General features: G+C 72.6%; 57 protein-coding genes. 32 read left to right on the top strand and 25 right to left on the bottom strand.

The features are described 5' to 3' along the window. The first annotated feature begins 95 nt into the window (after window positions 1-95). A complete protein-coding gene (locus IEY99_RS09970; RefSeq protein WP_189201640.1) occupies window positions 96-437 on the top strand; it encodes an RNA polymerase-binding protein RbpA in 342 nt (113 codons plus the stop codon). A gap of 2 nt (window positions 438-439) precedes the next feature. Here the strand turns inward: IEY99_RS09970 and IEY99_RS09965 are convergent, their stop codons facing one another. Then, a complete protein-coding gene (locus IEY99_RS09965) occupies window positions 440-1,057 on the bottom strand; it encodes a GNAT family N-acetyltransferase (RefSeq protein ID WP_189201638.1) in 618 nt (205 codons plus the stop codon). Between the two features lie 185 nt (window positions 1,058-1,242). Further along, window positions 1,243-1,662: a hypothetical protein gene (locus IEY99_RS09960; RefSeq protein ID WP_189201636.1), complete on the bottom strand. Its 420-nt coding sequence runs from the start codon at window positions 1,660-1,662 to the stop codon at window positions 1,243-1,245. Window positions 1,663-1,691: 29 nt separating this feature from the next. On the opposite strand from IEY99_RS09960, the gene IEY99_RS09955 reads away from it, so the two are divergent. The 4 genes from IEY99_RS09955 to fliQ all read left to right on the top strand — a co-directional run bounded on the left by IEY99_RS09955 (window position 1,692) and on the right by fliQ (window position 3,521). Further along, window positions 1,692-2,276, top strand: coding sequence for an RNA polymerase sigma factor (locus IEY99_RS09955; RefSeq protein WP_189201633.1), 585 nt, complete (start codon window positions 1,692-1,694; stop codon window positions 2,274-2,276). Beyond that, window positions 2,273-2,701 carry a hypothetical protein gene (locus IEY99_RS09950; protein WP_189201631.1) on the top strand — a complete coding sequence of 143 codons (429 nt, stop codon included), beginning with the start codon at window positions 2,273-2,275 and terminating at the stop codon, window positions 2,699-2,701. The genes IEY99_RS09955 and IEY99_RS09950 overlap by 4 nt, the downstream gene beginning before the upstream one ends. Before the next feature lie 49 nt (window positions 2,702-2,750). Further along, window positions 2,751-3,158: a VOC family protein gene (locus IEY99_RS09945; protein WP_189201630.1), complete on the top strand. Its 408-nt coding sequence runs from the start codon at window positions 2,751-2,753 to the stop codon at window positions 3,156-3,158. A 90-nt stretch (window positions 3,159-3,248) separates the two neighbouring features. After that, the gene (gene fliQ / locus IEY99_RS09940; RefSeq protein ID WP_189201628.1) at window positions 3,249-3,521 is read left to right on the top strand and encodes a flagellar biosynthesis protein FliQ; all 273 of its coding nucleotides are present in this window, start codon (window positions 3,249-3,251) and stop codon (window positions 3,519-3,521) included. A gap of 55 nt (window positions 3,522-3,576) precedes the next feature. On the opposite strand, the gene pgl is transcribed toward fliQ, so the two are convergent. The 5 genes from pgl to tkt form a co-directional block, all read right to left on the bottom strand. After that, window positions 3,577-4,296 carry a 6-phosphogluconolactonase gene (pgl, locus tag IEY99_RS09935; protein ID WP_189201626.1) on the bottom strand — a complete coding sequence of 240 codons (720 nt, stop codon included), beginning with the start codon at window positions 4,294-4,296 and terminating at the stop codon, window positions 3,577-3,579. A gap of 99 nt (window positions 4,297-4,395) precedes the next feature. Continuing rightward, window positions 4,396-5,406 carry a glucose-6-phosphate dehydrogenase assembly protein OpcA gene (locus IEY99_RS09930; protein ID WP_189201624.1) on the bottom strand — a complete coding sequence of 337 codons (1,011 nt, stop codon included), beginning with the start codon at window positions 5,404-5,406 and terminating at the stop codon, window positions 4,396-4,398. Then, window positions 5,403-6,920 carry a glucose-6-phosphate dehydrogenase gene (gene zwf, locus IEY99_RS09925; RefSeq protein ID WP_189201622.1) on the bottom strand — a complete coding sequence of 506 codons (1,518 nt, stop codon included), beginning with the start codon at window positions 6,918-6,920 and terminating at the stop codon, window positions 5,403-5,405. Before zwf ends, IEY99_RS09930 begins: the two co-directional genes overlap by 4 nt. A 97-nt stretch (window positions 6,921-7,017) precedes the next feature. Further along, entirely contained in the window at window positions 7,018-8,127 is a 1,110-nt protein-coding gene (gene tal / locus IEY99_RS09920; protein WP_189201620.1) for a transaldolase, read from the bottom strand. Between the two features lie 54 nt (window positions 8,128-8,181). Further along, window positions 8,182-10,236 carry a transketolase gene (tkt, locus tag IEY99_RS09915; RefSeq protein WP_229798493.1) on the bottom strand — a complete coding sequence of 685 codons (2,055 nt, stop codon included), beginning with the start codon at window positions 10,234-10,236 and terminating at the stop codon, window positions 8,182-8,184. Window positions 10,237-10,574: 338 nt separating this feature from the next. Between tkt and IEY99_RS09910 the strand changes: the two genes are divergently transcribed. After that, window positions 10,575-11,525, top strand: coding sequence for a heme o synthase (locus IEY99_RS09910; RefSeq protein WP_189202182.1), 951 nt, complete (start codon window positions 10,575-10,577; stop codon window positions 11,523-11,525). A gap of 238 nt (window positions 11,526-11,763) precedes the next feature. Continuing rightward, window positions 11,764-12,060, top strand: coding sequence for a hypothetical protein (locus IEY99_RS09905; protein ID WP_189201616.1), 297 nt, complete (start codon window positions 11,764-11,766; stop codon window positions 12,058-12,060). Window positions 12,061-12,129: 69 nt separating this feature from the next. Here IEY99_RS09905 and IEY99_RS09900 read toward each other — a convergent pair whose 3' ends face one another. Further along, entirely contained in the window at window positions 12,130-13,086 is a 957-nt protein-coding gene (locus IEY99_RS09900; protein ID WP_229798418.1) for a COX15/CtaA family protein, read from the bottom strand. Between the two features lie 116 nt (window positions 13,087-13,202). Between IEY99_RS09900 and IEY99_RS09895 the strand changes: the two genes are divergently transcribed. From IEY99_RS09895 to IEY99_RS09855, 9 genes are all read left to right on the top strand, one after another. Next, window positions 13,203-13,958, top strand: a complete 756-nt coding sequence (locus IEY99_RS09895; protein WP_373293312.1) for a helix-turn-helix transcriptional regulator — start codon at window positions 13,203-13,205, stop codon at window positions 13,956-13,958. After that, on the top strand, window positions 13,958-15,379 hold the full coding sequence (gene sufB / locus IEY99_RS09890) for a Fe-S cluster assembly protein SufB (protein ID WP_189201612.1): 1,422 nt from the start codon (window positions 13,958-13,960) through the stop codon (window positions 15,377-15,379). Before IEY99_RS09895 ends, sufB begins: the two co-directional genes overlap by 1 nt. Window positions 15,380-15,425: 46 nt before the next feature. Next, the gene (gene sufD, locus IEY99_RS09885) at window positions 15,426-16,559 is read left to right on the top strand and encodes a Fe-S cluster assembly protein SufD (protein WP_189201610.1); all 1,134 of its coding nucleotides are present in this window, start codon (window positions 15,426-15,428) and stop codon (window positions 16,557-16,559) included. 3 nt (window positions 16,560-16,562) lie between these two features. Continuing rightward, complete coding sequence (locus IEY99_RS09880; RefSeq protein WP_189201608.1) at window positions 16,563-16,895, top strand: non-heme iron oxygenase ferredoxin subunit; 333 nt, start codon at window positions 16,563-16,565, stop codon at window positions 16,893-16,895. Further along, entirely contained in the window at window positions 16,892-17,656 is a 765-nt protein-coding gene (sufC, locus tag IEY99_RS09875; protein WP_189201606.1) for a Fe-S cluster assembly ATPase SufC, read from the top strand. The genes IEY99_RS09880 and sufC overlap by 4 nt, the downstream gene beginning before the upstream one ends. A gap of 27 nt (window positions 17,657-17,683) precedes the next feature. After that, window positions 17,684-18,913 carry a cysteine desulfurase gene (locus IEY99_RS09870; RefSeq protein WP_189201604.1) on the top strand — a complete coding sequence of 410 codons (1,230 nt, stop codon included), beginning with the start codon at window positions 17,684-17,686 and terminating at the stop codon, window positions 18,911-18,913. Further along, entirely contained in the window at window positions 18,910-19,359 is a 450-nt protein-coding gene (sufU, locus tag IEY99_RS09865) for a Fe-S cluster assembly sulfur transfer protein SufU (RefSeq protein WP_189202177.1), read from the top strand. The genes IEY99_RS09870 and sufU overlap by 4 nt, the downstream gene beginning before the upstream one ends. Beyond that, window positions 19,356-19,856 carry a metal-sulfur cluster assembly factor gene (locus IEY99_RS09860; RefSeq protein WP_189201602.1) on the top strand — a complete coding sequence of 167 codons (501 nt, stop codon included), beginning with the start codon at window positions 19,356-19,358 and terminating at the stop codon, window positions 19,854-19,856. Before sufU ends, IEY99_RS09860 begins: the two co-directional genes overlap by 4 nt. Before the next feature lie 303 nt (window positions 19,857-20,159). Then, the gene (locus IEY99_RS09855; protein WP_189201600.1) at window positions 20,160-20,912 is read left to right on the top strand and encodes a maleylpyruvate isomerase family mycothiol-dependent enzyme; all 753 of its coding nucleotides are present in this window, start codon (window positions 20,160-20,162) and stop codon (window positions 20,910-20,912) included. Between the two features lie 145 nt (window positions 20,913-21,057). On the opposite strand, the gene IEY99_RS09850 is transcribed toward IEY99_RS09855, so the two are convergent. Continuing rightward, window positions 21,058-21,741: a DNA alkylation repair protein gene (locus tag IEY99_RS09850; protein ID WP_189201598.1), complete on the bottom strand. Its 684-nt coding sequence runs from the start codon at window positions 21,739-21,741 to the stop codon at window positions 21,058-21,060. A 321-nt stretch (window positions 21,742-22,062) separates the two neighbouring features. Here IEY99_RS09850 and IEY99_RS09845 point away from each other — a divergent pair, with 321 nt between their 5' ends. Both IEY99_RS09845 and IEY99_RS09840 read left to right on the top strand, forming a co-directional pair. Further along, window positions 22,063-22,695 (top strand): acVLRF1 family peptidyl-tRNA hydrolase, encoded by a 633-nt coding sequence (locus tag IEY99_RS09845; protein ID WP_189201596.1) that lies wholly within the window; start codon window positions 22,063-22,065, stop codon window positions 22,693-22,695. A 124-nt stretch (window positions 22,696-22,819) separates the two neighbouring features. Continuing rightward, window positions 22,820-23,509, top strand: a complete 690-nt coding sequence (locus IEY99_RS09840; protein ID WP_229798416.1) for a histidine phosphatase family protein — start codon at window positions 22,820-22,822, stop codon at window positions 23,507-23,509. A gap of 6 nt (window positions 23,510-23,515) precedes the next feature. On the opposite strand, the gene IEY99_RS09835 is transcribed toward IEY99_RS09840, so the two are convergent. Continuing rightward, entirely contained in the window at window positions 23,516-24,109 is a 594-nt protein-coding gene (locus tag IEY99_RS09835; RefSeq protein WP_189201592.1) for a LysE family transporter, read from the bottom strand. A gap of 171 nt (window positions 24,110-24,280) precedes the next feature. Continuing rightward, entirely contained in the window at window positions 24,281-25,198 is a 918-nt protein-coding gene (gene ypfJ / locus IEY99_RS09830) for a KPN_02809 family neutral zinc metallopeptidase (protein ID WP_189202175.1), read from the bottom strand. A 256-nt stretch (window positions 25,199-25,454) separates the two neighbouring features. Between ypfJ and IEY99_RS09825 the strand changes: the two genes are divergently transcribed. The 5 genes from IEY99_RS09825 (at window position 25,455) to IEY99_RS09805 (ending at window position 31,013) form a co-directional block, all read left to right on the top strand. Then, entirely contained in the window at window positions 25,455-27,059 is a 1,605-nt protein-coding gene (locus IEY99_RS09825) for an ABC-F family ATP-binding cassette domain-containing protein (RefSeq protein ID WP_189201590.1), read from the top strand. Window positions 27,060-27,580: 521 nt separating this feature from the next. Next, entirely contained in the window at window positions 27,581-27,808 is a 228-nt protein-coding gene (locus IEY99_RS09820; RefSeq protein ID WP_015620263.1) for a helix-turn-helix domain-containing protein, read from the top strand. A gap of 8 nt (window positions 27,809-27,816) precedes the next feature. After that, window positions 27,817-28,584, top strand: a complete 768-nt coding sequence (locus tag IEY99_RS09815; RefSeq protein ID WP_189202174.1) for an enoyl-CoA hydratase/isomerase family protein — start codon at window positions 27,817-27,819, stop codon at window positions 28,582-28,584. 96 nt (window positions 28,585-28,680) lie between these two features. Next, a complete protein-coding gene (locus IEY99_RS09810) occupies window positions 28,681-30,618 on the top strand; it encodes an ABC transporter ATP-binding protein (RefSeq protein WP_373293311.1) in 1,938 nt (645 codons plus the stop codon). A 107-nt stretch (window positions 30,619-30,725) separates the two neighbouring features. Beyond that, window positions 30,726-31,013 (top strand): DUF1905 domain-containing protein, encoded by a 288-nt coding sequence (locus IEY99_RS09805; RefSeq protein WP_189201588.1) that lies wholly within the window; start codon window positions 30,726-30,728, stop codon window positions 31,011-31,013. A 49-nt stretch (window positions 31,014-31,062) separates the two neighbouring features. Here IEY99_RS09805 and IEY99_RS09800 read toward each other — a convergent pair whose 3' ends face one another. The 3 genes from IEY99_RS09800 to mug form a co-directional block, all read right to left on the bottom strand. Next, window positions 31,063-31,518 carry a hypothetical protein gene (locus IEY99_RS09800; RefSeq protein ID WP_189201587.1) on the bottom strand — a complete coding sequence of 152 codons (456 nt, stop codon included), beginning with the start codon at window positions 31,516-31,518 and terminating at the stop codon, window positions 31,063-31,065. Between the two features lie 166 nt (window positions 31,519-31,684). Then, entirely contained in the window at window positions 31,685-32,380 is a 696-nt protein-coding gene (locus tag IEY99_RS09795; protein ID WP_189201585.1) for an alpha/beta fold hydrolase, read from the bottom strand. Beyond that, a complete protein-coding gene (gene mug / locus IEY99_RS09790) occupies window positions 32,377-32,955 on the bottom strand; it encodes a G/U mismatch-specific DNA glycosylase (RefSeq protein WP_189201583.1) in 579 nt (192 codons plus the stop codon). Before mug ends, IEY99_RS09795 begins: the two co-directional genes overlap by 4 nt. 124 nt (window positions 32,956-33,079) lie before the next feature. Here mug and IEY99_RS09785 point away from each other — a divergent pair, with 124 nt between their 5' ends. Both IEY99_RS09785 and IEY99_RS09780 read left to right on the top strand, forming a co-directional pair. Beyond that, the gene (locus tag IEY99_RS09785) at window positions 33,080-34,105 is read left to right on the top strand and encodes a threonine ammonia-lyase (protein ID WP_189201581.1); all 1,026 of its coding nucleotides are present in this window, start codon (window positions 33,080-33,082) and stop codon (window positions 34,103-34,105) included. Window positions 34,106-34,295: 190 nt separating this feature from the next. Then, entirely contained in the window at window positions 34,296-34,934 is a 639-nt protein-coding gene (locus IEY99_RS09780; RefSeq protein WP_189202170.1) for a M15 family metallopeptidase, read from the top strand. A gap of 106 nt (window positions 34,935-35,040) precedes the next feature. On the opposite strand, the gene IEY99_RS09775 is transcribed toward IEY99_RS09780, so the two are convergent. Beyond that, window positions 35,041-35,796 (bottom strand): SDR family oxidoreductase, encoded by a 756-nt coding sequence (locus IEY99_RS09775; RefSeq protein ID WP_189201579.1) that lies wholly within the window; start codon window positions 35,794-35,796, stop codon window positions 35,041-35,043. An 87-nt stretch (window positions 35,797-35,883) separates the two neighbouring features. Between IEY99_RS09775 and IEY99_RS09770 the strand changes: the two genes are divergently transcribed. Next, entirely contained in the window at window positions 35,884-37,263 is a 1,380-nt protein-coding gene (locus tag IEY99_RS09770; protein ID WP_189201577.1) for a hypothetical protein, read from the top strand. Here the strand turns inward: IEY99_RS09770 and IEY99_RS09765 are convergent. The 4 genes from IEY99_RS09765 to IEY99_RS09750 all read right to left on the bottom strand — a co-directional run bounded on the left by IEY99_RS09765 (window position 37,249) and on the right by IEY99_RS09750 (window position 40,061). Beyond that, window positions 37,249-37,686 carry an SCO6045 C-terminal-like domain-containing protein gene (locus tag IEY99_RS09765; protein ID WP_189201575.1) on the bottom strand — a complete coding sequence of 146 codons (438 nt, stop codon included), beginning with the start codon at window positions 37,684-37,686 and terminating at the stop codon, window positions 37,249-37,251. The two genes, IEY99_RS09770 and IEY99_RS09765, sit on opposite strands and share 15 nt — an antisense overlap. After that, on the bottom strand, window positions 37,683-38,498 hold the full coding sequence (locus tag IEY99_RS09760) for an MbnB/TglH/ChrH family RiPP precursor modification enzyme (protein WP_373293326.1): 816 nt from the start codon (window positions 38,496-38,498) through the stop codon (window positions 37,683-37,685). The genes IEY99_RS09765 and IEY99_RS09760 overlap by 4 nt, the downstream gene beginning before the upstream one ends. A gap of 2 nt (window positions 38,499-38,500) precedes the next feature. Beyond that, on the bottom strand, window positions 38,501-39,424 hold the full coding sequence (locus IEY99_RS09755) for a TIGR04222 domain-containing membrane protein (RefSeq protein ID WP_189201571.1): 924 nt from the start codon (window positions 39,422-39,424) through the stop codon (window positions 38,501-38,503). Between the two features lie 61 nt (window positions 39,425-39,485). Then, window positions 39,486-40,061 (bottom strand): TetR/AcrR family transcriptional regulator, encoded by a 576-nt coding sequence (locus tag IEY99_RS09750; protein ID WP_189201569.1) that lies wholly within the window; start codon window positions 40,059-40,061, stop codon window positions 39,486-39,488. 161 nt (window positions 40,062-40,222) lie between these two features. Here IEY99_RS09750 and IEY99_RS09745 point away from each other — a divergent pair, with 161 nt between their 5' ends. After that, window positions 40,223-40,873 carry an HAD family hydrolase gene (locus tag IEY99_RS09745; protein ID WP_189201567.1) on the top strand — a complete coding sequence of 217 codons (651 nt, stop codon included), beginning with the start codon at window positions 40,223-40,225 and terminating at the stop codon, window positions 40,871-40,873. A 152-nt stretch (window positions 40,874-41,025) separates the two neighbouring features. Beyond that, window positions 41,026-41,943 carry a serine protein kinase RIO gene (locus tag IEY99_RS09740; protein WP_373293309.1) on the top strand — a complete coding sequence of 306 codons (918 nt, stop codon included), beginning with the start codon at window positions 41,026-41,028 and terminating at the stop codon, window positions 41,941-41,943. Between the two features lie 73 nt (window positions 41,944-42,016). Here the strand turns inward: IEY99_RS09740 and IEY99_RS09735 are convergent, their stop codons facing one another. Both IEY99_RS09735 and acnA read right to left on the bottom strand, forming a co-directional pair. Beyond that, window positions 42,017-42,262, bottom strand: coding sequence for a DUF2630 family protein (locus IEY99_RS09735; RefSeq protein ID WP_189201565.1), 246 nt, complete (start codon window positions 42,260-42,262; stop codon window positions 42,017-42,019). A 98-nt stretch (window positions 42,263-42,360) separates the two neighbouring features. Beyond that, window positions 42,361-45,132 carry an aconitate hydratase AcnA gene (gene acnA, locus IEY99_RS09730; protein ID WP_189201564.1) on the bottom strand — a complete coding sequence of 924 codons (2,772 nt, stop codon included), beginning with the start codon at window positions 45,130-45,132 and terminating at the stop codon, window positions 42,361-42,363. A gap of 188 nt (window positions 45,133-45,320) precedes the next feature. Here acnA and IEY99_RS09725 point away from each other — a divergent pair, with 188 nt between their 5' ends. Beyond that, window positions 45,321-45,710 carry a DUF6841 family protein gene (locus IEY99_RS09725; protein WP_189201562.1) on the top strand — a complete coding sequence of 130 codons (390 nt, stop codon included), beginning with the start codon at window positions 45,321-45,323 and terminating at the stop codon, window positions 45,708-45,710. 32 nt (window positions 45,711-45,742) lie between these two features. Next, a complete protein-coding gene (gene pulA / locus IEY99_RS09720; protein ID WP_189201560.1) occupies window positions 45,743-48,988 on the top strand; it encodes a pullulanase-type alpha-1,6-glucosidase in 3,246 nt (1,081 codons plus the stop codon). A gap of 94 nt (window positions 48,989-49,082) precedes the next feature. Here pulA and IEY99_RS09715 read toward each other — a convergent pair whose 3' ends face one another. Further along, window positions 49,083-51,572, bottom strand: coding sequence for a S8 family serine peptidase (locus IEY99_RS09715; RefSeq protein ID WP_189201558.1), 2,490 nt, complete (start codon window positions 51,570-51,572; stop codon window positions 49,083-49,085). A gap of 527 nt (window positions 51,573-52,099) precedes the next feature. Further along, the gene (locus IEY99_RS09710; protein ID WP_189201556.1) at window positions 52,100-52,264 is read right to left on the bottom strand and encodes a hypothetical protein; all 165 of its coding nucleotides are present in this window, start codon (window positions 52,262-52,264) and stop codon (window positions 52,100-52,102) included. A gap of 137 nt (window positions 52,265-52,401) precedes the next feature. Between IEY99_RS09710 and IEY99_RS09705 the strand changes: the two genes are divergently transcribed. Further along, entirely contained in the window at window positions 52,402-52,623 is a 222-nt protein-coding gene (locus IEY99_RS09705; RefSeq protein WP_189201554.1) for a hypothetical protein, read from the top strand. A gap of 103 nt (window positions 52,624-52,726) precedes the next feature. Here the strand turns inward: IEY99_RS09705 and IEY99_RS09700 are convergent, their stop codons facing one another. Together IEY99_RS09700 and IEY99_RS09695 are read right to left on the bottom strand one after the other, a co-directional pair. Beyond that, window positions 52,727-54,196 carry an aminopeptidase P family protein gene (locus IEY99_RS09700; RefSeq protein ID WP_189201552.1) on the bottom strand — a complete coding sequence of 490 codons (1,470 nt, stop codon included), beginning with the start codon at window positions 54,194-54,196 and terminating at the stop codon, window positions 52,727-52,729. A 110-nt stretch (window positions 54,197-54,306) separates the two neighbouring features. Further along, window positions 54,307-54,981 carry a superoxide dismutase family protein gene (locus IEY99_RS09695; protein ID WP_189201550.1) on the bottom strand — a complete coding sequence of 225 codons (675 nt, stop codon included), beginning with the start codon at window positions 54,979-54,981 and terminating at the stop codon, window positions 54,307-54,309. A gap of 115 nt (window positions 54,982-55,096) precedes the next feature. Here IEY99_RS09695 and IEY99_RS34115 point away from each other — a divergent pair. Then, window positions 55,097-55,701, top strand: a 605-nt coding sequence (locus IEY99_RS34115; RefSeq protein WP_229798414.1) for a PfkB family carbohydrate kinase, incomplete at its 3' end; no start/stop codon positions are given.

Genomic DNA, 55,701 nt, shown 5'->3' with positions numbered 1-55,701 from the left:
GCGCGGTCCGGTGTTTTCCGGGCCGCGCGGTTGTTTTTCCCGCTGTATCGCCCTCGAACAAGCTGTACCGCCCCTGAAAGACAGGAGTCACATCCGTGTCCAGTGGCAGTGCCATCCGCGGCAGCCGCATCGGCTCCAGCCCGATGCGCCCCGATGAGCGCAGCGAGCTCGCACCCTGCCGGGAGGTGAGGTATTGGTGCTCGGGCGGGCACGAGGTGGAGGTGCGGTTCGCCGCCGACGCACCCCCGCCCGAGACCTGGGACTGCACCCGGTGCGGCCAGCCGGCCGGCCTCGACCCGGCCAACCCGCCGGGCCGGATGCGGGTCGAGCCCTACAAGTCCCACCTTGCGTACGTGAAGGAGCGGCGCTCGGAGGCTGACGGGGCGGCGATCCTGGCCGAGGCGCTCGCGAAGGTCCGGCAGCGGCGCGGGGAGTAGGTCTACACCGGGGTCGTGTCGCGGCCCAGGTAGGTGACCGTGGCTGCCCCCGGCACGTCCAGCTCGACGAAGCCGAGGCGGCGGTAGAAGGCTCTCGCCGCGGTGTTCGCGGACGCCATGCCCAGGTGGACGCGGGGCACGCCGGCCGCGCGGAGTCCCCGCAGGAACCTGCCGATCAGGCTCCGCCCCCAGCCCCTGCCCTGCCAGCCGGGCAGCAGGTCGATGTGCAGGTGGGCCGGATAGTCCGCCAGCTCGGGCACGATCATGTGCTCCGGGTGGTGGTGCAGGGCCAGCATCTCGTCGTCCGGTGTCACCGGCGGGTCGTTCGGCGCCGGGTAGCGCCCGGCCGTCGCGGGCAGCCACTCGTCGCGGTAGCGGCGGGCGAAGCGTGCGGTGTCGGCCGTGCCGAGCACGTAGCCGACCGCCGTGCCGGTGCCGTCGTCGAGGATGTGGGCGTGCTCGGGCTCCAGGACGACGTAGGGCGCGGCGAAGATGTCGCCCATGAGCCGGTCGGACAAGTAGCGGCCACGGGCGTCGCCACCCGCGTCGGCGGTGCGGACGCAGATGTCGTACACGGCGTCGAGGTCACTCGAACGGAATGGGCGGATCACAGGCTGCACTTACGGAAGTCTAGGCGGCCAAGATCTGTGTCCTGCGTCACCATTTCGGCGCCAACCTTTTCCGCCGTCGCGCGTCCCTCCCGGTGAGACCTCGTCACCGAGCCGTGGAGTCGCCCGATGCGTCTGACCGCCCGTACCGCCACGTACACCGTCGCCGTGTCCGCCCTCGTCCTGCTCGGGGGAGGCTATGCCGCCACCGCGTTCGCCGGGGCGACCGGGCCGCGCCCGGCGCCGGGCGTGCAGCCCAGTCCGCCGGCCGGCGACCTGCCCTGCGAGGGCGAGGGACTGCCGTCGCCCGGCCCCGAAGGCCCCTCGGCCTCGGCGTGGCCCGCAACGCCGATGCCCTCGTCGTCGGCGTGGCCCGCAACGCCGATGCCCTCGTCGTCGGCGTGGCCCGCAACGCCGATGCCCTCGTCGTCGGCGTGGCCCGCAACGCCGATGCCCTCGTCGTCGGCGTGGCTCGAGATTCCGATGCCGTCGCCGTCGTACCCGCCGTGCCCGATGCCGAGCGGACCCGCCGCCGAGCCGATGCCGAGCGGATCCGCCGTCCCCGGGCCGGACGTGACGCCGACGACGATTGGACCCAGCGCGGTACCGTCGCCCACCCGGACCCGCTGACCCCAGGCCGCGCCCCATGTCTCTCGCTCTGCCCCTGGCCCGCCCCCTGCTGCGGTGGTGGCGTTCCGCGTTGTCCGGATCCCCGGCGCCGGTCCGGGGCACGGCGTCGTCCGGGCCCCCGGCGATCAACCAGCTGTACCACGCACGCCGGTTGAGGCTGGTGCGGCTGGCCGTGCTCATGGTCGACGACCTGGGCACGGCCGAGGACATCGTGCAGGACGTGTTCGCGTCGCTCTTCCGGCGGCACGGCGCGCACCTGCGCTCCGTCGAGGACCCCGACGCCTACCTCACCTCCGGGGTGATGAACGCGGCGCGCTCGGCGTTGCGGCGCCGCCGCACCGCGCGGGCGTACGTGCCGCCGCCGGCGGGCACCGTGCCGGCCGCCGAGGACCAGATGCTGCTGAGCGAGGGAGACCACGAGGTGCTGGCGGCACTAGCGAAGCTGACGGTACGGCAGCGTCAGGTGATGGTGCTGCGCTACTGGTCGGAGATGTCGGAACAAGAGATCGCCAACGTGCTGGACGTGTCCCGGGGCACCGTGAAGTCGACCGCACACCGGGCGCTGACCCTCCTGCGCGGCCTGCTGGGAGAGCGGCGATGAGCGCGCTCGAGGAGCGGTTGCGGGCGGCGCTGGAGGCGCGGGCGCGCGCGGTCACGGCCGACGCTCTGGCACCCGCCGTCCCGCCGACCGCGATGTCGCCCGGGCGGCGGATTCCGGCCCTGCGGTGGCGCCTGGTGGCGGCGGCGGTGGGCATGGCCCTCGCGCTCGCCGTCGTCGGCGCCGCCCTCCTCCCCCGGGGGAACGACGGCTCCGGCCCGGCGCCGAACGCCCCGGCCGCGCCGGGTCCGCTCGATCCGTCCGGGCAGCCGTCGTGGGATCCGTCCGGGCAGCCGTCGTGGGATCCGTCCGGCGGACCGGGGCCGGTGGACCCCTCGGGATCGCCCGGTCCGTCGGTCCCGTCGCCGTCGGACAGCGGGTTTCCGACGGGCGGCCCGGACAACGTCTCGCCCACCTCGTCGCCGTGACGTCCGCGAGGGGTCCCCGGGCGGTCCGCGTACCTGTCAGGATGGGCCGGTGAACTGGACGCTGGAAGTGGTGATCGTTCCGGTCTCGGACATCGACCGGGCGAAGGAGTTCTACGCCGGCAAGCTCGGCTTCGTCGTCGACCACGACACCGTCATCGGCGACGACGCGCGGATCGTGCAGCTCACCCCGCCCGGCTCCGGCTGCTCGATCGTCATCGGTCGCGGCGTGGTGCCGGAGATGGTGCCGGGGTCGCTGAGGGGCCTGCAACTGGTGGTGCCGGACATCAACCGGGCGCACGCCGAGCTGGTGGCCCGCGGCGTGCCGGTCAGCGACGTGCAGAAGGTCGGGGAGAACCCCCGCCCCACGCCGGACCCGCTGGACAACGTCGGGTTCCTCTTCTTCAGCGACCCCGACGGCAACGGCTGGGCGGTGCAGCAGATCTCGTCCCGGGCCTGACTTGAGGATTCCGCCGGCGCGAACCTGACTGCAACCGTCGTGCGCCCGTTGTGCACTCGGTGGATCCGCGGGGGGCCCGAAGAGGATGGCATGACGGACACGCAGATCGTTGAGCTGGGACTGCAGGCCATGACCATCGCGGCGAAGATGAGCGCGCCGGTGCTGCTGACGGCGTTGCTGATCGGCTTCGCGATCTCGTTGTTCCAGTCGGTGACGCAGATCCAGGAGGCGACGCTGTCGTTCGTGCCGAAGGCGATCGCGGTGGGTGCGGCGATGCTGTTCTCGGGCAACTGGATGCTGCACGAGATGATGACGTACACGACGCAGCTGTTCGAGAAGCTCCCGACGCTGCTGATGTCCTGAACCCGGACACACGAGAGCCGCCCCGCAGACCGCGGGGCGGCTTTTTTCGTCTCGTTCAGCGCTTGGCGGCCGCCGCCGTGTCCAGCAGCCACACCGTCTTCGCCGCGCCGGTCGCCCGGGCCGCCGGGAGGGAGGCGTCACCGCTGAGGGCGGCGCCGACCGCGGCGGCCTTGTCCGGCCCGGCCGCCACCAGCCAGACCTCTGCCGCCGACCGGATCGCCGGCATGGTGAGCGAGATGCGGGTGGGCGGCGGCTTGGGGCTGTCGTGCACCGCCGTGACCGTGCCCTCGGCGGTCGCGTCCGGGTGGCCGGGGAACAGCGAGGCCACGTGCCCGTCCTCGCCGACGCCGAGCATGAGCACGTCGAAGGTGGCGCCGCCGGCCGCGAGGTCGTGGGCGTAGCGGGCCGCCGCGGCCGCCGCGTCGTCGCCGTCCGGGCCGTCCGCCGGCGGCATCGCGTGCACCCGCTCCGGAACCAGGGGCAGGCTGTCCAGCAGGGCCTCGCGGGCCTGGGTCTCGTTGCGGTCGGGGTCGCCGGAGGGCAGGAAGCGCTCGTCACCCCACCACAGGTCGACCCGGGACCAGTCGACGGCGGCCGCCGCCGGCAGGTCCCCGACGGCACGCAGCACCTTCGCCGCGACCCGGCCGCCGGTCAGCACCACGTCCGCCCGGCCGCGCACCGCCTGCGCGTCGACGATCGCGGTGACCAGCCGGGCCGCCACCACCGACGCCAGGATGTCGGCGTCCGGAACTACCACGACAACGGTCTCGCTCATCGGACTCCTCAGCACCTCGGCGCCCCGCGCCGGGCCGGCTACCCGGACGGCGGGGCCGCCCGCGCGCAACGGCGGAGCGGCCCCGTCGATCTTAGTGACTCAGGCGGCGGAACCGCCGGGGCCCGCCATGGCACCGGCCTCCTCGCGGGCCGCCAGCGCCGGGTCCTTCCACACGTGGACGCGCATCGCCGGCTTGCGGTCGAGGCCGGGCAGGCCGGCCATGGCGCCCAGCGCCTCGCCGTAGATCTGGTCGGCGTCCAGCCGGCGCAGCTCCTCGGCCAGCTCGTCGCCGACCGGCCGCTTCGGCAGCGGCATGTAACGCGGCTCCTGCCCGGTGCGGCTGAACAGCGCCGTGCCCTCCTCGCGGGTGACCGTGACGCAGTCGCCGTTGGCGCAGGAGAGCTGCACCGAGTGCATGCGCGGGGCCCGGTCGGTGTACTCCCACGTCGGCTCGATGCCCAGCCGGGACTTCAGCCACCCGCACATCAGGGCGGCGGTGGGGTCGTCGGCCGGGGCGACGACCGTGGCGCCGGTGACCCGCTCGTCGGTGGTGTCGAACGCGCCCGCCACCAGCGTGCGCCACAGCGTGATGCGGGTCCAGGTCAGGTCGGTGTCACCGGGCGCGTAGTCGACCGCCCGCTGCCGCAGGGCGGCGACCGGGTCCGCGGCGAGCTTGCTGTCGGTGATGCGGCGGTCCGCGACGACGCCGAGGAAGTCGTTGGCGATGACGTCCGGCGGCTCACCGTGCCACCACGTCACCACCGGCACGTCCGGGGCGAGCAGCGGCATGACCACCGACTCGGCGTGCAGGGCGAGGCGGCCGTACATGCGCATCACGACGGCCTCGGCCGGGCCCAGCCGCCCGCCCACGACGATCTCCGCGTCCAGCCGGCTGCGGCCCTCCAGATCGGAGCGGACCACGATGAGCAGGCGGCACGGGTGGGCGGACGCCGCGATGGTGGCGGCGGCCTCCGCCTCGCGGACCTTCTTCTCCTCCACCACGGCGACCAGGGTGAGGGCCAGGCCGGAGGCCACGCCGCCGGCGCTGCGCCGCTCGGCCGCGAGCGCCTTGACGACCTCGGTGCCGGTGGTGTCCCACAAGCCGATCATGCCCGCCTCCAAGCCCGGCCCTCGCGGGCCAGCATCTCGTCCGAAGCGCGCGGACCCCACTCGCCGGCGCGGTACGGCTCCGGCTGGGTGCCGGTCCAGGCCTCCTCGAGGGGATCGACGACGCGCCAGCTCTGCTCCACCTCGGCGGCGTCCGGGAACAGCGTCCGGTCGCCCACGAGCACGTCGAGCACCAGCCGCTCGTACGCCTCCGGGCTGGACTCGGTGAACGCCTCGCCGTACTGGAAGTCCATCGCGATGTCCCGGACCTCCATGGTGGTGCCCGGCACCTTGGAGCCGAACTTCAGCACCACGCCCTCGTCGGGCTGGACCCGGATGACGAGCTGGTTGTTGCCGAGCATCTCGACGTCGGCCGGGTCGAACGGCAGGTGCGGCGCGCGCTTGAAGAGGATGGCGATCTCGGTCACCCGGCGCGGCATCCGCTTGCCCACCCGGACGTAGAACGGGACGCCGGCCCAGCGGCGGTTCTGGATGCCCAGGCGCACCGCGACGTAGGTCTCCGTGGTGGAGCCCTGCGGCACGCCCTTCTCCTCCTGGTAGCCCACCGCGCGCTCGCCGGCCACCCAGCCCTGCAGATACTGCCCGCGCACCGAGCCGGCGGCGATGTCCGCCGGCAGGCTGATCGCCTTGAGCACCTTGAGCTTCTCGGCGCGGATCTCGTTGGGGTCGAAGCTCGTCGGCTCCTCCATGCCCACCAGCGCCAGCAGCTGCAGCAGGTGGTTCTGCAGCACGTCGCGGGCGGCGCCGGCGGAGTCGTAGAACGCGGCGCGGGTGCCGATGCCGACGTCCTCGGCCATGGTGATCTGCACCGAGTCGACGTACTTGGAGTTCCACACCGGCTCGAACAGGCTGTTGGCGAAGCGCAGGGCCAGGATGTTCTGGACCGTCTCCTTGCCGAGGTAGTGGTCGATGCGGAAGACGTCCTCCGGCGTGAAGACCTCGTCGACGAGCTGGTTGAGCGCCATGGCGGTCTTCAGGTCGTTGCCGAACGGCTTCTCGACGACGACCCGGCGCCAGCCGCCGGACTTGGCGTTGTCGGCCATCCCGGTGCGGTTCAGCTGGTTGAGCACCAGCGGGAACGCGGCCGGCGGGATGGAGAAGTAGAAGGCGGCGTTGCCCGCGATGCCGTTGCGCTCGCGCAGCTCGTCCAGGGTGGCCGCCAGGTGGTCGAAGGCGGCGTCGTCGTCGAACGAGCCGGGGACGAACTGGAACTGGCTCGACAGCCGCTGCCAGACGTCCTCACGCCACGGCGTCCGGGCGCCCTTCTTGGCGGCCTCGTAGGCCAGCGACTCGAAGTCGCCGTCGCCCCAGTCGCGCCGGGCGAAGCCGAGGACCACGAAGCCGGGCGGCAGCAGGCCCCGGTTGGCGAGGTCGTAGACGGCCGGGATCAGTTTCTTCCGCGACAGGTCACCGGTGACGCCGAAGATCACCAGAGCGCAGGGCTCCGGGATCCTGGGAAGCCGTCGGTCCTGTGCGGTGCGCAGCGGATTACCCACGTGTCACATCCTGCCAGTTTTTCGTCGTACCGCAGGGTTACCCACAACGACCGGGCGCCCGCTCCCGGCGGCGTCGCGCCGGGAGCGGGCCGGGCGGTCAGCGCGCCGCGGCGTCGAGCGACTTCTTCATGTCGGCGACCAGCTCGGCCCAGCTGGCCTCGAACTTCTCGACACCCTCGCTCTCGAGCACCCGGAAGACGTCCGGCAGGTCGACGCCGATCGCGGCGACGTCGTCCATGACCTTCTGGGCGGCCGCGTACGAGCCGGTCACGGTGTCGCCCCGGGTCTCGCCGTGGTCGTGGTACGCCGTGATGACCGACTCCGGCATGGTGTTGACCGTGCCGGGCGCGATCAGCTCCTCGACGTAGATGGTGTCCTTGTAGTCGGGGTTCTTCGTGCCGGTCGACGCCCACAGCGGCCGCTGCGGGTGCGCGCCCGCGTCGGCCAGGGCCTGCCAGCGCTCCGAGCCGAACACCTCGGCGTACGCCTGGTACGCGAGCTGGGCGTTGGCGATCGCCGCCTTGCCCCGCAGCGCCTTGGCCTCGTCGCTGCCGATCTTGTCGAGCCGCTTGTCGATCTCGGTATCCACCCGGGACACGAAGAACGAGGCGACCGAGCCCATCTTGGTGAGGTCGTGGCCGTTCGCCTTGGCCTGCTCCATGCCCGCCAGGAAGGCGTCCATGACGGCCCGGTAGCGCTCCAGCGAGAAGATCAGCGTGACGTTGACGCTGATGCCCGCGGCCAGCGTCGCCGTGATCGCCGGCAGGCCCGCCTCGGTCGCCGGGATCTTGATGAAGAGGTTCGGACGGTCGACGAGCCACCACAAGGTCTTCGCCTCGGCGATGGTCTTCTCGGTCTCGTGCGCGCTGCGCGGGTCGACCTCGATGGACACCCGGCCGTCGACGCCGTTGGACGCGTCGTACGCCGGCTTCATGACGTCGCACGCCCAGCGCACGTCGTACGAGGTGAGCAGCCGCACCGCCTCCTCGACGGTGACCTTCTGCGCGGCGAGGTCGCGCAGCTGCTCGTCGTAGGCGTCGGCGTCGGAGAGCGCCTTGGCGAAGATGGTCGGGTTCGTGGTCACGCCGACCACGTTCTGCTCGCGGCGCATCTTGTCCAGCGAGCCGCTCTGCAGGCGGACCCGGGAGAGATCGTCGAGCCACACCGCCACGCCGGCGGCGGAAAGGTCGGCAAGCCTGTCGGTCATTGTCACTCCTTCATCGGTGGCTTCGCCGCACCGCGGCGAAGCCACCTCAATTGCTCAGTTGCCGGTCGTGTGACCGGTGATTTCGCCGACCTTGGCGAGGGCGGCGTTGGCCTTGGCCACCACGTTGTCCGCGGTGAAGCCGAACTGCTCGAAGAGGATCTTCGCCGGGGCGCTGGCGCCGTAGTGCTCGATGCTGACGGCCTCGCCGGCGTCGCCGATCAGGCGGTCCCAGCTCATCCGGATGCCGGCCTCGACGGCGACGCGCGCCTTGACGCCGCGGGGGAGTACCTGCTGCTGGTAGGCCGTGTCCTGCTCGAAGAACCACTCCTGGCAGGGCATCGACACGACCCGGGTCGGGGTGCCCTCGGCCTCCAGACGCTCCTGCGCGGTGAGGCAGTACTGCACCTCGGAGCCGGTGCCGATGAGGATCACCTTCGGCTCGCCGCCGGACGCCTCGGAGAGGATGTAGCCGCCCTTGAGGACGCCCTCCGCGGACGCGTACTTGCTGCGGTCGATGGTCGGCAGGTTCTGCCGGGAGAGCGCCAGGGCGGTCGGGCGGTCGGTGTGCTCCAGCGCGCCGCGCCAGGCCCAGGCGGTCTCGTTGGCGTCCGCCGGGCGCACCACGTCGAGGCCGACGATGGCCCGCAGCGCGGTGAGCGTCTCGATCGGCTGGTGGGTGGGGCCGTCCTCGCCCAGGCCGATGGAGTCGTGCGTCCACACGTAGACGACCGGCAGCTTCATCAGCGCCGACAGCCGGACGGCGCCGCGCATGTAGTCGCTGAAGACCAGGAACGTGCCGCCGTACGGCCGGGTGCCGCCGTGCGCGGCGATGCCGTTGAGGATCGAGCCCATGCCGTGCTCGCGGACGCCGAAGTGCAGGGTGCGGCCGTACTCGTGGCCGGGGAAGGCCTTGGTGGCGTACTCGGCCGGGATGAACGAGGGCTCGCCCTTCATCGTGGTGTTGTTGCTCTCGGCCAGATCGGCCGAGCCGCCCCACAGCTCGGGCAGGACCGGCGCGAGGGCCTCGAGGACCTTGCCGGAGGCGGCGCGGGTGGCCAGGCCCTTGTCGTCGGCCGGGAACTCGGGCAGCGCCGCGGCCCAGCCCTCGGGCAGCGCGCGCCCGGCGAGGCGGTCGTACAGCTTCTTGCCGTCGGCGTTGCCGGCCGCCCAGGCCGCGAAGGCCTTGTCCCACTCGGCGTGCGCCTCGCGGCCGCGGGCCGAGACCTGGCGGGCGTGCTGGAGCACCTCGTCGGCGACGGCGAACGTCTCGTTCGGGTCGAAGCCCAGGATCTCCTTGGTGGCCGCGACCTCCTCGGCACCCAGGGCCGAACCGTGGATCTTGCCGGTGTTCTGCTTGTTCGGCGCGGGCCAGCCGATGATGGTGCGCAGCACGATGAAGGACGGCCGGTCGGTGACCGCCTTCGCGGCCTGGATCGCCGCGTAGAGGGCCTCCACGTCCTCGTGGTACTCGCCCTTGTCGGGGTCGCCCTGGCGCCAGTCCACCGTCTGCACGTGCCAGCCGTAGGCCGCGTAGCGCGCGCCGACGTCCTCGTTCTTGGCGATGCGGGTGTCGTCCTCGATGGAGATCTCGTTGTCGTCGTAGATCACCGTGAGGTTGCCGAGCTTCTGCACGCCGGCGACGGCGCTCGACTCGTGGCTGACGCCCTCCTCGATGTCCCCGTCCGAGCAGAGCGCGAAGACGTGGTGGTCGAAGACGGAGGTGCCGTCGGCGGCGTCCGGGTCGAACAGGCCGCGCTCGCGGCGGGCCGCCATCGCCATGCCCACGGCGTTGCCGATGCCCTGGCCGAGCGGACCGGTGGTGACCTCGACGCCCGGGGTGTGCCCGTACTCCGGGTGGCCGGGGGTCAGCGAGCCCCACTGCCGCAGCGAGGCCAGGTCGTCGAGCGCGAGACCGTAGCCGGAGAGGTAGAGCTGGATGTAGAGGGTGAGGCTGGAGTGGCCACAGGAGAGCACGAACCGGTCCCGCCCGGCCCACAGCGGGTCGGTGGGGTCGTGCCGCATCACCCGGTTGAACAGGAGGTAGGCGGCCGGCGCGAGGCTCATGGCCGTGCCGGGGTGACCGTTGCCGGATTTCTCGACGGCGTCCATGGCGAGCACACGGACGGTGTCTACCGCCCGGCGGTCGAGGTCGGACCAGTTCAAATCGTCAGTGGCAGCCACGTCGGTCGATCTCCTCGGGCATGGTGTGGGATCCCTACGAAAGTGACCCTATCCAGTCCGTGTAAACCACCGCCGCGGGAACGCCGCAGGCCCATACGCTGAGAGCGGACACACCGGCAGTTGCTGTGACGCCGTGCACCCCCGACGGGTCGCCCGGGCAGCGCCTGGGGCTGCGCGTAGGCTGTCCGAACGTGCCAGCCCGTCCGCACCGGTGACGGCTGACGAAATGCGCCCTCGCCGATGCCGGAAGGTGGCTGTCCGTGAGCATGATCACCGAGCGTCCCGTCCAGGGGCGGTCGCCGGGTCTCCGGGAGGCGGCGCCGCGGGCGGCCGCCCCGGCCCGCCGCGACATCCGCGCCGTGCTCATGGCGTACGTCTCGCTGACCAAGCCGCAGATCGTCGAGCTCCTGCTGGTGACCACCATCCCGGCGATGATGTTCGCCGCCGGCGGGCGCCCCGACCTGGGCCTGATGGCGGTCGTGCTGGTCGGTGGCTCGCTGGCCGCGGGCGCGGCCAGCGCGCTCAACTGCTACATCGACCGCGACATCGACCAGCTCATGCGGCGCACCAAGCGCCGCCCGCTGGCGACGCACAGCCTCACGCCGCGCTCGGTGCTGGTCTTCGGTCTGTCCCTGGCCGTGGTCTCGCTCGTGCTCATGGCCGTGTTCACCAACTGGCTGGCGACGGCGCTGACCGCGGCCGCGATCGTCTACTACGACGTGGTCTACACGCTCTGGCTCAAGCGGCGCACCCCGCAGAACACCTTCTGGGGCGGCATCTGCGGCGCGGCCCCGGTGCTCATCGCCTGGGCGGCGGTGACCGGCACGGTGGCACCCATCGGCTGGGCGCTTTTTGCGGTTGTCTTCTTTTGGCAGATGCCGCACTTCTACCCGCTCGCCATCAAGTACAAGGACGACTACGCCCGCGCCGGCATCCCGATGCTGCCCGTGGTCCGCTCGGCACGCCGGGTCGACGCCGAGATCCTGATCTTCACGGTGCTGACGGTCGCGGCGTCGCTGGCGGCCTGGCCGCTGGGCATGGGCCCGATCTACGGCGGCACGGCCCTGCTGGCGGGTGCCCTGTTCCTCCTCGAGGCCGTCCGCCTGGTCGGTCGCTCGCGCCGCGGGGAGCCGCTCAACGCCATGCGGCTCTTCCACTGGTCGATCACCTACCTGACGATCCTCTTCATCGCGGTCGCCGTCGACGCCCTCGTCTGACGCACAAAGTGTGCGATCGCATTGAGTGACGCCATTGCGTGCCCTCGCACACAATGCCCGTTTTTTCGACCCTGGCGGTGACACTCCGTCCCTCGATCGAGTGGACGTGACCTGGGGTATAAATCGGACGATATCCGGTCATACCAATGCCTTGATCCACCAAACCCGCAGGTAATTGGCATCACAAAAAGCACCTGTCGTTACTTGCTCCGGGCCCGAGTCTGCCTAGGCTTTGCCCATGGCAGAAGGTTCCGATACGACACTGACCGCGGAAATCCGGTCGTTCGCCTCCGGCCACGGCGGCGCGAAGGCGGTCATCGAGTACGTCGGCAAGCGTGGTGCCCGCATCGTCCTGGTGGGCGAGGACGGGGAGTGGACGGACCAGTTCGCCGCCGCCGGCACGGACGTGGCCCGCAAGGCCTGCGAGACCGCGGGCGTCGAGGTGGAGAACGAGTGGGAGCGCGAGCTCATGGAGCAGATGCGCCCCAGCAACGACCTCTGGCGTTCGATGTCCCGCCGCAGCATGGCGAGGTAGTTCTTCCTGATCTTTCGGTGCGGCCCGGGCGATGTCCGGGCCGCTTTCGTGTGGGCCGGGGCCGTCGGGTCAGGCCACTACCCGGGCGGGATCTGCCTCGTCTGCCCTGCTCGCCTTGGTCGTGGCGGAGGGCAGGGCCGGTTCGGGTGTCGCCGGTGCGGGGCGGTCGCGGAGGCGCCAGAGGGTGTTGAGGGTGGCCACCCAGACGAGGCACGCGCCGAGCATGTGGGCTGCCACCAGGACGACCGGCAGGTGGGTGAAGTACTGCACGAAGCCGATCAGGCCCTGGGCGAGCTCCACCGCGACGAAGACGGCTGCCGCCCGGATCGCCGGGGCCGGGGCGCTCGCCGCGCGCAGCGCGAACCAGAGGGCCACGGAGAGGCCGAGGAGCAGGAAGACCAGGTCGGCGTGGACCTGGGAGATGGTCGCCGGGTCGAGGCCGTTGCGCTTGGCGTCCTCGTCGCCCGCGTGCGGGCCGCTGCCCGTGACGATCACCCCGACCACGATCACCGCCGCGCTGACCAGGGCGGTCAGGCCGGCCAGGTGCCGCAGCGGCGCGGCGACCAGCACCCGGGTGGGTGCGTCGCCTTCCTTCGTGCGCTGCCAGAGGGCCCAGGTGACCGAGATCAGGGCCATCGAGAGCAGGAAGTGCAGGCCGACCACCCACGGGTTGAGGTCCGTCAGGACCGTGATGCCGCCGATGACGCCCTGGCCCGGGATGCCCAGACCGGCCGCGAGCGAGAGCAGGACCAGCGGACGGCGGCGGGGCTTGCGCCACAGCGCCGCGATGAAGGTGGCCAGGGCGATCAGGCCCAGCGCGATGCCGAGCAGCCGGTTGCCGAACTCGATGACGCCGTGGACGCCCATCTCGCGGGTGGTCGTGTACGACGCCTCGGTGCACTTGGGCCAGGTGGGGCAGCCGAGACCGGAGCCGGTCAGCCGGACCGCCGCGCCGGTCACGACCAGGCCGATGTTGGCGACCAGGGACGCCAGGGCCAGACGGCGCAGCAGGGTGGTCTCGTTCACCTCCGCGATCGTACGCCCGAAATCGACCGCCACCTCCGGGCCCTCCCGGGCGCGGTGTCCTGGATCACCCGAGCGCCGGTTTGCAGGCACGGAACGAATTACGTAACGTTGCCGTAGTGAAAAACGGAGTGCTGTCGAGGAGCAGTCAGGTGGCCGTTCCGGCCGCTGGCTCCCGCACGCCCTCCGCCGAGGGTAGAGGCGTCGACGGGCGCACCCGGGACCGGGTTGCGCAGCTGCTGCTCGAGCGCGGCACGGCCACCGCGGCCGAGCTCGGCGCCGAGCTCGGCCTGAGCCCGGCCGCCATCCGCAAGCACCTCGACGCGATGCTCGCCGACGCCCTCGTCGAGGTCCGTGAGGCGCCCCGCCGCGGCCCGCGCGGGCGCGGCCGGCCGGCCAAGGTCTTCGTGCTCACCGCCGCCGCCCGGGAGAGCTTCCCGCACTTCTACGACGGCATCGCCACCGCGGCCCTGCGCTGGATCGCCGAGCACGGCGGCCCCGAGGCCGTCGACGCCTTCGCCGCCGCCCAGGTCTCCGCGCTGGAGGAGCGCTGCCGGGCCGCGCTGCTGGAGGCCGGCGACGACCCGCTCGCCCGGGCGGAGGCACTCGCGGAGGCGCTGACCGCCGAGGGCTACGCTGCCAACGCGACCACGATCGCGTCCGGCGGGCAGCTGTGCCAGCACCACTGCCCGGTGGCCCACGTGGCCGCCGAGTTTCCCCAGCTGTGCGACGCCGAGACCGCGGTCATCTCGCGGCTCATCGGCACCCACGTGCAGCGCCTCGCCACCATCGCGCACGGCGACGGGGTGTGCACCACGCACATCCCCGCCCCGCAGTGCCCACCCCATAACCACACCACGGTTAGGAACGGATAATGACCGACCAGATCGTCACTCAGGAAGAGCACCTGGCCGCTCTTGGCAAGTACGAGTACGGCTGGGCCGACGCCGACGTCGCGGGCGCCGCCGCGCAGCGCGGTCTGTCCGAGGCCGTGGTGCGCGACATCTCCGCGAAGAAGAACGAGCCGCAGTGGATGCTCGACCTGCGCCTCAAGGGCCTGCGCCTGTTCGACCGCAAGCCCATGCCGAACTGGGGCGCCGACCTCACCGGCATCGACTTCCAGAACATCAAGTACTTCGTGCGCTCCACCGAGAAGCAGGCCACCAGCTGGGAGGACCTGCCCGAGGACATCAAGGCGACCTACGACAAGCTGGGCATCCCCGAGGCGGAGAAGCAGCGCCTCGTGGCCGGCGTCGCCGCGCAGTACGAGTCCGAGGTCGTCTACCACAAGATCCGTGAGGACCTCGAGGAGCAGGGCGTCGTCTTCCTCGACACCGACACGGCTCTCAAGGAGCACGAGGACATCTTCAAGGAGTACTTCGGCACGGTCATCCCGGTCGGCGACAACAAGTTCGCCGCGCTGAACACCTCCGTGTGGTCCGGCGGCTCGTTCATCTACGTGCCCAAGGGCGTGCACGTGGAGATCCCGCTGCAGGCGTACTTCCGGATCAACACCGAGAACATGGGCCAGTTCGAGCGGACCCTGATCATCGTCGACGAGGGCGCGTACGTGCACTACGTCGAGGGTTGCACCGCGCCGATCTACTCGTCGGACTCGTTGCACAGCGCGGTCGTCGAGATCATCGTCAAGAAGAACGCCCGCTGCCGGTACACGACCATCCAGAACTGGTCGAATAACGTCTACAACCTGGTCACCAAGCGCGCCACCTGCGAGGAGGGCGCGACCATGGAGTGGATCGACGGCAACATCGGCTCCAAGGTGACGATGAAGTACCCGGCCGTCTACATGACCGGCCCGCACGCCAAGGGCGAGGTGCTGAGCGTCGCGATGGCCGGCGAGGGCCAGCACCAGGACGCCGGCGCCAAGATGGTGCACGCGGCGCCGTACACGTCCTCGACGATCGTCAGCAAGTCCATCGCCCGCGGCGGCGGCCGCACCTCCTACCGCGGCCTGGTGCAGGTCATGGACGGCTCGCACCACAGCGCCAGCACGGTCAAGTGCGACGCGCTGCTGGTCGACACCATCTCGCGCTCGGACACGTACCCGTACGTCGACATCCGCGAGGACGACGTCAACATGGGCCACGAGGCGACCGTCTCCAAGGTCAGCGAGGACCAGCTCTTCTACCTGATGAGCCGCGGCCTGACCGAGGACGAGGCGATGGCGATGATCGTGCGCGGCTTCATCGAGCCCATCGCCAAGGAGCTCCCGATGGAGTACGCCCTCGAGCTCAACCGCCTGATCGAGCTCCAGATGGAGGGCGCGGTCGGCTGACCGCGCCCACCCCCCGGCCCGCGAGAAGACTGAGAACAAGGACGAGATGACTACCGAGGCCATGGCCCCGCCGAGCACCAAGTCGCAGGTGCTGCGTTCCTTCGACGTCACCGACTTCCCGGCCGTCACCGGCCTGGAGGAGGAGTGGCGCTTCACCCCGGTCAAGCGGCTGGGCGCCCTGATCACGGCGAACTCGCTCACCGGCGCGGCGCCCGGGTACGCCCCGGGCGACCTGCCGGCGGGCATCTCGGTCACCCAGGTCGACGCGGGCAAGGTCGACCCGGTGCTGACGCCGTTCGACCGGATCAGCGCGCTGGCGTACGGCTCGGCGGCCGAGGTGACGCTGATCGACGTCGCCGCCGAGACGGTGTCCGACACGGCCGCCGTGATCCGCGTCGTCGGGCAGGGCGCCGAGGCCGCGGCCGCGCGCACGTACGTCCGGGTCGGCAACTTCGCCAAGGTCACCGTCGTGCTGGAGCAGACCGGCACGGCGAGCCTGGCCGACAACATCGAGGTCGTGCTCGGCGACAGCGCCCAGCTCACCTTCGTCACGCTCGCCGAGTGGGACGGCGGCTCGGTCCAGGCCCAGCACGTCAAGTTCCGGGTCGGCAAGGACGCCCGGGTCCAGCACGTGCAGGTGGCCCTCGGCGGTGACCTGGTCCGCCAGTTCACCTCCGTGGAGTACACCGGCCGCGGCGGCGACGCCGAGCTCTGGGGCCTGTACTTCGCCGACGCCGGCCAGCACCTCGAGCACCGCCAGCTGGTCGACCACAGTGTGCCGGACTGCCGCAGCTACGTCGGCTACCGCGGCGCACTGCAAGGCGCGTCGGCGCACACCGTCTGGGTCGGCGACGTGCTCATCCGGGCGGCGGCGACCGGCACGGAGACGTACGAGATCAACCGCAACCTGGTGCTGACCGACGGCGCCCGGGCCGACTCGGTGCCCAACCTCGAGATCGAGACCGGCGAGGTCGCCGGCGCGGGCCACGCCAGCGCCACCGGCCGCTTCGACGACGAGCAGCTCTTCTACCTGATGGCCCGCGGCATCCCCGAGTTCGAGGCCCGCAAGCTCGTCGTCCGCGGCTTCTTCGCCGAGCTGGTCAACAAGATCCCGGTCGAGGAGCTGCGCGAGCGCCTGGGCGACGCCATCGAGTCCCGGCTGGCGAAGGCGGGGGCCTGAGCCATGTCCTTCGAGCTTGTCGGGCCCGCCGCCGACGTGGCGAAGGGCACGGCGATCTCCGTCGAGGTGAACGGCGTCGACGTCGCCGTGGTGCACGCCGACGACGACAACTTCTACGCCGTGCGCGACGAGTGCAGCCACGCGGCCGTCGCGCTCTCCGAGGGCGAGACCGACGGCTGCACCCTGGAGTGCTGGCTGCACGGCTCCCGCTTCGACCTGCGTACCGGCGAGCCGTCCGGACCGCCCGCCACCGAGCCGGTGGCGACCTTCCCCGTCGAGATCCGCGACGGCGACATCTACGTTTCGACGACACCGAGTAATGGAGTAGAGCCGTGAGCACCCTGGAGATCCGTGACCTGCAGGTTTCGGTCAAGCTGCCCGAGGGCGACCTGAAGCCGATCCTGGCCGGGGTCGACCTCACCGTGAAGTCGGGCGAGACCCACGCCATCATGGGCCCCAACGGCTCCGGCAAGTCCACCCTGGCGTACTCCATCGCGGGCCACCCCAAGTACGAGATCACCGGCGGCACGGTGACCCTCGACGGCGAGGACGTCCTGGAGATGAGCGTCGACGAGCGCGCCCGGGCCGGCCTCTTCCTCGCCATGCAGTACCCCGTCGAGGTGCCCGGGGTGTCGGTGGCCAACTTCCTGCGTACCGCCAAGACCGCGATCGACGGCGAGGCGCCGAAGCTGCGTACCTGGGCCGGCGAGCTGCGCGGCGCCATGGAGAAGCTGCAGATGGACCCGTCGTTCGCCCAGCGCAACGTCAACGAGGGCTTCTCCGGTGGTGAGAAGAAGCGGCACGAGATCATGCAGCTGGAGCTGCTCAAGCCGAAGATGGCGATCCTCGACGAGACCGACTCCGGCCTCGACATCGACGCGCTGCGCATCGTCAGCGAGGGCGTCAACCGGGTCCGCGAGACCGGCGAGACCGGCCTGCTGCTGATCACCCACTACACCCGCATCCTGCGCTACATCAAGCCCGACTTCGTGCACGTCTTCGTGGCCGGCAAGATCGTCCAGGAGGGTGGCCCCGAGCTCGCCGAGCAGCTCGAGGCCGAGGGGTACGAGCGGTACGTCGCCGGCGCCCGCGCCTGAGCCGGGTCCGTCCCTAGGGAGATCAAGATGACCTTCGACGTGGCCCGGGTTCGCGCCGACTTCCCGATCCTGGGCCGGGAGATCAACGGGCATCCGCTGGTCTACCTGGACAGCGCCAACACCTCGCAGAAGCCGCGCCAGGTGATCGACGCCATGCGTGATCACCAGGAGCGGCACAACGGCAACGTGTCGCGCTCGGTGCACACGCTGGGCACCGAGTCGACCACCGCGTACGAGGCGGCCCGCGCGAAGGTCGCCGCGTTCATCGGGGCGCCCTCGCCGGACGAGGTGGTCTTCACCAAGAACTCCACCGAGGCGATCAACCTGGTGGCGTGGACGGCGGCGGAGTTCCTGTCGCTCGGCCCCGGCGACGAGATCGTGGTCTCCGAGATGGAGCACCACTCCAACCTCGTACCGTGGCAGCTGCTCTGCCAGCGCACCGGCGCGACCCTGCGCTGGTTCGGCGTCACCGACGAGGGCCGGCTCGACGAGTCCGAGCTCTCCTCCCTGGTGAACGAGCGGACGAAGCTGGTCTCGGTCGTGCACATGTCCAACATCCTGGGCACGATCAACGACCCGGCGCGCATCGTCGCCCGCGCGCACGAGGTCGGCGCGCTGGTCATGCTCGACTGCTCGCAGTCGGTGCCGCACTTCCCGGTGGACGTCCGCGACCTCGGCGCCGACTTCATCGCGTTCACCGGCCACAAGATGCTCGGCCCGACCGGCATCGGCGTGCTCTGGGGACGCATGGCACTGCTCGAGTCGATGCCGCCCTTCCTCGCGGGCGGGTCCACGATCGAGACGGTCAGCCTCGGCGGCACCACGTTCGCACCGCCCCCGGCCCGCTTCGAGGGCGGCACCCCGCCGATCACCGAGGCCGTCGGCCTCGGCGCCGCCGTCGACTACCTGACGGCGCTCGGCATGGAGAACGTGCACCGCCACGAGCAGGAGATCACCGCGTACGCGCTGAAGGCGCTCACCGACGTCCCGGGCGTGCGCATCTACGGCCCCGCCACGCCGGAAGGGCGCGGCGGCACGGTGTCGTTCGAGGTGAACGGGGTACATCCGCACGACGTGGGGCAGATCCTCGACAGCCTCGGCGTCGAGGTGAGAGTGGGCCACCACTGCGCGCGCCCGGTGTGCACCCGGTACGGGGTGCCGGCGATGACCCGAGCCTCGTTCTACCTCTATACGACGACCGACGAGATCGACGCCCTGGCGCGCGGTCTCGAGCAGGTGCGGAGGGTGTTCGCCTGATGATCGACCAGCTCTACCAGGACATCATCCTGGACCACTACAAGCATCCGCACGGGCGCGGGCTGCGCGACCCGTACCAGGGCGAGGCGCACCACGTGAACCCGACCTGCGGCGACGAGATCACCGTCCGGGTCACCAGCGACCTGTCCGACATCTCGTACGACGGGGTGGGCTGCTCGATCAGCCAGGCCTCGGCGTCGGTCCTGCACGAGCTGCTCAAGGGCCGTCCGGTGGCCGAGGCCTTTGCGATCCACGCGGAGTTCCTCGACCTGATGCAGAGCCGGGGCCAGAAGGAACCGGACGAGGAAATGCTCGGCGACGGCATCGCCTTCGCCGGCGTCGCGAAGTACCCGGCCCGGGTGAAGTGCGCGCTGCTGCCATGGATGGCCTTCAAGGACGCCGCGGCGCGCGCCGGTGTGGGCATCAACCCGGAGGTGACGGCATGACCGACAGAACTGTGGAAGAGATCGCCGCGGACGCGGCCGAGACGGCCGGACCGGACGACGCGACGTCGCGGGCCTCGACGGCCCCGGTCGCCCCGGACGACTCCGAGGGCGCGGGTGCCGCCCCCGCGGACCAGGCTTCCTCCGCGGCCCCGGCCGCCGGCGGCGCGGGTGCCAAGGCCGCCGTCGCCGACGTCGAGGAGGCGATGAAGGACGTCGTCGACCCGGAGCTCGGCATCAACGTCGTCGACCTCGGCCTCGTCTACGACGTCCACGTCGACGACGACAACGTCGCCACCCTGGACATGACGCTGACCTCGGCGGCGTGCCCGCTGACCGACGTGATCGAGGACCAGACCCGCCAGGCCCTGACCACCGGCCCCGGCGGCGGCCTGGTGAAGGACTTCCGGATCAACTGGGTCTGGCTCCCGCCGTGGGGCCCGGACAAGATCACCGACGACGGCCGGGACCAGCTCCGGGCGCTCGGCTTCAACGTCTGACCGCACCGGGCCGGCGCGCTCGACGCGCCGGCCGCGGCTGGCGCGCCCGGCAGTCAGGGTTTGCTCCACCGCTCCTGCACCCCGGGAACGCCGACCAGAGACGTCGTCACGCCGGCCCGCGCGACCCCGCGCCGGCCGGCGTGGTCGTTTCCGGACCCGCCATGGCCGCGGCCGTCGCTTCCCGCGTCACCACTCCGCGGCCGCCGGATCCCGTGCCCTGCGTTGGCTCGGGGGCGCGACTCCTGGACATTCGCTGACCTGCGGTTCCCGGAAATGTCGGTGGCCGGTGGTAGACAAACGGGCATGACCTCGACGCCGCCGTACCCGGACCTGCTGGACCAGATCGACGAGCGCGCGACCGCGTTCCGCGAGGCGGTGACCATGGCCGGTCCCACAGCCCGGGTGCCGGGCTGCCCGCAATGGACGGTGCGTGACCTGACCGCCCACCTCGGCAAGGTCCACCGCTTCTGGGCGGCGACCGTCGCGGCCGGACCGTCCGAGGATCCCCCACCCGCCCAGGCCATCGGCGACACCGCCCCGCAGCCAGACCTGCTGGCCTGGTCGGCGGAGTCCACCCGCCTGCTGCTGGACGCCCTGCGGTCCGCCGCACCCGACCGCGAATGCTGGACGTGGTGGAAGGCCTCCGAGGCCCCGACGACCGTCGCAGCGGTCGCCCGCCACCAGGTGCAGGAGGCGGCAGTGCACGCATACGACGCGCAGGAGGCCGCCGGCAAGGCAGAGCCCCTCCCCGCCGCGATCGCCGTCGACGCGATCTCCGAGTTCCTGGTCGCCAGCCTCGGCAGCCTGGGCCCATGGCCACACCGCCCGGCCCGCATCGCCCTGTCCGCGGTGGAAGGCCCCACCTGGCTCCTCGACCTCACCCCCGCCGGCGCAAAGGCCAACCCGGCCCCCAGCGGCGATCCCCTCGCCACAATCCACGCACCGGCCAGCGACCTCCTCCTACTCCTCTACGGCCGCATCGGCACGGACGCGGTCGTCGTCAAGGGAGACACCTCAGCCGTCGACGAACTCCTGACCTGGACCGACAACGACTAACTGACCTGGACCGACAACGACTAACTGACCTGGACCGACGATGACCAACTGACCGGCACCGGCAGCGACTCACTCACCTGGACCTTTGGTGGGTCGCGGCCGTGCGGGCGCTGCGGGCGTGACCTCTTCGCCGTGTCCGGATGGTTCAGAGGTGCTTGGCGGCCTCGCGGACGGACAACGGCGACAGCAGGTGCTGATGCCGGGAGAGGTAAGTGCGGACCGCTTCGGCGTCGGTTCGGGCGTACTGGCGTAGCGCCCAGCCGATGGCCTTGCGCACGAAGAAGTCCGGGTGACCGGCCTGCCGCGTGCAATAACCGAAGAGCTTGTCGGCGTTCGTCCGCCGGCCGTAGGTCAGCTGGTGCAGGATCGCCGTGCGGACGACCCACATGTCGTCGTCCTCCACCCAGAGATCCATCTGCGCGGCGAGCTCCGGATGGGAGGCGACGAGACCGCCGACGAGATGGGACGCCAGGGCGTCGACGGTGTCCCACCACGATTTCGTGGTGACCAGGAAGCGGGCCGTCGGCAGGAAGCCCGGCCCCGGCACCGCCACGTGCCTTCGCAGCCAGTCGCAGGCGAAGTACTGGTATTCCCGTTCCCTGCGCTCCCAGCAAGCCGCCGCCACCGCAGCGAGGTCTTCTTCGGTGGGAGTGGGAAGCCCGGCGACCACGGCCCGATCGAGCGCGCGCCGGGCCGGGCTCGCGATCCCGAGGAAGGGAAACTGGTCACGCATGTAGGCCGCCGCGCGTACAGCCCGGTCAGGGTCGCGGGCGCCCTCGTAGGACCGGCCCAGCCTCTCCATGACCTCGTCGGCCAGCGATCGCGTCATGAGCCGGATCATGCCATTCCGAACCGCCACCGACGACTGCCGGACGACACCGTCGCCCTGCGCCACCGAACGGCACGGGGGGCATTTTCCGGCACGTTGTTGGGCTGCGCGGCGAAGGACGCCGCGGGAACAACTTTCCGGCCCGCTGCCGGGCTGCGCGGTCGGACGATGTGCGGTGCAAGTGTCACCGGGTGACGGATCCGGGCAGGGCTGCCGGGCGGCGGCGCCGCGCCGTCTCGGGGGCGGGGATCTCGGCGGCGCCGCGCCGTCTCGGGGGGCGGGGATCTCGGCGGCGGGGCGTGTCGCCGTACGCTGAGGCCCATGAGCGCACGTCCGGCGGCCGGTGGGGGACGGTGGGTGGATGTGCCCCCGGAGCGGCTGGACCGGTGGGTGGAGAACTTCTCGTCGCGGCACGGCGGTCACACCGTGCGGGGCCTCGTGCTGACGGGTGCGGACGGCGCCACGGCCGAGTTGTCCGCGCCGCCCGGTGCGCCGTCCGTGACAGACCTCGAGGACCTGCGCCTTCACGCCTCGGCGCCGCGCCGGGTCGGGCTGTTGCTGGCGCGCAAGGGTGCCGTGGCCGCCGGTGTCGCCGACGGCCCCGAGCTCGTCGTCTCCAAGGTCGACACGCATTACGTGCAGGGCCGGACCGCGGCCGGCGGCTGGTCGCAGCAGCGCTTCGCCCGCCGCCGGGACAATCAGGCCAGGGCCGCCGCCGCGGACGGGGCCGCCATCGCCGCGCGGGTCCTGCTGCCCGAGGCCGGCGCCCTGAGCGTCCTGGTCACGGGCGGCGACCGTACGACGGTGGACACCATCCTCGCCGCCCCGGCGCTCGCCGCCCTCGTGCCGCTCCGCCACGATCGTTTCCTCGACGTGCCGGAGCCCCGGCGGGCCGTGCTGGAGGAGGCCGTCGCCCGCGCCCGGGCGGTCCGCATCCTGGTGCGCGACCCCTAGCCCATGCTGGCGCGGCCGCCGGTGCGTTCCGCTCGGCCGCCGGGCGCGACGCCTGGCGCTCGGCCGCCGGCCCGAGTTCTCGTGCATGACGCCGGCGGCGTACCCGGGGATAGGGTTGGCGATCGTGGGTGTCGTCGCCGAGCTGGTCCTGATCCGTCATGGGCAGAGTGCCTCCAACGTGGCCTTTCCCGAGGCCGACGCGGCCGGGTTGCTGGAGTCCGGGCTGTCCGGGCGGGACGCGGACGTGGCGTTGACCCGGCTGGGAGCCGAGCAGGCTCGCGCGGTCGGCCGGTGGCTCGCCGGCCTTCCCGCCGCCCGGCTGCCTCAGGTGGTCGTCACCTCGCCGTACGTGCGGGCTCGGGAGACCTGGCGGATCGCCGCGGAGGCCTCCGGGTTGGAGCTGCCGGCGCCGGCCACCGACGAGCGGCTGGTCGACCGGCTGCTCGGGGATCTGGAGATGCTGACCCGGGCGGCCGTCGCCCAGCGGTTCCCGGACGAGCCCGGCCGGCTGGCGGCCCTCGGCGAGTTCCGCTACCGGCCGCCGAACGGGGAGGCGTTCGAGGACGTCGCGGCGCGGGTCGGCGCCTTCCTGGACGACCTGCACCGCGAGCATGCCGGGCGGCGGGTGGTGGTGGTCGCGCACGACTCGGTGGTGCTCATGATGCGGTGCGTCATCGAGGGCCTGGACTGGGACGGCGTGGCCGCGGTGGCCGGCGCCGGTCCCGTCCGCAACGCCTCGATCACCCGGTTCGACGGGTCGTCGGGGCGGCTGGTCCTCGCCGGCTACAACAGCGTCGACCACCTGGCGCCCTGACCGGCGTCACACCACCAGCGCGACGGCGAGGACGGCGATCACGGCGCTGGAGGCCAGGGCGGTGAGGAGCCGGGCTCGTTCGCCGGTCAGGAAGCGGCCGGCGAGCGCGCCGCTGGCGGCGATCAGCAGTTGCCAGCTCGCCGAGGCCAGGAACGCCCCGAGGACGAACCAGGCGCCGCCGCCCTCGCCGCCACGGCCGAGGACCAGCGCGGCGAAGTAGACGACGGTGGCCGGGTTGAGCATCGTGAGGCCCAGGATGCCGGCGTACGCCCCCAGCGGGGTGGTCCGGTCCGTTTCGCGGGTGGTCGCCGGCTTGGTGAGCGCTGACCAGGCGGTGTGCGCCGCGAGCAGGAGCAGGACCGCGGCGGCGGCCCAGCGCAGGGGAGCGGCGATCGGGGCGATGACCCCGGCCAGGGCGGCCCCTCCGAGCACGGCGAGGAGGGCGTACGCGCCGTCGGCGGTGGCCGCCCCCAGGCCCGCGGCGGCGCCGACCCGCAGCGAGGTGCGTGCGCTGAGGCCGGCGATCAGGACGGCGATGGCGCCCACGGGCACGGCGACGCCGTAGCCGGCGACGACGCCGGCCAGGAAAGCCCCGGTCATGACACGGGTGCGGGGACCGCAGGGCCGCCGGGACTACGCTGCTGTCGCGCTACCCGGACGGGTGCGGCGGCGGCAGCGGGCTTCGGCAGGCTCGGTACGGTCACGCGGCCATGGTGCCGCCCGCCGACACCCGCGGACAACGGGTTTTCCGGCCCGGCCCGGCGGGGGTGGTCAGGACACGGCCCCCGCGGCGAAGGTGTCGCAGCTCTTCGGTGAGCCGCTGTCGAACCCCGTCTGGAACCACTGCTGCCGTTGCGCGCTCGTGCCGTGGGTGAACTCGGCCGGGTTGATGGTGCCCCCGCCGCGCTTCTGCAGGGTGTCGTCGCCGATCTGGGCGGCGGTGTCGAGGCCCTCCTGGATGTCCTGCGCGGTGATGCTCTTGAACAGTTTCCGGCCGCTGCGGTCGTCGGCGCCGGTCGCGTTCCTGGCCCACACGCCGGCGTAGCAGTCGGCCTGCAGTTCGAGCTTGACCGACAGCGGGTTCGCCTGGTCCGGGTCGCGCTGCTGGGCGCGGCGCATCGCGCTCTCGGTGCCGGAGATGTCCTGGATGTGGTGCCCGTACTCGTGGGCGAGCACGTACGGCTGTGCGAACTCGCCCGGCGCCCCGAGCTGGTCCGCCAGCTGCCGGTAGAAGGTCAGGTCGATGTAGACCTGGTCGTCCGCGGGGCAGTAGAACGGGCCGACGCCGGAATCGGCGGCACCGCACTGCGTCCTGACGGCCCGGGCGAAGAACACCGTCTTGGCCGGCTGGTACGGCTCCCCGAAGTGCTGCGGGTACGCGTCCACCCAGTAGTCCTGGATCGCGTTGACGTACAGCGCGTTGCGGCAGTCCAGCTGCTGGAGCTTCTGGGTCTGCGCGCACTTCTGCTTCAGCTCCGTGTTGTCGCCGCTCTGCGGAGCCCCGCCGTCGCCGCCGAGGGTGTTGATGCCGAAGTAGCCGCCGACGACGGCGAGCAGCACGGTCACGATGATGCCGCTCAGGCCGCCACCGCCGATGGGCAGGCCGCCGAAGCCGCCTCCTCCGCCACCGGAGGAGCGCCGGTCGTCGATCTGGCTGGTGTCGATCTCGGCGTTCTCGTTGAGTTCCATCTCGTCCTCCCGGGCACCGGCCCGCGCAACTCGGCCCACCGGCCGCAGGCCCTCGTCGGTCTGTGGCGGCACGTGCCGGGGCGTGTACCCGATGATCACGCCGCCTAATCGGGTGGGTGGGCGCGCGGGGCGCCCGGTACAATCGTCGGGTGCTGCTCTGCGAAGGCTGACTGCCCCGCGCCGACCGTGTGATATACCGGCCGGCGCTTCCGTGTGCCCTGAGCCAGCCTTCTCCCCGAGAGCGAGACGCCTCCTCATGATTACCGCCACCGGACTCGAACTGCGCGCCGGCGCCCGGATCCTGCTGTCCCCGATCACCCTGCGGGTGCAGCCGGGGGACCGGATCGGCCTGGTCGGCCGCAACGGCGCGGGCAAGACCACCACCCTCAAGGTCCTGGCCGGCGAGGGCCAGCCGTACGCGGGGGAGGTCAGCCGCACGAGTGAAGTCGGTTACCTGCCCCAGGATCCCCGGACGGGCGACCTGAACGTCACGGGCCGCGACCGGGTGCTCTCCGCCCGCGGGCTCGACGTGATCCTCGCCGAGATGCAGAAGCTCGAGGTCGAGCTGGAGGAGAGCGCCGACGAGAAGCTGGTCCGGCGGTACGGCACCCTCGAGGACCAGTTCGCCGCGCTGGGTGGCTACGCCGCCGAGGCCGAGGCCGCCCGGATCTGCGCCAACCTGGGCCTGCCCGACCGCGCGCTGGCGCAGACCATCGGCACCCTCTCCGGCGGTCAGCGCCGCCGGATCGAGCTGGCCCGCATCCTGTTCGCGAACTCGGGCCAGAACGGCAAGGGCATCCTGCTGCTCGACGAGCCGACCAACCACCTCGACCAGGACTCGATCGCCTGGCTGCGCGGCTACATGGCGCAGCACAAGGGCGGCCTCGTGGTGATCAGCCACGACGTGGAGCTGCTCGACGCCGCGGTCAACAAGGTCTGGTATCTCGACGCCAACCGCGCCGTCGTCGACATCTACAACGTCGGCTGGAAGAAGTACCTGGAGCAGCGCGAGACCGACGAGCGCCGGCGCCGCCGCGAGCGGGCCAACGCGGAGAAGAAAGCCGGCGCCCTGATGGCCCAGGCCGACAAGATGCGGGCCAAGGCGACCAAGACGGTGGCCGCGCAGAACATGGCGCGCCGCGCGGAGAAGCTGCTCGGCGGCCTGGAGGAGGTGCGCGCCTCGGACAAGGTGGCCAAGGTGCGCTTCCCCAACCCGGCCCCGTGCGGCAAGACGCCGTTGACCGCGGTCGGCCTCTCGAAGTCGTACGGCTCGCTGGAGATCTTCGCCGACGTGGACGTCAACGTCGACCGGGGGTCCCGGGTCGTCATCCTGGGCCTGAACGGCGCCGGCAAGACCACCCTGCTGCGCATCCTCGGCGGCCTGCTCAACTCCGACACCGGTGACGTACGTCCCGGGCACGGCCTGCGGCTGGGCTACTACGCGCAGGAGCACGAGACCCTGGAGGTCGACCGCACCATCCTCGAGCACATGCGCAGCGCCGCTTCGGAGCAGACCGACACCGAGCTGCGGAAGATCCTCGGTGCGTTCCTCTTCTCCGGCGACGACGTCGACAAGCCGGCCGGTGTGCTCTCCGGCGGGGAGAAGACCCGGCTGGCGCTGGCCACGCTGGTCTGCTCCGGCGCCAACGTGCTGCTGCTCGACGAGCCCACCAACAACCTGGACCCGGTCAGCCGGGAGCAGGTGCTCGACGCGATCGCCAACTATCCGGGCGCGATCGTGCTGGTCACCCACGACGCCGGCGCGGTGCAGGCGCTGAAGCCGGACCGCGCGATCCTGCTGCCCGACGGCGACGAGGACGCCTGGAGCGACGACCTGCTGGAGCTGGTCGAGCTGGCGTGATCCCGCCCACCATCCCGCCCGTCGCGGCGGGCCCTGGCCGCGCTTGATCGGGGATCATGGGCATCGTCAGTTGTCAACTGGTGCCCACACAGACAGTGCGACGTCGATCGGGCATCCAGCCCCTCGCGGCCTCCCGGCGGCGCGTCCGGACGCTGCCGGTGGGGCCCGGGGGCGGCAAGATCGTGCCTCTGGGTGAACGCTCGTTAGACGCTGCGTGACAGCGTTGTCGGTCCCTCGGCCGGATGATGTTTGTGCAGGTCAACAACCCTTGATCGGGTGGGCCCGGGCGGTGCCGGAAGCGGTGCCGGCGCCCCGGCGAAAGGCGTCCCGGGCCCTTCATTGGCGCTCGATCGGGCCGCTCCGGCAACTGTCTGACATTGATGAGCGTGGTCATCGTCGGGTTCCTGACACCGCCAAAAGGGCACGTTCGCTAAGCCGAGATACCTAGCGCATGATCGTTGGAGGCGGTCTAATAGGTGGGACCGTATCGAACCGCACAGTCTGGGACGTGAGGATTCAACATGGCAGCCACGGGCACAGCCACCAGCACTGAGAAGGGTCGTCGAATCGTCGGAAGCGAGCGCCAGACGCTCGCCAAAGACCTGGTGAAGCGCTACACCTCCGGCGAGAGCATTCGTGCCTTGGCCGCATCCACCGGACGGTCGTACGGCTTCGTGCACCGGGTGCTCACCGAGTCGGGCGTGCAACTGCGCCAGCGGGGCGGCGCGCGGCGTCGCAAGAAGGCGTGACGACCAGCATAACCCCCGGATCAGAGGCCGGTGTTCGGTATCAGCAGGACGGGCCGGTCGCGACGGTGACGTTGAACCGGCCCGATGTGCTCAATGCGCAGACGCCGGCGATGTGGTCCGAGCTCGTCGACATTTCCCGGAAAATGCCGGGGGACGTACGAGTCGTCATTGTCCAAGGAGCGGGACGCTCTTTTTCCGCCGGACTCGACTTGTCGGTGGCGCGGGGAGAGGGCGATTCTTCGCTACCCGCCCTCGCCCGCTTGTCACCGGAAGAGTGCGCGGATCGCATTGCCGGCTTCCAGGAAGCCTTCACATGGTTGCGGCGGCCGTCGCTGGTCACGATCGCGGCCGTCCAGGGGCATGCCATCGGCGCCGGATTCCAGCTCGCCCTCAACTGCGACATGCGGATTCTCGCCGACGACGCCCGCTTCTCCATGGCCGAGGTGACCCTCGGCCTGGTCCCGGACCTCGGCGGCACCAAGCGGCTCACCGAGCTCGTCGGCCCGTCCCGGGCGCTGGAGATCTGCGTCACCGGCCGGCGGATCGCGGCGGACGAGGCGGACCGAATCGGCCTGGCCACCGCCGTCGTCCCCCGCGACCAGCTGGACGCCGCGGTCTCGGATCTCGCCGCGGCCGTGCTGTCCGCGGACGGCGGCGCGGTGGCGGAGATCAAGGCGCTGCTGGCGGGGGCGTCGGTGCGCTCGTACGAGGAGCAGGACCGCAGCGAACGGGAGGCACAGACGCGCCGGCTGCGTGACCTGGCCGGGACGGAGTAAGGACCGACGAGGAACAACGGGGTTACCGCTCGGGTTGTCATACCCAGCGGGCACACTTGTGGCCTGCTGAGCAGAACGACGCCTGGGAGGTGACGCATGGGGCCCATGTCCGGTGGATCGAGCTGGGCCATGCTGCGCTCGATTCAGAATTCCGACCGGGTCACCCAGCACCGGCTCAGCCAGGGCACGACCCGGCGCATTCTGCGGTTCGCCCGGCCCTACCGGCGCGACATCCTCGTCTTCCTCGTCACGGTCGTGCTGGCCGCGGGCATCGGCGTCGCCACCCCGGTGCTCGCTGGCCACGTCGTCAACGCGATCACCACCGGCGGCGCCGACGCCGCGTCGGCCGTCGTCCGGCTCGCGCTCGCCATCGCCGCGCTGGCCGTGGTGGATGCTTTCCTGTCGCTGGCCCAGCGGTGGTATTCGGCCCGCATCGGCGAGGGCATCATCCTCGACCTGCGCACCCGGGTCTACGACCACGTCCAGCGGATGCCCCTGCAGTTCTTCACCCGCACCCAGACCGGCGCGCTGGTCAGCCGCCTCAACAACGACGTCACCGGGGCTCAGCGGGCGTTCACGTCGACACTGTCCGGCGTGGTCAGCAACGTGATCCAGCTCGTGCTCACCGCGGCCGTGATGTTCAGCCTCTCGTGGCAGATCACCGTGCTCTCGCTCGTGCTGCTGCCGCTGTTCATCATCCCGGCGCGCCGGGTGGGCAAGCGCCTCGCCGAGATCACCCGCGAGTCCTACAACCTCGACGCCAAGATGAACGCGACGATGACCGAGCGCTTCAACGTCTCCGGGGCCCTGCTGGTCAAGCTGTTCGGGCGCCCGGAGACGGAGGCGGCCCGCTTCGGCGAGCGCGCCCAGCGGGTCCGCGACATCGGCGTGCAGCAGGCCATGTATTCCCGCACCTTCTTCGTGGCGATGCTGCTGGTCGCCTCCCTCGCGCAGGCCCTCACCTACGGCCTGGGCGGCTGGCTCGCGGTCACCGGCAGCGTCACCGCCGGCACCGTCGTGACCCTCGCGCTGCTGCTCACCCGGCTCTACGGTCCGCTGACCGCGCTCAGCAACGTCCGCGTCGACGTGATGAGCGCGCTGGTCTCCTTCGACCGGGTGTTCGAGGTGCTCGACCTCAGGCCGGGCATCGAGGAGAAGCCCGGCGCGGTCGCCATCCCGGCCGGCGCGGGCCGGCTCGAGTTCCGCGACGTGCACTTCCGGTATCCGAGCGCCGCCGAGGTCTCCCTGGCCACGCTGGAGGACGTGTCGGCGCTGGACCGCACGGAGAACGCCCCCGTGCTGCGCGGCGTCGACTTCACCGTCGAGCCGGGACAGATGGTGGCCCTCGTCGGCCCGTCCGGCGCCGGCAAGTCCACGACCTCCATGCTCGTGTCCCGGGTCTACGACGTGACCGAGGGCGCGGTCCGCGTCGGCGGCATCGACGTGCGCGACGCCACCCTCGACTCGCTGCGCGACACCATCGGCGTGGTCACCCAGGATTCCCACCTCTTCCACGAGACCATCGCCGAGAACCTGCGCTACGCCCGCCCCGGCGCCACCGAGGAACAGATGTGGGAGGCGCTGCGCGGCGCGCAGGTCGCCGATCTCGTCCGGTCCCTGCCCGACGGCCTGGACACGGTGGTCGGCGAGCGCGGCTACCGGTTCTCCGGCGGCGAGAAGCAGCGCCTCGCGATCGCCCGCCTGCTGCTCAAGCAGCCGTCCATCGTCATCCTGGACGAGGCGACCGCCCACCTCGACAGCGAGTCCGAGGCCGCCGTCCAGCGGGCGCTGTCCGCGGCACTGGCGGGCCGCACCGCACTGGTCATCGCCCACCGGCTGTCCACCGTCCGCGAGGCCGACCAGATCCTGGTCCTCGACGACGGCCGCATCGTCGAACGCGGCAACCACGCCGACCTGGTGGCCGCCGGCGGTCTGTATGCGGAGCTGTACCGCACCCAGTTCGCCGACAGCAGCCCTCTCACCCCGGAGGTGGAACCGGTCATCATCCCGGTCCCGACGCCGATCGAGCCCTGAGCCGCCGACCACCCACCGCAGGGCGCGGTCGGGCCGGACGCCGCATCGGGTACGGCCTGATCCGCGGCAGCGGGAGTGCGGTGCGCCGCGGCTTCTATCCTGACCGGGTGGACCTGGAGTTCAGCGGCGATATGTGGTTCTGGCGGGGGCCGGCCCCGTGGCACTTCGTCACCGTGCCGGACCGCGAGTGCCACGAGCTGCAGTCGGCCGCCGCGCTCGTGAGCTACGGGTGGGGGATGATCCCGGTCGGCGCCCGGATCGGCGGCACCGGGTGGACCACGTCGCTGTGGCCCAAGGACGGTCGTTACATCGTGCCGGTGAAGTCGGCCGTCCGGGTGGCGGAGGGAATCGAGGTGGGCGACACGGTGACCGTGCGCCTGACGGTGGCTCCCTGAGATCTGGTCGTGACCGCCTCGCCGGCGGCGAGGCGGTCAGCGAACGTCGTCACGCGGCCACGGGCGCCGCAGCCTTCCGTTGCCTCCGGCGCCGCAGGGCGTTGCGGATCACGAAGACCCAGCCGGCGAGTGCCGCGAAGCCGGCCGCCATGAACCCGGTGACGAAGAGGTAGGTCGACCCGCCCGCGGCGGCGAACACGCCACTCGCGCCGGTGTCCACCGCCTCGACGGCCTGTCCGACCACGAGCGAGTCGGGCTCGTCGAACAGTTTGACATCGCTCCGCCGCCGGTCGCCGCCGGCCGCCTCCCACGCTCCGTAGAAGCTGCACGACCGCCTGCCGCACTCCTCGCGTTCCGCGGTGAAGGTGCCGGTCGTCCCGCCGCCGTTGTGCGCCTTCCAGGCGGGCACGAGATCGGTGGCGCCGTACGCTATCGCTGCGGCGGCGAAGAGCGGCAGGCCGATCCAGAGGCCGATCTTCGTACGCCATTCACTGATCTTGCTCATTGTTCCCACGGCGGGGAACCGTAGGGCATGCCCGCGGCCGCCGCTACCCCGTTCGCAACCTGCCGGGCACCTCGCCGCCGGCCGCGCCGTGAAGTCGCCGGCCGCCGCCGGCCCCGTGTCCCCGTGGGCGTAGCGGAAGCGGTCACACCGGCTGGTAGATGGGCGGTCAGGCCGGTAGGGAGGTTCGGGCCAGCCGTACGATTTCGGCCGCCACCGCGTCCGGGTCGCACAGCATGTGGAGGTGACCGCCGGGCATGACGTGCGCCGGCCAGCCCCGGCCCCGGGCATCGGCGAGCTCCTCGGCGTAGCCGTCGCCGAACGCGAGGTAGGCCGCCGGGACGTGATCCCAGCCGGCCGGCACCTCGACCCTCGCTGACAGGTATCCGAACGGGATCCGCTGCTGCTCGGCCGCCACCCTGCGCCTGGTGGCCGCGTCGGGGAACAGCCGCGCGATGTCTTCCTCGGGCCACCATTCGGTCCACGGCGGCAGCAGGCCCTCCGCGTCCACCCGCTCGCGGAGCAGGTCCCGCATGCCGGGGGGAGCCGCCGGCAGGTCACCGGCGGGCGGTGGCAGTACCGCGTCCACGAACACCACCGCGCGGACCGGCAGGGCGGCCACCAGCCCCGGCGCGTACAAGCCGGCGTTGCTGTGCGGTACGAGCACGAGGTCGTCCCGCTCCGTGAGCTGGTCGCGCAGGGTAGTGAGCACCGCCGCGGGATCGGCCACCGCGGGCACCGGCGGTGTGGGCACGACGGCCGTGAGGCCGAGGCGACGCATGGCCTCGGCGACGGGCTGCCACGCGGCCGGGCCGAGGTACACGCTCGGGATCAGGACCGGGGTGAGACCCCGGGCGGACGTCACCGGTCGGCCGCCTCTCTGAGCTCGGCGAATGCCGCGGCGAGGGTGTCGGCCGTGTAGTGGGCGTTCAGGCCGCTCGGGTTGGGCAGGACCCACACCGGGACGCCCGCGATGCGCTCGGCCTGGGGGCCCATCGTCGCCTTGGGCCGGGCGAAGGCGGTCCGGTACGCCGTCACGCCGAGCACCGCCAGGAACCGGGGCCGCCACCGGCCGGTCAGCGCGGCCAGGATCTCGCCGCCCGCCACCAGCTCCGCCGTGGACAGTTCGTCGGCCCGGGCGGTGGCCCGGGCCACCACGTTGGTGATGCCGAGCCCGGCCTCCGGCAGCGACCACTGCTCGGACGGGTGCAGCAGCCGCGGTGTGAAGCCGGAGCGGTGCAGGGCCGGCCAGAAGCGGTTGCCGGGTCGCGCGAAGTGGTGGCCGGTCGCGGCCGAGTACAGGCTCGGGTTGATACCGGAGAACAGCACCCGCAGACCCGGGCCGACCAGGTCCGGGATCGTCCGGCCCGCGGCCGCCGCGACCTCCGCGGCGGTGGGCCGGACCCGCGGGGAGGGAGGCGGTGCGGGCCGGGGCGTCATGCGCCGAGCGTATCCGCCGAAAGTCGCAGACCCGCCGGGCCCATGATCCACCCGCGGACCGAGGCCGCGCCGGGCGTTCGCTGTGAGACTCGGGCCCGTCGGTCGATCGAGCGGGGGAACGGGCATGGGGATGGCGGTCACGCGGCGGCTCGCGCGCTCCGACGTGGAGGCGGCGGCGCGGTTCCTCGACGGGCGGGTCGTGCGTACGCCCGTGGTGCGCTCGGCGGGCCTCGACGCCCGGGCCGGGACACGGCTGCTGTTCAAGGCGGAGAACCTGCAGGACGGCGGCTCGTACAAGATGCGGGGCGCGACCGTCGCCGTGGGGCGGCTGGCCGCGGCCGGGGGTGCGACCGGCGTCGTCTGCCAGAGCACCGGCAACCACGCGCTGGCCGTCGCGCTCGCCGCCCGCCGGCACGGGCTCGCCGCGGTCGTGGTGCTGCCGCCGGATGCGCCCGCGACCAAGGTGCGGCAGGCGGAGGCGGCCGGTGCGCGCGTCGTGGTGGGTGGTGCGGGCGCCGAGGAGCGGCTGCGGCTGGTCGAGGGCATCGCCACCGAGACCGGGTACGCCGTGATCGACGCGTACGACCATCCGGACGTCGTCGCCGGGCAGGGCACGGCCGCCCTCGAGCTGATCGAGGAGGCGGAGCGGGCCGGCACGCCGCTGGACGCCCTCGTCGTCCCGGTCGGCGGCGGGGGAGGCGCCGCCGGGGCGAGTTTGGCGGCGACCGGCCGGCGCATCGACCTGTACGGCGTCGAGCCGGTCGGCTGCGACTCGCTGGCCCGCAGCCTCGAGGCCGGTCGCCGGGTGCCGGTCGTCCCGGCCCCGACCCTCGCCGACGGCCTGCGGCCCACGTGCGTCGGCGCGCTGCCGTTCGGCATCCTGCACGAGGCGGGGATCGGCGCGGTACGGGTCGGCGACGACGCCATCGCGGAGGCGTTCCGGCTGGTCATGTCGGAGCTGCGGCTCCTGGCCGAACCGTCCGGCGCGGCCGCGCTCGCCGGCGCGCTGCGGGTGGCCGAGCGCGGCATCCACCGTACGGTCGGCGTCCTGCTCACCGGCGGCAACGTCGCACCCGCGCTCGTCGCCGACCTGCTGACCACCGGCAGGGACCTGACCCGGGCGCGTAGGGCGCATCCGCGGTGGGCATGAACGAGGCGGCGTGCCACCCCGTACGGGTGGTTCGAGGAGCAAACGCGGCGCCCGACCGACGCTCCGCACGACGCTGGTCGCGGGCCTGAGGCGGCGGGACGGTGGACGTGAACGAGCTCGACACCATGCCGGGTGGCACGGCGCACGACGGGACCGCGCCCGGACGCCTCGCGGGAACGGCGTGCGCGCGATGATCCTGCTCTCCGACCCCCGCGTCGCCGCGGTGCCCAGCGAGGACGGCGGCGAGCCGATGATCGACGTGCGCGACGTGCCGGAGCTGCGGCTCGACGGCCGCGCCGCCGACGGCGAGGGCTCCTACGCCCGGTTGCGCGCCGAGGTCGCGTCGCGGCTGGTGGACGCCCAGCGCAAACTGCCCGAGGGGCTGCGCCTGCTGATCGTCGAGGGATATCGGCCGTACGCGACGCAGCACGCCATCTGGACCCGGTACCGCGACGAGCTGCGCCGGCTCCACCCGTCCTGGCCGGACGGGCGGCTGCTGGTGGAGACGAGCAAGTTCGTCTCCCCGGTCGAGGTGGCCCCGCACAGCACCGGCGGCGCCGTCGATCTCACCCTGTGCACGGCGGACGGCGAAGAGCTCGACATGGGTACGCCGATCGACGCGACCCCGGTCGAGTGCGACAACGCCTGCTTCACCGGCGCCCGCAACATCCCGGCCGCGGCGGTCGAGAACCGGCGGCTGCTGAGCGACGCGCTCTCCGCGGTGGGCATGGTGAACTATCCGACCGAGTGGTGGCACTGGTCCTACGGCGACCGCTACTGGGCCCTGCTCACCGGCGCGTCCCACGCGCCCTACGGACCGGTGCACTGAGCACCGGCGCGTCCCACGCGCCCTACGGACCGGTGCACTGAGCACCGGCGCGTCCTTCGCGCCCTGGCCCGGCGCTCCGGCCCGGCGCCGCCGGCCATCGGCCGGATCAGAGCGTGCGCAGCGCGCCGCCGTCGACGGGGACCGAGATGCCGGTCAGGTAGCTCGCCGCCGGGGAGAGCAGGAACGCCGCCACCCGGCCGAACTCCTCGGGCTCGCCGAGCCGGCCGAGGGGGACGGCCGCGGCCGCCTCCGCCGCCGCGCGCTCCGGGTCGCCGGTGGCCGCGAACAGTTCCCGGTTGCGGTCGGTCAGTACGCGGCCGGGGAGCAGGCTGAGGACGCGGACGCCGCGGGGGCCGTACTCGTCGGCCATGTCCTTGGCGACGCCGGCCAGGCCGGGGCGCAGACCGTTGGACAGGCCCAGGCCCGGGATCGGCGTCCGCGCCGACGTGGACAGGACGAAGCCGATCGCGCCTCCGGCCGGCAGCGTTGCCGCGAAGGTGCGCGCGGCCCGCACCGCGCCGAGGAAGACCGTCTCGAAGGCGGCGCGCCACTCGTCGTCGGTGCGGGAGGCGGCGGTGCCCTGGGCCGGGCCGCCCACCGAGATCAGCGCGCCGTCGCAGCGGCCGAACCGTTCGGTGGCGGTGCGCAGCAGCAGCTCCGGCGTGCCCGGATCGGCGAGGTCGGCGGCCACCCCGGCGGCGGCGTCGCCGAGCGCGGCGGTGGCCGCCTCGACCCCGGCGGGCGACCGGGAGGAGATCACGACCCGCGCGCCGTCGGCCACGAGGGCTTGCGCGGTGGCGAAGCCGAGGCCCCGCGAGGCTCCGGTGAGGACGTAGACGCGGTCGGCGAGGCCCAGATCCATACCCCGATCCTGCCATCACCGCCGGGGAGGCTCACCGCGGCGGCACGAGTGCGACGACATGCGGGTCGTGACGGGTAGGGTGCCCCGGTGCTCGACGACGACGGGGTGGACCAGGCGGCATTGACCGGGACGGACCCCGAGGCCCGCCGTGCCGCCCTCGGGGAGCTGACCGCGCGCTGCCAGGCGGCCCGGTCGGCGCCCGCGCGGCTCGTACCGTTGCTGGAGCCCTTGGTGCACGATCCGCGCTCGCGGGACGACGCGGTGGTGGCCCTGCGCCGGTGCGGCCGGGCCGCGGCGCGGTATGCCGGCTTCCTCGGCGAGGCGGCGGCCGCGGCGCCGGAGCCGGCGACGCGGCGCCGGGCGGTCGAGACGCTCATGCTGATCGGTGACCCGCGCTGGGTCGACCCGGTCGTTTGCGAGGGCGCCGCCCTGCTGCCACACGCCCTGATGCCGCTGCCGTGCCCGCCCGAGGTCCGTGACACCGTCCGCCGCCGCCTGGCCACCCTCATCGCCCGCGCGGAGAGTGGCCGCGGGGAGGCTGCCGGGGAAAGCGCCGGCGAGGCTGCCGGGGGAGCGGGCGCCCTCGCAACCTTGTGCGAGATCGTGGCCCGGTGGGGAACCGACGCCCGGGAGACGGTGCCGGAACTGCTCGATGCCCTGCCGCATGCGCCGGGGGCGGCGACCCGGGCGCTGCTCGCCGCGGGTCATCTCGGTGCGCCGATGGTTCCCGGCCTGCGGGCGGCCGCGTCCCGGCCCGGGGGACTGCCGGCCGCCACCGCGTTGTTCCGGCTCACCGGTGACCCCACGCCCGCCCTGCGGGCCCTGCTGACCGCGCGGCCGCCCGTGCCGCCCGGCGTGGTCGCGCTGCTCGGCCCGCTGGCGCTGCCGCTGGTGCCCGAGTTCGAGCTGCTGCTGACCGGGGAGGCCGCCGCCGCCCCGCCCCAGTGCGCCGCGCAGGTCCTCGCGGCCCAGGTGGTGATCGCCGCGACGGGGGACACCACCGCGGCGCTGCCGACCCTGCACGCCGTCCTCACCGCCGGTGGGCACCGCGCGGTGCTGGCCGCCGCCGTGGTGGCCGACCTGGCCGCGGCCGGTCCCGGGGCGAGCGGCGGCGGATGGCGGGGAGAGATGGCCGTCTGGGTGCCGGAGCTGCGAGCCCTGCTGGACGACCCGTGGGCCGGTGTGGCGGCGGCCGGTGCGCTGTGGCGGCTCGGCGCCGCGGCCGGCGAGCTGGTGCCGGTCGCGGCGCGGGCGGTCGAGGAGGGCCGGCGCCCGGCCGCGGCGGTCGCCCTGCTGCACGAGCTGGGCGCGACGGCGGAGGCGGCCCGGCTGGCCGCGCGCGACGAGCGGCTGACCGTCGGCGGCGCCGACGACGACATCGTCGTCAACGACGAGCTGCTGCGCGACCGGCTGCTCGCGACGGCCCGCGCCACGGCGACGGGCAGCGGCGGCTCAGGGGCGGCGTAGGACGCGTACCCGGCCGCCGGCCTGGAGAGCGAGGCAGCCGCCGGCGCGGCGCAGTGCGGGCAGGCGGCGGGTCTGCGGCGCCGACCGGCCGTCGTAGCGCATCGCCGCCTCGCGGGTGGCGAGCTCGGCCGCGGCGGCCGGGGGCAGGTCGCCCCGGCCGGCGAGGTCGCGGGCCAGGTCCCAGCCGTCGCGCAGCGAACCCTGGGTCGGGCGGTGCGCGGCCCACCCGGCCCACACGTCCGGCCACCGCGGGCCGAGGGCCGCGGCCAGCTCGGGCCACTGCCGTGCGACCTCGCCGGCCCGCTTGCGCAGCAGCGCGACCCGGGCGATCCCGACCAGCCGGGCGTCGAAACCCGGGGGTACGGGCGCGCCCGAGGTCAGCGCCGCGACGAGCGCCGCTTGCCGTTCGGCCAGGGACGTCATGTGACCACCGGATATCCGGACGCGGCGGCGATCGCGTCCAGCTCGGCAGACAGCTCGGCGGCGGGCGGGTAGGCGCCGTCGCGTTCCAGCATCAGCGCCGGGGGCCGGTGCCGTCGGCAGAGCTCCGCGACGAGGTCGAGCACCTCCCGCGGCACCGCGTCGGTGTGCGTGTCGTGGTAGACGCCGTCGTGCGCCGAGCCGCCGGCCACGTGGCAGTAGGCGATCCGGTCGAGCGGCAGCCGGTCGAGCAGGGCGGCCGGGTCGGTGCCGCGGTTACGCGCGTTGGCGTACACGTTAGCCACGTCGAGCAGCAGCAGGGCGTCCGTACGCTCGAGGATCTCGGTCAGGAACGCACCCTCGTCGAGCTCGTCGTCCGGCCAGTCGAACAGGGCGGCGATCGGTTCGAGGGCGAGCGGCACGTCCAGCTCCTCGCGGGTACGCCGCACGTTGGCGACCACCGCGTCGACGGCCTCCCGGCTGCGGGGCACGGGGAGCAGGTGCCCGGCCTCCACCCCGCCCGCCCGTACGAACGCGATGTGCTCGCTGACCAGCGGGGCATCGAGGCGCCGGGCGACCGCCGCCAGGTGGCCGACCCGGGCGGGGTCGACCGGCTCCGCGCCGCCGAGGGAGAGCTTGACGCCGTGCGGCACCACCGAGACGCCGCGTGCGCGCAGCTCGGCGAGGCCTCGGGGCAGTTCGGCGTGCGCGTGCAGCGACTCGGCGACGACCTCGGTGAAGCGCAGCCCGGGCAGCGCGGCCACGTAGCCGGAGATCTCGGGGCGCCAGCCGATGCCGACGCCGTACGCGGGCAGGTTCACCCGCCGCACCCGCCGCCGCCTCCGCACCCGCCGCCGCCACCGCAGGAGCTGCTGCCGCTGCTGCAGGAGGAGCTGCTGCTGCCGCAGGAGCTGGTGGAGGTCCAGGTGCTGGGGCTGCCGGTGGCGTTGAGGCGCTGGATCTCCGCCTCCGCCGCGAAGGCCGGGTCCATGGTGTAGAGCGACGCCGCGCCGAACAGGGCCACGCCCATCGCCGCACCCGCCGCGCCGTAGGTCGCGTAGGACGGCGACTGGTGGGGCGCCAGGTGGTCGTACCGGCGCCGCAGGTCGGCCATCCCCTTGCGCGCCACCGCGGTGGCCCGGCGGTTGGCCCGGCCCAGGAAGATCGTGAGGACGACGGCGGGGATCAGGGCGACGACGAGGAAGCCGACCGGCTTGTCGTTGGCGATTCCGGCGGCCAGCCGGGCGGCGCCCAGGGCGATCAGGGCCAGGCCGGCGAAGAGCCAGGACCGGGCCGCGCGCGTCTGTGCCGCGCTGACGGCGAGGCCGTTCGCCTCCAGGCCGGCGCGCAGCTGGTCGAGTGCCGAGCGCACCCACGAGTCGGCGAGGACCTGACGGACCGGGATCCGCCGGCCCGCGGCGTTGTAGACGGCGGTGTCGAGCGGGGTGACGCCGGCGGGCATGGGACCGCTCTGCTTCAGTTTGCTGCCCGCCGAGCTGTCGATGGCTCCCGCACCGCGCAGCCCGCCGAGGGATGCGTAGACGGCGAGCTTGTCGCCGCCGTTCAGGTATGCCACCTGCTGCGGACCGAGCGTGTCGACGGAGGCGTCGCGGGGACCGGAGAACAGGAGGCGGCGGTGGACGACCGCGATGACCGCCACCGCGACCATGGCGGCGACGTAGAGCAGGAGGAAGGCCGGGCCGGAGATGCCCCAGGTGTCGCCTTGTGCTGCGAGGGCCATGTGACCTCCCGTGTTCGCAGGGTTGCTGGCCCTCATTGTGCAGATCAGTGCAACATTCAGGTCACGGCCGCCTGACGGCTTCCTCCACGACGTCGAGGACCCGGCCCAGCTCGCCCGGCGGGCGGCCGGTGGCCAGGTGCAGCACGAGCCCGTCGTACGCCAGCTCGAGGAACTGCGTCAGCACGTCGACCGGCACGTCGTCGCGCAGCACGCGGGCGTCGCGCTGGCGCTGCAGGCGCTCCCGGGTGGCGGCCTCGACCGCCGCGGCCCGCTCGCTCCAGCGCTGGGCGAACTCGGGGTCGGTGCGCAGCCGCCGGGAGACCTCCAGCTGGGTGCCGAGCCAGCCCGCGGTGTCGCCGCTGGCCCCGGCCCGCTCCAGCAGGTCGCGCATCACCTGGACGAGACCGTTGCGGGCGACGGTCTCGACCATCGCGGCGGCGTCGTCCTCGGCGACCGCGAGGAACAGCGAGTCCTTGTCCCGGAAATGGTGGAAGATCGCGCCCCGGGACAGGCCCGTGGCCTCCTCGAGGCGGCGCACGGTGGCGCCCTCGTAGCCGTACCGCGCGAAGCATCCGCGGGCCGCGGCGAGGATTTCGTGGCGGCGGGCCTCTAGCTGGTCCTGGCTTACCCTGGGCACGGAAGCGATGGTGTCACGCCGCCCGGCGCGCTTGCAATCCGTACGTACGGCTTGGCAGCCGGAGCCTCAGCCTCCTGATGGTGCAAAAAGACCCGGCAGACGGACCCTGGATAGCACTCGTGGGCTGTTCGCTGCCGTATTCACTCACGTACAGTGCCCGGGTGCCTCTCGTCTTCCTCGCCCTGGACGACACCCTGCTCGATCGCAGCGGTGCGTTCAAGTTGTGGGCGAAGGGCTTCCTCGACGAGATCGCGGCACCACAGGAGGATCTCGACTGGCTACTGTCCGTGGATGCCGACGGGCTCACCTCGCGGTGGGACCTCGCCGACCTGATCCGCGACCGCTACCAGCTCGACATCCCCTCCATCGACCTGCTGGAGGAGCTGCACGAGGGGCCGCTCGCCTACGAGCGCCTCGACCCTCTGGTCGCCTGCGCGCTGCAGATCGCCGGCGACGCCGGCTGGGTGCCGGTCGTGGTCACCAACGGCCCCCACGAGCAGCAGGAATCCCGGATCCGGCGCACCGGTCTGGACCGCTACATCGCCGACTGGGTCATCTCCGAGCAGGCCGGGGTGAGCAAGCCCAACCCGCGCATCTTCGCGCTCGCCGCCCAGCGGGTCCGGATGCGGCTGAGCGGGGCCTGGATCTGCGGCGACAGCCCGGAGGCCGACATCGGCGGGGCGGCCGCGATGGGACTACCCAGCGTGTGGTTGCACCGGGGACGCGAGTGGATCGACAACCGCTTCGCGCCGACCCGCGTGGTGGGCAACGTCATCCAGGGACTGTCTGCCATCATGGCGACCACTAAATAGGTTGCGTGACCCGGGATCACCCGACAGAGTGCTCCCGTACGTGTTCCGCGAGATTCCTCGGAAGAGAAGGGGGTGGACCTCATGGCTGTCGTTGTCCTTCGCCGTGCCCAGGTTCCGAAACTTCCTTCTTCCTTCTCCGAGGAGACCCTCCAGTGCGCGAGCACGACTCTTCCGGCCCGTCCACCATGCGCCGCGGCCGCCGCAAGTTCGACGACGACGACTCCGACTTCGTAAGGCGCGGCCGGCTCGAGCCGCGGCTCGCCGAGGACCCCGATCTGCCCGAGACCGGCGACCGCTGGTCGACCTGGGACGGCGCCCTGCACGGCCCCGCACCGCGACCCGCCTGGGTCCGCACCGAGCACGGCGCCGTGGACACCGAGCTGGGCGTGCTCAAGACCGGCAAGGAAGCCGACGTCCACCTGGTCCGCCGGGCGGTCCCCGGCACCGGCGAGGTCAGCATGCTCGCGGCCAAGCGCTACCGCGACGGCGAGCACCGCCTGTTCCACCGCGACGCCGGCTATCTCGAAGGGCGCCGGGTGCGCCGGTCCCGCGAGATGCGGGCGATGACCAACCGTACGGCCTTCGGCAAGGAACTGATCGCCGGCCAGTGGGCGGCCGCCGAGTTCGGGGCGCTGTCCCGCCTCTGGCAGGCCGGTCAGGAGGGCGGCACGATCTCGGTGCCGTACCCGGTGCAGCTGATCGGCACCGAGCTGATGCTCGAGTTCATCGGCGACTGGGAGACCGGCGAGGCGGCACCGCGCCTGGCCCAGGTGCGCCCGGACCGCGACGGTCTGGAGGACCTGTGGGGCCAGATGGTGGACGCGCTCAGCGTGCTCGCCCGTGCGCAGCTGGCCCACGGGGACCTGTCGCCGTACAACACGCTGGTCCATGACGGCCGGTTGGTGCTCATCGACCTGCCCCAGGTGGTCGACGTGATCGCCAACCCGCAGGGCGGCGAGTTCCTCGCCCGCGACGTGCGCAACGTGGCGGCCTGGTTCACCTCGCGGGGCCTGCCCGTGGACGTCGACGAGGTGATCGAGCGGCTCTGCTACGAGGCGGGCCTGCGATGAGCCGCGCGGCATCGCGCCGGGCGCGATCCGGCCCCCGGCCGCCGGCCACCCGGCGGCCGCGGCCGGTGCCGCGTCACTGGAGGTAGCTCTCCACCTCGCCGGTGCTGTGGGCCCGCTCGGCGTCCGGGTCGTTTCCGGCCTCCCGGGCGGCCCGCCGCCGGCGCAGCAGGTCCCAGCACTGGTCGAGGGACTCCTCGACCTCCTGGAGCCGGGTGCGCTCCTCCTCGCCGCTGATCTCGCCGCGGCGGAGCTGCTCGCGCAGCTTGTGCTCCTCGTCCACCAGGCCGTGGATGCGGTCCAGCACCGACTTGTCATCCATGGCGTGAGCTTACGACCTGTGACGAGGCCGCGGGTACGCCGACGGAAAACGCCCCGCCGTCCATCCGGGACGGCGGGGCGTTTCCGCGAGCGTACGCGTCAGCTGGTCAGCATCTTGCGCAGGACGTACTGCAGGATGCCGCCGTGGCGGTAGTAGTCCGCCTCGCCGGGGGTGTCGATGCGGACGACGGCGTCGAACTCCACGCCGGTGTCCGTGGTGACCTTGACCGTGCGCGGCGTGCGGCCCTCGTTGAGCTCGGTGACGCCGGTGAAGGTGAAGGTCTCGGTGCCGGTGAGGCCGAGCGACTCGGCGTTCTGGCCCTGCGGGAACTGCAGGGGCAGCACGCCCATGCCGATCAGGTTGGAGCGGTGGATGCGCTCGTAGCTCTCGGCGATGACGGCGCGGACGCCCAGCAGCATCGTGCCCTTGGCCGCCCAGTCGCGCGACGAGCCCGAGCCGTACTCCTTGCCGGCCAGGATGACCAGCGGGACACCGGCCTCCTTGTAGGCCACCGACGCGTCGTAGATGGTGGTCTGCTCGCCGGTCAGGTGGTTGACCGTGAAGCCGCCCTCGACGCCCGGCACCAGCTGGTTGCGCAGCCGGATGTTGGCGAAGGTGCCGCGGATCATCACCTCGTGGTTGCCACGGCGGGAGCCGTACGAGTTGAACTCGTGCCGGGGCACCCCGTGCTCCGCGAGGTACTTGCCCGCGGGGGAGTCCGGCTTGATCGAGCTGGCCGGCGAGATGTGGTCGGTGGTCACCGAGTCGCCGAGCTTGGCCAGCACCCGCGCGCCGGAGATGTCGTTCACCGGGCTCGGGTCGGCGGCCATGCCCTCGAAGTACGGGGGCTTGCGGACGTAGGTGGAGTCCTCGGACCACTCGAACGTCTTGCCGGTCGGGGTGGGGAGCGACTGCCACTGCTCGTCGCCGGCGAAGACGTCCTGGTACGCCGTGCTGAAGCCCTCGGCGCCGATCGCGGTGGCGATGACGTCGTCGATCTCCTTGGCGCTCGGCCAGATCTCGTGCAGGAAGACCGGCTTGCCGTCCGAGCCGATGCCCAGCGGCTCGGTGGTGATGTCGATGTCCATCGAGCCGGCCAGGGCGTACGCGACGACCAGCGGCGGGGACGCCAGGTAGTTCATCTTGACGTCCGGGTTGATCCGGCCCTCGAAGTTGCGGTTGCCGGAGAGCACGCTGACCGCGGTGAGGTCGGCCTCGTTGATCGCCGCGGAGATCTCCTCGGGCAGCGGGCCGGAGTTGCCGATGCAGGTGGTGCAGCCGTAGCCGACCAGGTTGAACCCGATCTTGTCCAGGTACGGCGTGAGGCCCGCCCGGTCGTAGTAGTCGGAGACGACCTTGGAGCCCGGGGCGAGGGTGGTCTTGACCCACGGCTTGCGGGTCAGGCCGCGCTCGACGGCCTTCTTGGCGAGCAGCGCCGCACCGACCATGACCTGCGGGTTCGAGGTGTTGGTGCAGGACGTGATGGCGGCGATGACGACCGCGCCGTGGTCCAGCTCGTACTCCACGCCGTCCTCGCCCTTGACCCGGGTCGGCTTCGAGGTGCGGCCGCGGGCGCCGTGCGCGGCGCTGAAGATCTGCGGCTTGTCGGCCTCGTCCTGTACGCCGTTGGCCGGGGCGTCGGAGGCCGGGAAGGACTCCTCGCTGGCCTCGTCGGCGTGGCCGTGCGGCGCGGCGTAGTTGGGCAGGGCGTCGCGGAACATCGACTTGGCGCTGTTCAGCGGGACGCGGTCCTGCGGGCGCTTCGGGCCGGCGAGCGACGGGACGATCGTCGAGAGGTCCAGCTCGAGCTTCTCGGAGTAGTCCGGCTCGGCGTTCGGGTCCAGCCAGAGGCCCTGGCGCTTCGCGTACGCCTCGACCAGCTTGACCTGCGCCTCGGAGCGGCCGGTGAGCTTGAGGTACTCGATGGTCTGCTCGTCGATCGGGAAGATCGCGACGGTCGAGCCGTACTCCGGCGACATGTTGCCGATGGTGGCCCGGTTGGCCAGCGGCACGGCGCTCACGCCGGGACCGTAGAACTCGACGAACTTGCTGACCACACCGTGCTGGCGCAGCATCTCGGTGATGGTGAGCACCAGGTCGGTGGCGGTGGTGCCGGCCGGGGCCTCGCCGGAGAGCTTGAAGCCGACCACGCGCGGGATGAGCATGCTGACCGGCTGGCCGAGCATGGCGGCCTCGGCCTCGATGCCGCCGACGCCCCAGCCCAGCACGCCCAGGCCGTTGACCATGGTGGTGTGCGAGTCGGTGCCGACCACGGTGTCCGGGTACGCCTGGCCGTTGCGCTCCATGATCGTACGGGCCAGGTACTCGATGTTGACCTGGTGCACGATGCCGGTGCCGGGCGGGACGACCTTGAACTCGTTGAACGCGGTCTGGCCCCAGCGCAGGAACTGGTAGCGCTCGCGGTTGCGCTGGTACTCCAGCTCGACGTTGCGGGCGAAGGCGTCCTCGCGGCCGAACAGGTCGGCGATGACCGAGTGGTCGATGACCAGCTCGGCCGGCGCGAGGGGGTTGACCTTGCTCGGGTCGCCGCCCAGGTCGTTGACGGCCTCACGCATGGTGGCGAGGTCGACGACGCAGGGCACGCCGGTGAAGTCCTGCATCAGCACCCGCGCCGGGGTGAACTGGATCTCCACGCTCGGGTCGGCGGTCGGGTCCCAGCCGCCCAACGCCCGGATGTGGTCGGCGGTGATGTTCGCGCCGTCCTCCGTGCGGAGCAGGTTCTCCAGCAGGATCTTCAGGGAGTAGGGCAGACGGTCGTGCCCCTCCACCTTGTCGATCGTGAAAATCTCGTAGCTCGCGTCATCGACGCGCAGCTCGCTCTTCGCACCAAAGGTGTCGAGGCTGGCCACGTCATCTCCTTCACACCCAGCGACTGTGAGTAGTCCTCAGCAGTCTGTCGCACCGGTGACGGCCGCCCGCCAGTTAGGGCTACCTAACTCAGGGTTCACGTCTTCCGTAAACCGTACGTCCGTCTTGTTATTGCGTGCAACCCGGTCCGGAGGTTTACCCGGGGTGATCATCGGGAACACCGCGTTCCGTGCAGTCCTTCACCGACCTCGAGGCTCTCACCGACTTCTTCGACCGCTATGGCTCCGCGCTGACCCGGGGCGACGTGGCGGCGGTGGCGGGCTGCTACGCGCTGCCCGGCCTGGTCGTCTCCGACTCGTACAGCTTCACGTTCGCCTCGCCGGCGGCGGTCGCGCTGTCGTTCCTCGGGGCGGCCCCGGCGTACCAGGAACAGCAGATCGTGGCCGCACACGCGCAGCTGCACGACGTGCAGTGGCTCAGTGACGCGCTGGCGATGGTCGCGGTCGAGTGGGAATACCTCGACAGCCTCGGCAACGCGGTGCCCGGCGAGCGCTACCGCTACCTGATCCGAACCGACGTCGACGGGCCGCGGATCACCACGGTCATCGCCACGCGCTGAAAACCGTCGGACGCCGATGCCATCATGGCGAGGTGACCACGATCGAGATCGCTCCGGCCGACGCCCGCACCGCGCCGCACCGGCCGCAATGGCTGGTCGTGCACTTCGACGCGGGCGCCGACGACCGGATGCTCTACGCGTGGGGCGACATCCATCCCGCCGCGTTCACCGGCTTCCCGGGCGGTCAGCCGTTCGCCGGTGAGGACGCCTACGGGCGCTTCGCCTGGGTCCGGCTCGCCGAGGGGGCCCGCGACGTCGGTTTCCTCGTCGTCGACCGCACGGGCGCCAAGGACGTCGCCGAGGACCGGCACGTCGACCCCGCGGTCACCCCCGAGATCTGGCTGCGCTCCGGCGACTCCCGGATCTACCTGAGCGCCGCGGAGGCGGGCGTCACCCTGCCCTTCCCGGAGGACGACGTCGCCGTCATCCACTACCGCCGGGCGGACGGCGACTACCGCGGCTGGGGCGTGCACGCCTGGGAGGGCACGCCGCAGAAGCCGGTCTGGCACCGCCCGCTGGCTCCCTCCCGCTTCGACGCCTTCGGCGCGGTCTTCCGCGTGCCCGTGCGGCCCGGCGCGGCGGGCCTGCGCTTCGTCATCCACCGCGACGACCACAAGGACCTGCCCGACGACCAGCGCCTGGACCTCTCCGTGGGGCGGGAGGTGTGGTTGCTGTCGGGGGAGCCCGCACCCGTACGTCCGGATCTGCGGTCCCTGGGTCCCGAGCTCGACCCGGCCCGCGCGCTGGCGGTCTTCGTGGACCGCACCACCATCGCCCTGCCGGCCCGGATCGCCGACCTGGCCGAGGGGTTCGCCCTGGTCACCGCGGCCGACGGCGACCTGCGCCGGGACGGCGACGAGCTGTCCGGCGAGCGCATCATGCTGCCGCTGACGCCGCGCCCCGGCGGGCTCTTCCAGGCGCAGAGCCGGCGGTTCCCGCACCTGCGGGCCTATCGGGCGTTCGCGGTGCCGGAGCTGGGCGACGCGGCCCTCGGGCACCTGCTGCGCGGGCAGCTGCTCGTGGTCGGCCGCGACCACGCGGGGCACGTCACCGCCACCACCGCCGTGCAACTGCCCGGCGTGCTCGACGACCTCTACGCGGAGGCCGCCGGTGCCGCGCTGGGCGTCACCGTCGACGGCGACCGGCCCACCCTCGCCGTCTGGGCGCCGACCGCCCACGCCGTCTCGCTCGAGCTGTCCCGCACGCCGGACGACGAGCCGAAGATCCTGCCGATGGAGCGCGACCCGGCGACCGGCGTGTGGAGCATCGCGGGCAAGCGCAAGTGGATGGGACGTTACTACCGCTACCGGGTGGAGGTGTGGCATCCGGCCGCTCAGCGCGTGGTCACCACCAGCGTCACCGACCCGTACTCGCTGTCGCTGTCCGCCGACTCGACCCACAGCCAGATCGTGGACCTCGACGACCCGGCGCTGTGCCCGCCCGGCTGGGACACCCAGGCCCGGCCCCCCGCCGTGGCGCCGGCCCGGATGCAGATCTCCGAGGTGCACATCCGCGACTTCTCGATCGCCGACGCCACCGTGCCCGCGGCGCACCGCGGCACCTACCTCGCCTTCACCGACGAGGAGACGGCCGGCATGCGGCACCTGCGCATGCTCGCCGACGCCGGGCTCACCCACGTGCACCTGCTGCCCGCGTTCGACTTCGCGACCGTGCCCGACCGGCGGTCGAGCCAGGCCGTGCCCGCCTGCGACCTGGCGTCGTTCCCGCCGGACTCGCCGGAGCAGCAGCACGCGGTCATGGCGGTCGCCGACGCCGACGGCTTCAACTGGGGCTACGACCCGCTGCACTACACGGCGCCCGAGGGCAGCTATGCCACCGATCCCTGCGGCACCGCGCGCATCGTGGAGTTCCGCCGGATGGTCGCCGCCCTGCACGCCACCGGGCTACGCGTGATCATGGACGTGGTCTACAACCACACGATGGCGGACGGCCTCGCGCCGTTCAGCGTCCTCGACCGCATCGTGCCCGGCTACTACCACCGGCTGCTGGAGGACGGGACGGTCGCCGAGTCCACCTGCTGCTCCAACACCGCGCCCGAACACCTGATGATGGGCAAGCTGGTGATCGACTCGCTGCGTACCTGGGCGCGGCACTACCGGATCGACGGTTTCCGGTTCGACCTCATGGGACACCACCCGCGGGCCAACATCCTCGAAGCCCGGGCGGCCCTCGACCCCGGCATCTATCTGTACGGCGAGGGCTGGAACTTCGGCGAGGTCGCGTACGACGCCCGCTTCGCCCAGGCCAGCCAGGTCAACATGGCCGGGACCGGCGTCGGCACCTTCAACGACCGGCTGCGCGACGCGGTCCGCGGCGGCGGTTCGTTCGGCGACGACCCGTCGGTGCGCGGCTTCGCGACCGGGCTCGGCGAGGACACCCCGCTCGCCCTACACGACCGGATCAAGGTGGGGCTCTCGGGTGGGCTGGCCACGTACAGGTTCACCACCCACAGCGGCGTCGAGCTGAGCGGCGCGCAGATCGACTACAACGGCTCCCCGAGCGGCTACACCGCCGCGCCGGGGGAGTGCGTGACCTATGTCGACGCCCACGACAACGAGATCCTCTACGACGCGATGGCGTTCAAGCTGCCGGTCGGCCTGCCGATGGCCGACCGGGCCCGGATGCAGGTCCTCGCGCTCGCCCTGGTGGTCCTGGGCCAGGGCGTCGGCTTCGTGACCCTGGGCACCGAGCGGTTGCGCTCCAAGTCCCTCGACCGCAACTCCTACAACTCCGGCGACTGGTTCAACGAGATCCTGTGGAACGGCGCGCAGGGCAACGGCTTCGGCCGCGGCCTGCCCCCGGCCGAGGACAACGAGGACAAGTGGCCCTGGGCCCGCCCGCTGCTCGCCGAGCCGTCCCTGATCCCGTCCGCGGAGCACATGGACCGCACCGCGGCACGCTATGCCGAGCTGCTCCGGATCCGCCGCTCCACGCCGGTGTTCGGCCTGCCCACGGCCGAGGAGGTGCAGCGGCGCCTGACCTTCCCGCTCGGCGGTCCCGACGAGACCCCCGGCGTGATCGTGATGTGCCTCGACGGCACCGGCCTCGACCCGCGCTGGGGCACCGTCGTCACCGTCTTCAACGCCACCGGGTCCCCGGCCGAGGAGGAGGTGCCGGAGCTGGCGGACGTCCGCCTGTCCCTGCACCCGGAGCTCGTGGCGTCGGCCGACCCGCTGCTGCGCTCGGCCACCGCCGAGGGCGGCCGGCTCACCGTGCCGCCGCGCTCGGTGGCCGTGTTCGTCGCCGACCTGGCCTGAGCGTCGGTCTCTGCGGTGCGCCGGACGTCCCCGGACCGCGCCTGACCTCCGGGGACCGCCCCCGACCGGCACGGTCCGGCCGGGGGCGGCCGTCTCAGCGGCCCCGGAGCCGTGGGGCGCCGGGCGGGCGGAAGGTCACGCCGCCGCCCTCGCTGACCACGCCGGCACCGTACGAGAACTGCAGCCCGTCCGTGCCGTCGGCGTTCTCGATGCCGATGGTGGCGCTGCCGCCGTCGGCCAGGGCGCCCTGCAGGCCCCGGTGGTGCACGGCGATCGTGCCGTCGCGACCCAGCACCACGCTGATCGAGATGCGTTGCGACGGGTCACCGTAGAACCGCACGTTGCGCCACTCGACGACCACCGTGTCGGCGCCGCTGGCGGTGTAGATGCCGCCCAGCTCGTCGACGTACAGGTCGTCCCAGAACGCCGAGATCATGTGGTTGGGCGGCAGCGGGTCCGGGATGGCGAGGTTGGTGAACGCCGTCTCCGGCCCGCCGAACGCGATCTGGCCGTTGACCGACACCCATGCCGCCAGCTGCGGATCCCCGTAGAACGGCAGCGGGAACGGCAGGTCGATCCGGGCCGTCCCGTCGTCGGGGCCGTCCGGCTCCAGCCGCCGGGTGCCCTCGGCGTAGCCGCCGGCGGTCGCCGCGCACGAGTAGCCGTAGGCGTCACGGTGGGCGGGCAGCGGGAGGTCGACCGTCGTGTCGCCGGTGAAGTCGATACCGCGGGTGCGTACGCCGTCGCAGCCGTCGCGCGGCTGCACCCGCAGCTCGTACCGGCCGGTCGGGGCGGTCAGGGTGAACCGGCCGCCGGCGTCGGTCCGGGTGGTGGCGGGCGTGCCGGCGAACCCGACCGTCGCCCCGGCGACCGGCCCCCGCGTGCCGGTGACCGTTCCGGTCAGGGTCGCGGCCGGTGCCGGCTCCAGGTTTGCCTCCAGCCGGGCGGTCTCTCCGGCGGCGACCACCACGGTACGGGCGATGGCACGGTAGCCGTACCGGGTGATCGTGGCCTCGTAGGTGCCCGGCGGGAGCAGCGCCAGCCGGTAGGCGCCGTCCGGGCCGGTGCTGCCCTGCCGCGCCACCGTGCCGGTGACGGAGACCGTCGCCCCGGAGAGTGCGGCGCCCTCCGCGGTCACGGTGCCGGCGAGCACGCCGGACGGTTGCCGGGCCCCGGACACCGCCGCGTACGCGTCCAGCCGGCCCTCGCCGTACACCTGGTTGTCGGCCGGGGTGCCGCCGCACGAGGTGTCGTCGGTGTCCGTGGCGGTGGCGTCGAGCACCTGGCGCGTGGTGGCGATGTCGCGCCGCAGGCCGGGCACCGCCGACCAGAGCAGGGCGACCGTCGCCGCGGTGTGCGGCGACGCCATCGACGTGCCGCTGTAGCTGGCGTACCCGCCCGGCACGCTGGAGAGGACGTCGACACCGGGCGCGGCGATGTCGGGCTTGACGGTGCCGTCCTGGCCGCCGCCCCGGCTCGAGAAGGAGGCGATGGCGCCGGCCGGGTCGTGGGCGCCGCTGGCGTACGCCGCGGCGTAGTTGCCCGGGGAACCGGCGCTGGCGCACCCGGGGCCGGCGTTGCCGTTGGAGAACGCCGGGAAGATGCCGGCCGCCACCCACGCGTCGACGATCTGCGCGTACCACGGATCGAACCCCCAGCCGCCCCAGGAGTTGTTCACCACGTCGGGGGCGAGGTCGGGCCGCGGGGCGTTCCCCGCCCGGTCGGTCGGCGCGACGATCCACTGGCCGGCGGCGAGCAGCGACGCGGTGGAGCAGGCGTTCGACTCGCACCCCTTGGCGGCGATCCACCGGGCGCCGGGCGCCACGCCGATCGCGTGGTCACCGTCGAGGCCGACCATCGTGCCGGTCGTGTGGGTGCCGTGCCCGGCGTTGTCGCACGGTACGCCGTCGGCGCACAGGCCGGTCGGGTCGAACCACGAGTAGTCGTGCCGGAGCGTGCCGTCCGCCGCCCGGCCCCGGTAGCTCGCGGCGAGCGCCGGGTGGTCGTACTGCACCCCGGTGTCGACGGTGGCGACGACGATCCCGTCGCCACGGACGCTCAGGTCGTCCCACACCCGGGGGGCCTGCACGCGGGCGAGGTTCCACTCGGCGTTCTGCGCGCCGCTGCGGACGCGGGGGAGCGCGGCGGCGGGCGTCAGCTTGGGCAGCGGGACCACCTTGTCCGCGAGCACCCGGCTGACCTCGGGCCGGGCGGCGACGGCCGCGGCGAGGCGGGCGTCCCCGGTGACCCGGACGGTGTTGGCGATCCAGTACGGCGTGAAGCTCGCCCGGCGGGCCGTCAGCAGCGCGCGCACCGAGGCCTGGCTGCGCGCGGCATGCTCGGTGGCGATCCGGTGGACCCGCTCGGCCCGCTGGGTCCCGGTGGCGCGCCGGGCCGGCCCCAGGTCGGCCCGGTCCCGCAGCACCACCCAGAAGGTGGCGCCGGCATTCGCCGCGAGCTGGGCGCGCAGCCGCGGCTCGATCTTGGAGTCCCCGGGCGCCGCGTGAGCGGGCACCGCGACGGTGGTCAACGCCAGGGCGAGCGCCGCGACGAGCGCCCTCCCCGGCCGGCGGTGGACAGACAACGATCTACCCCCTCTGCGCGGCCGCGGTGTTCCCGCGGCCGCAGGGGAGTCTCGCCGGGCGCCGTTAAGTGGCGGTTACCGATGCCTTGCCCATGTAAATTCTTCCATAGCCCGCAAGAATTCAACCCTTGATGGAGCCGCCCCGGGCCGTTGCCAGCCGACGATCCGGTGGTACAGGTCGCGCGGGACCGGCTCGCTGCGGCCTATGTGGTCGTCGACGGCGGTCTTGAGCTGCGCCCACAGGGAGATCGCAGGCTGAGCGGTCCACTCCGGCCGCGTCGGAAGATGGTCCGCCCCGGGACGGACCTTGTCACGCCTGCCTGCCGTTGGCGCGGTTCGCTCGTCCCACCTGCGGATGGGCGGCGGTCTGCCGGGTTCCGGGCTTTTCTGCGGCTGCAGGTCTCGGTGGGCGCGTTCGAGGCGGACCCTCAGCAGGTAGCCGGTGGGGGGTGTCGAGACGATCAGCAGCGACGTGAACGGCTCCGCCGTGATCGCCATGCACGCCGGGTAGGTGAGCTGATCGACGGTCAGCGCACCGGCCTCGCCGCCGCGGTGCGGAACATGAACCCGTCGGCGTTTCCTACCATCCGGGCGCGGTGCTCGACGTACCGCCGGCTCATCACGTCATGGACTTCGCCGAGATCGCGCGACTGCATCGTGCCTCGCACGACCGGTACCGATGTCACCGCCATGGCGGTCCTCCGACCCTCGCACCCCGAACCGGCCCACGTCGGTCAGGTTTGCACGAATCACGTCGAGCCTCACCGGAGAACGAGCCTCCGAAAGGGTCGATGTTGACGTCTCGTCCGCCCCACGTGTGCATGAAGGGGTGGAAGACAGTAGTGGCCGATCCCCGATCCGCGAACGGGTCGAAGCCCTGCGCGCTGAGGCCGCCCGGGCCCGCGAACGCGCTCACCAGCGCGCCGTCGCCGCCGACCGGCTGATCGACCAGGCCGCCACGGCGCAACGGGACGCGAAGTTCGCCCGCGAACGCGCCGATCGGCTCTGCGCCGAGCAGCTGGGCCGCCGGGCGGTCATGGACTTCGCGTAGCGCACAGAACGCTATCCGGACGTCGCGAACCCGCTACCGCGGTGCAGTGCGCGAAGCGCCCGGCCCTGGAGGGGCCGGGCTTGCGCCGGCCCGGCGTGGCGAGCTACTCCGGCAGGCGGGGGCCGGCCTCGCGCTGCGAGGTCAGCCAGGCCTCGACGTCGGCGGAGGAGCGGGGCAGGCCGGCCGACAGGTTGCGGCAGCCGTCGGCGGTGACCAGGACGTCGTCCTCGATGCGGACGCCGACGCCGCGGAGCTCCTCGGGGACGAGGTCGTCCTCCGGCTGGAAGTAGAGGCCGGGCTCGACGGTCAGGACGTAGCCCTCCTGGAGCGGGCCGTCGCGGTAGGTCTCCTTGCGGGCGGCGTTGCAGTCGTGGACGTCGATGCCGAGCATGTGGCCGAAGCCGTGCAGCGTCCACCGGCGGTAGACCGTGGACTGCTCGGACATCGCCTCGTCGACGCTCACCGGGAGCAGGCCGAGGTCGTGCAGGCCCTCGGCGAGCACCCGCATGCAGGTCAGGTGGACGTCGTGGAACTTCACGCCGGGCCTGATCGCGTCCATGCCGGCCTGCTGCGAGGCGTGCACGATGTCGTAGACCTGGCGCTGCAGCGGCGTGAAGGTGCCGGAGACCGGGACCGTGCGGGTGACGTCGGCGGTGTAGAACGAGCGGGCCTCGACGCCCATGTCCATGAGCAGCAGCTCGCCCGGGACGGTGACGCCGGTGTTGCGGACCCAGTGCAGGATCGTGGCGTGCGCACCGGCGCCGACGATGCTGCCGTAGCCGACGTCGTTGCCGTCCGTGCGGGCGCGCAGCGCGAAGACGCCCTCGAGCAGGCGCTCCTTGACGCCGCGGTCGGCGGGCAGGACGCGGGCGACGTCCTCGAAGCCGCGGACGGTCGCGTCGATCGCCTCCTGCAGCTGGGCGATCTCCCACTCGTCCTTGACCAGCTTGAGCTCGGAGATGACGCTGGCCAGGGCGCGGTCGCGGCGGACCGCGGGGTCGGGGTCGTAGGGCAGTACGGCCCGGTCGACGGCCGCGTCGAGGCCGCGCAGCACCCGGGTGCGGCCCGGCGCGCAGTCGGCGAGCGCCCGGCCGAGCTCGGTGTAGGACGCGGTCTCGATGCCCAGCTCCGCCGACTTCTCGCCGAGGGTGTGCCGGCGCCCGACCCACAGCTCGCCGTTGCGGCTGCGGAAGAAGGCGTCGGTGGCCTTGGAGTTGCGGTCGTGGGTGTAGAGCACCGCGTCGTGGCCCGAGCCGCTGGGGCGCAGGACCAGCACGCCGTCGGGGTCGCTGTCGCCGGTCAGGTAGACGAAGTCGCTGCCGGGCCGGAACGGGTAGTCGGTGTCGTTGGCGCGCACCTTCTCGTTGCCGGTCGGGATCACCAGCGTCTCGCCGGGGAAGGCGTCGGAGAGCGCCGCCCGGCGCTTGGCATAGTTGGGCGCCTCGGGCCTGGTCGTGACCTCGAGCGCGTCCTCCCGCCAGCCGCTGCGCATGAACTGCAGGAACGCCTCGGGGAAGTCGGGGTCGTGCGATTCCGTCTTCGCCGCCGTCGTGCTCTCGCCTTGCTCGGCCATGGTGGCTCTCCCCTTCTCCCGCGTGGCGTCCCTGACGTTACCGCCTCGGTGCGACGGAATTCGCGGCCGGAGTGCCACCGCGGGCGAAGTGCGGCGTGACCGGCGACACGTCAGCCGCGCAGGGTCAGGCAGGCCACTCGCGCACCGGCGGTGCCCGCCTTGCCGGGATCGGTACGGGTGAGCTGCGCATGCAGCACCAGCGAGCGGGGCGGGCGCACCGGATCGAACGTCCAGCTCTGTTGCGCCGCGACCGTGGCGGCGCCGCGGGGATCGGTGGTGAAGTCGAGCCACACCTCGTTGCGGGGGTTGGCGTACGCCGGGTCGACCGACGGCTGCGACGGGTCGGCCTGGTGCTGGTAGTGCGGGCCGGCGTCGTCCGGCACCGACGTGCAGGTCTTCGTGTGCAGGTGCGCGCCGTACGCCCGGCGGCTCACCAGGCCGGTGACGGCCAGCCGTACGCGGATGCCCTGGACGGTCGTGGCGACGCTGACCTGGGCCGTCGCGCCCGGCGGGACCGCCGCCGAGTCGTAGGTGATGGCCTGGGTGCCGTCGGGGACGGGCTGGAACGTGCCGGACGCCGTGCCGACGGTCAGCGGCGCCTGGCCGGAGGCGGTCGCCAGCGGGGAACCGGAGGCGTCCGGATCGGCGATGCCGCTGGAGACGATCCAGGGTGTGCCGGCCGGCGGCGGTGACGGGACGGTGGTCGCGGGGGCGGTGCCGCCCGTCCCGGAGCAGCCGGCGAGCGCGGCCAGGGCGACGGCCAGGAGCGGCAGAGTACGGCGCATGGGCGAAGTATGTCAAAACCCGGCATATCCGGCGAGCATCGGCCGGGTGCTGGCTTTCTCCCGCCGCGGACGGAAGGCTGACGGCAGACGGCGGCGGGACGTGGAGGGTTCGCAGATGGCGTACGCGGTGGTGCTCGGGGAAGCGCTCGTGGATCTCCTGGAGACCGAGCGTGACGGCGAGCTGATCTATCGGCAGGCGATCGGCGGCGCGCCCCTCAACGTCGCGGTCGGCGTCACCCGTCTCGGCGGCGAGGTCCGCTACGTCGGCTCGCTCGGCAACGACACGCTCGGCGACCGGATCGCCGCGTTCCTGCGCCGCACCGGGGTCGGCACCGCCGCGACGACCCGGGTGAGCGTGCCCACCACCCTGGCGGTCACCACGTTCGAGGGCGCGGAGCCGACCTTCCAGTTCTACGGCGAACCCCCGTCGTATGCGCTGGTGCGCCCCGAGGACGTCGACGAGCAGACGGTCGCGGGCGCCGGCGTGCTCTACGCCGGCTCGATCGCGCTGATGCGCGAGCCCTTCCGCTCGGCGGCGCGCAAGGCCTGGTCGGTGCCGGGTCCGCTGCGGGTCTTCGATCCCAACGTACGCCCGAAGCTGCTGCCGGACGCCGCCGCGGTGGGCGCCCTGCGCGAGCTGGTCGAGGAGTTCTTCGCGACGGCGGACCTGGTGAAGCTCAGCTCCGCCGACGCCGGGGTGCTGTGGAACGGCGCGGCCCC

Source organism: Couchioplanes azureus, assembly GCF_014648355.1.
Taxonomy (GTDB): domain Bacteria; phylum Actinomycetota; class Actinomycetes; order Mycobacteriales; family Micromonosporaceae; genus Actinoplanes; species Actinoplanes azureus.
This window is presented reverse-complemented; position numbering and strand designations above follow the sequence as displayed.

Excerpts from the sequence above, each read along its gene's own strand:
- IEY99_RS09955 (WP_189201633.1), top strand. The coding sequence starts at position 1,692 with ATGTCTCTCGCTCTGCCCCTGGCCCGCCCCCTGCTGCGGTGGTGGCGT.
- IEY99_RS09950 (WP_189201631.1), top strand. The coding sequence starts at position 2,273 with ATGAGCGCGCTCGAGGAGCGGTTGCGGGCGGCGCTGGAGGCGCGGGCG.
- fliQ (WP_189201628.1), top strand. The coding sequence starts at position 3,249 with ATGACGGACACGCAGATCGTTGAGCTGGGACTGCAGGCCATGACCATC.
- pgl (WP_189201626.1), bottom strand. The coding sequence starts at position 4,296 with ATGAGCGAGACCGTTGTCGTGGTAGTTCCGGACGCCGACATCCTGGCG.
- IEY99_RS09930 (WP_189201624.1), bottom strand. The coding sequence starts at position 5,406 with ATGATCGGCTTGTGGGACACCACCGGCACCGAGGTCGTCAAGGCGCTC.
- tal (WP_189201620.1), bottom strand. The coding sequence starts at position 8,127 with ATGACCGACAGGCTTGCCGACCTTTCCGCCGCCGGCGTGGCGGTGTGG.
- tkt (WP_229798493.1), bottom strand. The coding sequence starts at position 10,236 with ATGGACGCCGTCGAGAAATCCGGCAACGGTCACCCCGGCACGGCCATG.
- IEY99_RS09910 (WP_189202182.1), top strand. The coding sequence starts at position 10,575 with ATGATCACCGAGCGTCCCGTCCAGGGGCGGTCGCCGGGTCTCCGGGAG.
- IEY99_RS09905 (WP_189201616.1), top strand. The coding sequence starts at position 11,764 with ATGGCAGAAGGTTCCGATACGACACTGACCGCGGAAATCCGGTCGTTC.
- sufB (WP_189201612.1), top strand. The coding sequence starts at position 13,958 with ATGACCGACCAGATCGTCACTCAGGAAGAGCACCTGGCCGCTCTTGGC.
- sufD (WP_189201610.1), top strand. The coding sequence starts at position 15,426 with ATGACTACCGAGGCCATGGCCCCGCCGAGCACCAAGTCGCAGGTGCTG.
- IEY99_RS09880 (WP_189201608.1), top strand. The coding sequence starts at position 16,563 with ATGTCCTTCGAGCTTGTCGGGCCCGCCGCCGACGTGGCGAAGGGCACG.
- IEY99_RS09870 (WP_189201604.1), top strand. The coding sequence starts at position 17,684 with ATGACCTTCGACGTGGCCCGGGTTCGCGCCGACTTCCCGATCCTGGGC.
- IEY99_RS09860 (WP_189201602.1), top strand. The coding sequence starts at position 19,356 with ATGACCGACAGAACTGTGGAAGAGATCGCCGCGGACGCGGCCGAGACG.
- IEY99_RS09855 (WP_189201600.1), top strand. The coding sequence starts at position 20,160 with ATGACCTCGACGCCGCCGTACCCGGACCTGCTGGACCAGATCGACGAG.
- IEY99_RS09850 (WP_189201598.1), bottom strand. The coding sequence starts at position 21,741 with ATGACGCGATCGCTGGCCGACGAGGTCATGGAGAGGCTGGGCCGGTCC.
- IEY99_RS09845 (WP_189201596.1), top strand. The coding sequence starts at position 22,063 with ATGAGCGCACGTCCGGCGGCCGGTGGGGGACGGTGGGTGGATGTGCCC.
- IEY99_RS09835 (WP_189201592.1), bottom strand. The coding sequence starts at position 24,109 with ATGACCGGGGCTTTCCTGGCCGGCGTCGTCGCCGGCTACGGCGTCGCC.
- ypfJ (WP_189202175.1), bottom strand. The coding sequence starts at position 25,198 with ATGGAACTCAACGAGAACGCCGAGATCGACACCAGCCAGATCGACGAC.
- IEY99_RS09825 (WP_189201590.1), top strand. The coding sequence starts at position 25,455 with ATGATTACCGCCACCGGACTCGAACTGCGCGCCGGCGCCCGGATCCTG.
- IEY99_RS09820 (WP_015620263.1), top strand. The coding sequence starts at position 27,581 with ATGGCAGCCACGGGCACAGCCACCAGCACTGAGAAGGGTCGTCGAATC.
- IEY99_RS09810 (WP_373293311.1), top strand. The coding sequence starts at position 28,681 with ATGGGGCCCATGTCCGGTGGATCGAGCTGGGCCATGCTGCGCTCGATT.
- IEY99_RS09800 (WP_189201587.1), bottom strand. The coding sequence starts at position 31,518 with ATGAGCAAGATCAGTGAATGGCGTACGAAGATCGGCCTCTGGATCGGC.
- mug (WP_189201583.1), bottom strand. The coding sequence starts at position 32,955 with ATGACGCCCCGGCCCGCACCGCCTCCCTCCCCGCGGGTCCGGCCCACC.
- IEY99_RS09785 (WP_189201581.1), top strand. The coding sequence starts at position 33,080 with ATGGGGATGGCGGTCACGCGGCGGCTCGCGCGCTCCGACGTGGAGGCG.
- IEY99_RS09780 (WP_189202170.1), top strand. The coding sequence starts at position 34,296 with ATGATCCTGCTCTCCGACCCCCGCGTCGCCGCGGTGCCCAGCGAGGAC.
- IEY99_RS09775 (WP_189201579.1), bottom strand. The coding sequence starts at position 35,796 with ATGGATCTGGGCCTCGCCGACCGCGTCTACGTCCTCACCGGAGCCTCG.
- IEY99_RS09765 (WP_189201575.1), bottom strand. The coding sequence starts at position 37,686 with ATGACGTCCCTGGCCGAACGGCAAGCGGCGCTCGTCGCGGCGCTGACC.
- IEY99_RS09755 (WP_189201571.1), bottom strand. The coding sequence starts at position 39,424 with ATGGCCCTCGCAGCACAAGGCGACACCTGGGGCATCTCCGGCCCGGCC.
- IEY99_RS09735 (WP_189201565.1), bottom strand. The coding sequence starts at position 42,262 with ATGGATGACAAGTCGGTGCTGGACCGCATCCACGGCCTGGTGGACGAG.
- IEY99_RS09710 (WP_189201556.1), bottom strand. The coding sequence starts at position 52,264 with ATGGCGGTGACATCGGTACCGGTCGTGCGAGGCACGATGCAGTCGCGC.
- IEY99_RS09700 (WP_189201552.1), bottom strand. The coding sequence starts at position 54,196 with ATGGCCGAGCAAGGCGAGAGCACGACGGCGGCGAAGACGGAATCGCAC.
- IEY99_RS09695 (WP_189201550.1), bottom strand. The coding sequence starts at position 54,981 with ATGCGCCGTACTCTGCCGCTCCTGGCCGTCGCCCTGGCCGCGCTCGCC.